The organism is Croceicoccus sp. (genome assembly GCF_983967925.1).
This window is the reverse complement of the sequence record NZ_CFETID010000022.1, coordinates 1-50,630: the sequence shown is the minus strand read 5'-3', so window position 1 is coordinate 50,630 and position 50,630 is coordinate 1. Positions and strand designations below refer to the sequence as shown.

General features: G+C 60.6%; 52 protein-coding genes. 42 read left to right on the top strand and 10 right to left on the bottom strand.

What is annotated here, in order from left to right:
- The coding region (locus AC4FIJ_RS12645) for a winged helix-turn-helix domain-containing protein (RefSeq protein WP_490337072.1) at positions 1-2,186 on the bottom strand (2,186 nt) is incomplete at its 3' end.
- Positions 2,187-2,573: 387 nt separating this feature from the next.
- On the opposite strand from AC4FIJ_RS12645, the gene AC4FIJ_RS12640 reads away from it, so the two are divergent.
- From AC4FIJ_RS12640 to AC4FIJ_RS12575, 14 genes are all read left to right on the top strand, one after another.
- The gene (locus tag AC4FIJ_RS12640) at positions 2,574-3,575 is read left to right on the top strand and encodes a quinone oxidoreductase family protein (RefSeq protein WP_066849545.1); all 1,002 of its coding nucleotides are present in this window, start codon (positions 2,574-2,576) and stop codon (positions 3,573-3,575) included.
- Entirely contained in the window at positions 3,572-4,351 is a 780-nt protein-coding gene (locus AC4FIJ_RS12635; RefSeq protein WP_490337071.1) for an SDR family oxidoreductase, read from the top strand. Before AC4FIJ_RS12640 ends, AC4FIJ_RS12635 begins: the two co-directional genes overlap by 4 nt.
- Before the next feature lie 64 nt (positions 4,352-4,415).
- On the top strand, positions 4,416-6,122 hold the full coding sequence (locus AC4FIJ_RS12630) for a class I adenylate-forming enzyme family protein (RefSeq protein WP_490337070.1): 1,707 nt from the start codon (positions 4,416-4,418) through the stop codon (positions 6,120-6,122).
- A 10-nt stretch (positions 6,123-6,132) separates the two neighbouring features.
- On the top strand, positions 6,133-6,906 hold the full coding sequence (locus AC4FIJ_RS12625) for an SDR family NAD(P)-dependent oxidoreductase (protein ID WP_066849530.1): 774 nt from the start codon (positions 6,133-6,135) through the stop codon (positions 6,904-6,906).
- Between the two features lie 20 nt (positions 6,907-6,926).
- The gene (locus AC4FIJ_RS12620) at positions 6,927-7,766 is read left to right on the top strand and encodes a fumarylacetoacetate hydrolase family protein (RefSeq protein ID WP_490337069.1); all 840 of its coding nucleotides are present in this window, start codon (positions 6,927-6,929) and stop codon (positions 7,764-7,766) included.
- A gap of 30 nt (positions 7,767-7,796) precedes the next feature.
- Positions 7,797-8,738: a VOC family protein gene (locus AC4FIJ_RS12615; protein ID WP_066849524.1), complete on the top strand. Its 942-nt coding sequence runs from the start codon at positions 7,797-7,799 to the stop codon at positions 8,736-8,738.
- Positions 8,738-9,463, top strand: a complete 726-nt coding sequence (locus AC4FIJ_RS12610) for an alpha/beta fold hydrolase (RefSeq protein ID WP_490337068.1) — start codon at positions 8,738-8,740, stop codon at positions 9,461-9,463. Before AC4FIJ_RS12615 ends, AC4FIJ_RS12610 begins: the two co-directional genes overlap by 1 nt.
- On the top strand, positions 9,460-10,227 hold the full coding sequence (locus AC4FIJ_RS12605; protein ID WP_490337067.1) for an SDR family oxidoreductase: 768 nt from the start codon (positions 9,460-9,462) through the stop codon (positions 10,225-10,227). Before AC4FIJ_RS12610 ends, AC4FIJ_RS12605 begins: the two co-directional genes overlap by 4 nt.
- A gap of 50 nt (positions 10,228-10,277) precedes the next feature.
- A complete protein-coding gene (locus AC4FIJ_RS12600) occupies positions 10,278-11,441 on the top strand; it encodes an acyl-CoA dehydrogenase family protein (protein WP_490337066.1) in 1,164 nt (387 codons plus the stop codon).
- Between the two features lie 11 nt (positions 11,442-11,452).
- Positions 11,453-11,905: a hypothetical protein gene (locus AC4FIJ_RS12595; protein WP_232469061.1), complete on the top strand. Its 453-nt coding sequence runs from the start codon at positions 11,453-11,455 to the stop codon at positions 11,903-11,905.
- Positions 11,902-12,303, top strand: a complete 402-nt coding sequence (locus AC4FIJ_RS12590) for a MaoC family dehydratase (RefSeq protein ID WP_066849511.1) — start codon at positions 11,902-11,904, stop codon at positions 12,301-12,303. Before AC4FIJ_RS12595 ends, AC4FIJ_RS12590 begins: the two co-directional genes overlap by 4 nt.
- 16 nt (positions 12,304-12,319) lie before the next feature.
- Positions 12,320-12,868 (top strand): VOC family protein, encoded by a 549-nt coding sequence (locus tag AC4FIJ_RS12585; RefSeq protein ID WP_232469059.1) that lies wholly within the window; start codon positions 12,320-12,322, stop codon positions 12,866-12,868.
- Positions 12,762-13,718, top strand: a complete 957-nt coding sequence (locus AC4FIJ_RS12580; RefSeq protein ID WP_490337065.1) for an alpha/beta fold hydrolase — start codon at positions 12,762-12,764, stop codon at positions 13,716-13,718. Before AC4FIJ_RS12585 ends, AC4FIJ_RS12580 begins: the two co-directional genes overlap by 107 nt.
- Positions 13,715-14,467 carry an SDR family NAD(P)-dependent oxidoreductase gene (locus AC4FIJ_RS12575; protein ID WP_490337064.1) on the top strand — a complete coding sequence of 251 codons (753 nt, stop codon included), beginning with the start codon at positions 13,715-13,717 and terminating at the stop codon, positions 14,465-14,467. The genes AC4FIJ_RS12580 and AC4FIJ_RS12575 overlap by 4 nt, the downstream gene beginning before the upstream one ends.
- An 81-nt stretch (positions 14,468-14,548) precedes the next feature.
- Here AC4FIJ_RS12575 and AC4FIJ_RS12570 read toward each other — a convergent pair whose 3' ends face one another.
- The gene (locus AC4FIJ_RS12570) at positions 14,549-15,079 is read right to left on the bottom strand and encodes an ester cyclase (protein ID WP_066849505.1); all 531 of its coding nucleotides are present in this window, start codon (positions 15,077-15,079) and stop codon (positions 14,549-14,551) included.
- A 193-nt stretch (positions 15,080-15,272) separates the two neighbouring features.
- Between AC4FIJ_RS12570 and AC4FIJ_RS12565 the strand changes: the two genes are divergently transcribed.
- From AC4FIJ_RS12565 to AC4FIJ_RS12545, 5 genes are read left to right on the top strand one after another with little or no spacing between them, the layout of a single operon-like run.
- Positions 15,273-15,725 (top strand): nuclear transport factor 2 family protein, encoded by a 453-nt coding sequence (locus tag AC4FIJ_RS12565; RefSeq protein WP_239806411.1) that lies wholly within the window; start codon positions 15,273-15,275, stop codon positions 15,723-15,725.
- Positions 15,722-16,498, top strand: coding sequence for a hypothetical protein (locus AC4FIJ_RS12560; RefSeq protein ID WP_490337063.1), 777 nt, complete (start codon positions 15,722-15,724; stop codon positions 16,496-16,498). The genes AC4FIJ_RS12565 and AC4FIJ_RS12560 overlap by 4 nt, the downstream gene beginning before the upstream one ends.
- Before the next feature lie 27 nt (positions 16,499-16,525).
- Positions 16,526-18,889 (top strand): membrane-bound PQQ-dependent dehydrogenase, glucose/quinate/shikimate family, encoded by a 2,364-nt coding sequence (locus AC4FIJ_RS12555; RefSeq protein ID WP_490337062.1) that lies wholly within the window; start codon positions 16,526-16,528, stop codon positions 18,887-18,889.
- Positions 18,886-19,719, top strand: a complete 834-nt coding sequence (locus AC4FIJ_RS12550; protein ID WP_490337061.1) for an SDR family NAD(P)-dependent oxidoreductase — start codon at positions 18,886-18,888, stop codon at positions 19,717-19,719. The genes AC4FIJ_RS12555 and AC4FIJ_RS12550 overlap by 4 nt, the downstream gene beginning before the upstream one ends.
- Positions 19,720-19,724: 5 nt before the next feature.
- A complete protein-coding gene (locus AC4FIJ_RS12545) occupies positions 19,725-20,375 on the top strand; it encodes a hypothetical protein (RefSeq protein ID WP_490337060.1) in 651 nt (216 codons plus the stop codon).
- Positions 20,376-20,513: 138 nt separating this feature from the next.
- Here the strand turns inward: AC4FIJ_RS12545 and AC4FIJ_RS12540 are convergent, their stop codons facing one another.
- Both AC4FIJ_RS12540 and AC4FIJ_RS12535 read right to left on the bottom strand, forming a co-directional pair.
- The gene (locus AC4FIJ_RS12540; RefSeq protein WP_490337059.1) at positions 20,514-21,677 is read right to left on the bottom strand and encodes a hypothetical protein; all 1,164 of its coding nucleotides are present in this window, start codon (positions 21,675-21,677) and stop codon (positions 20,514-20,516) included.
- A complete protein-coding gene (locus AC4FIJ_RS12535; RefSeq protein WP_490337058.1) occupies positions 21,674-22,813 on the bottom strand; it encodes a sulfotransferase family protein in 1,140 nt (379 codons plus the stop codon). Before AC4FIJ_RS12535 ends, AC4FIJ_RS12540 begins: the two co-directional genes overlap by 4 nt.
- Positions 22,814-22,944: 131 nt before the next feature.
- Between AC4FIJ_RS12535 and AC4FIJ_RS12530 the strand changes: the two genes are divergently transcribed.
- The 5 genes from AC4FIJ_RS12530 to AC4FIJ_RS12510 are packed head-to-tail and all read left to right on the top strand — an operon-like array spanning position 22,945 to position 27,585.
- Complete coding sequence (locus AC4FIJ_RS12530) at positions 22,945-24,570, top strand: GMC family oxidoreductase (protein WP_490337057.1); 1,626 nt, start codon at positions 22,945-22,947, stop codon at positions 24,568-24,570.
- Positions 24,567-26,057 (top strand): aldehyde dehydrogenase family protein, encoded by a 1,491-nt coding sequence (locus AC4FIJ_RS12525; RefSeq protein ID WP_490337056.1) that lies wholly within the window; start codon positions 24,567-24,569, stop codon positions 26,055-26,057. The genes AC4FIJ_RS12530 and AC4FIJ_RS12525 overlap by 4 nt, the downstream gene beginning before the upstream one ends.
- A gap of 23 nt (positions 26,058-26,080) precedes the next feature.
- On the top strand, positions 26,081-26,380 hold the full coding sequence (locus AC4FIJ_RS12520; protein WP_490337055.1) for a putative quinol monooxygenase: 300 nt from the start codon (positions 26,081-26,083) through the stop codon (positions 26,378-26,380).
- A gap of 39 nt (positions 26,381-26,419) precedes the next feature.
- Positions 26,420-26,860, top strand: a complete 441-nt coding sequence (locus AC4FIJ_RS12515) for a nuclear transport factor 2 family protein (RefSeq protein ID WP_490337054.1) — start codon at positions 26,420-26,422, stop codon at positions 26,858-26,860.
- A 5-nt stretch (positions 26,861-26,865) separates the two neighbouring features.
- Positions 26,866-27,585 (top strand): SDR family oxidoreductase, encoded by a 720-nt coding sequence (locus tag AC4FIJ_RS12510; protein WP_490337053.1) that lies wholly within the window; start codon positions 26,866-26,868, stop codon positions 27,583-27,585.
- 9 nt (positions 27,586-27,594) lie between these two features.
- Here AC4FIJ_RS12510 and AC4FIJ_RS12505 read toward each other — a convergent pair whose 3' ends face one another.
- Positions 27,595-28,674 (bottom strand): oxidoreductase, encoded by a 1,080-nt coding sequence (locus AC4FIJ_RS12505; RefSeq protein WP_490337052.1) that lies wholly within the window; start codon positions 28,672-28,674, stop codon positions 27,595-27,597.
- Positions 28,675-28,796: 122 nt separating this feature from the next.
- Positions 28,797-29,009 carry a ferredoxin gene (locus AC4FIJ_RS12500; RefSeq protein ID WP_066849472.1) on the bottom strand — a complete coding sequence of 71 codons (213 nt, stop codon included), beginning with the start codon at positions 29,007-29,009 and terminating at the stop codon, positions 28,797-28,799.
- 117 nt (positions 29,010-29,126) lie between these two features.
- Here AC4FIJ_RS12500 and AC4FIJ_RS12495 point away from each other — a divergent pair, with 117 nt between their 5' ends.
- From AC4FIJ_RS12495 to AC4FIJ_RS12470, 6 genes are read left to right on the top strand one after another with little or no spacing between them, the layout of a single operon-like run.
- Entirely contained in the window at positions 29,127-30,515 is a 1,389-nt protein-coding gene (locus AC4FIJ_RS12495; RefSeq protein WP_490337051.1) for an aromatic ring-hydroxylating dioxygenase subunit alpha, read from the top strand.
- A gap of 17 nt (positions 30,516-30,532) precedes the next feature.
- Positions 30,533-31,114 (top strand): aromatic-ring-hydroxylating dioxygenase subunit beta, encoded by a 582-nt coding sequence (locus AC4FIJ_RS12490; RefSeq protein ID WP_490337050.1) that lies wholly within the window; start codon positions 30,533-30,535, stop codon positions 31,112-31,114.
- Between the two features lie 31 nt (positions 31,115-31,145).
- Positions 31,146-32,285: an NAD(P)/FAD-dependent oxidoreductase gene (locus tag AC4FIJ_RS12485; protein ID WP_490337049.1), complete on the top strand. Its 1,140-nt coding sequence runs from the start codon at positions 31,146-31,148 to the stop codon at positions 32,283-32,285.
- Positions 32,282-33,097, top strand: a complete 816-nt coding sequence (locus AC4FIJ_RS12480) for an SDR family NAD(P)-dependent oxidoreductase (RefSeq protein ID WP_490337048.1) — start codon at positions 32,282-32,284, stop codon at positions 33,095-33,097. Before AC4FIJ_RS12485 ends, AC4FIJ_RS12480 begins: the two co-directional genes overlap by 4 nt.
- Entirely contained in the window at positions 33,094-33,717 is a 624-nt protein-coding gene (locus AC4FIJ_RS12475; RefSeq protein ID WP_066849459.1) for a TetR/AcrR family transcriptional regulator, read from the top strand. The genes AC4FIJ_RS12480 and AC4FIJ_RS12475 overlap by 4 nt, the downstream gene beginning before the upstream one ends.
- A gap of 21 nt (positions 33,718-33,738) precedes the next feature.
- Positions 33,739-34,962 (top strand): acyl-CoA dehydrogenase family protein, encoded by a 1,224-nt coding sequence (locus tag AC4FIJ_RS12470; RefSeq protein WP_066850645.1) that lies wholly within the window; start codon positions 33,739-33,741, stop codon positions 34,960-34,962.
- Between the two features lie 68 nt (positions 34,963-35,030).
- On the opposite strand, the gene AC4FIJ_RS12465 is transcribed toward AC4FIJ_RS12470, so the two are convergent.
- Positions 35,031-35,606, bottom strand: a complete 576-nt coding sequence (locus AC4FIJ_RS12465) for a malonic semialdehyde reductase (RefSeq protein WP_490337047.1) — start codon at positions 35,604-35,606, stop codon at positions 35,031-35,033.
- The gene (locus tag AC4FIJ_RS12460; RefSeq protein ID WP_066849455.1) at positions 35,606-35,965 is read right to left on the bottom strand and encodes a winged helix-turn-helix transcriptional regulator; all 360 of its coding nucleotides are present in this window, start codon (positions 35,963-35,965) and stop codon (positions 35,606-35,608) included. Before AC4FIJ_RS12460 ends, AC4FIJ_RS12465 begins: the two co-directional genes overlap by 1 nt.
- Before the next feature lie 149 nt (positions 35,966-36,114).
- On the opposite strand from AC4FIJ_RS12460, the gene AC4FIJ_RS12455 reads away from it, so the two are divergent.
- From AC4FIJ_RS12455 to AC4FIJ_RS12410, 10 genes are all read left to right on the top strand, one after another.
- Positions 36,115-37,329, top strand: a complete 1,215-nt coding sequence (locus AC4FIJ_RS12455) for a cytochrome P450 (RefSeq protein ID WP_490337046.1) — start codon at positions 36,115-36,117, stop codon at positions 37,327-37,329.
- Entirely contained in the window at positions 37,326-38,084 is a 759-nt protein-coding gene (locus AC4FIJ_RS12450) for an SDR family NAD(P)-dependent oxidoreductase (protein ID WP_490337045.1), read from the top strand. The genes AC4FIJ_RS12455 and AC4FIJ_RS12450 overlap by 4 nt, the downstream gene beginning before the upstream one ends.
- A gap of 145 nt (positions 38,085-38,229) precedes the next feature.
- A complete protein-coding gene (locus AC4FIJ_RS12445) occupies positions 38,230-39,528 on the top strand; it encodes a cytochrome P450 (protein WP_490337044.1) in 1,299 nt (432 codons plus the stop codon).
- Between the two features lie 503 nt (positions 39,529-40,031).
- Entirely contained in the window at positions 40,032-40,868 is an 837-nt protein-coding gene (locus AC4FIJ_RS12440; RefSeq protein ID WP_490337043.1) for an SDR family NAD(P)-dependent oxidoreductase, read from the top strand.
- 48 nt (positions 40,869-40,916) lie between these two features.
- Complete coding sequence (locus AC4FIJ_RS12435; RefSeq protein ID WP_490337042.1) at positions 40,917-42,470, top strand: phytoene desaturase family protein; 1,554 nt, start codon at positions 40,917-40,919, stop codon at positions 42,468-42,470.
- A gap of 121 nt (positions 42,471-42,591) precedes the next feature.
- Positions 42,592-43,686, top strand: coding sequence for a phosphotransferase (locus AC4FIJ_RS12430; protein WP_490337041.1), 1,095 nt, complete (start codon positions 42,592-42,594; stop codon positions 43,684-43,686).
- A 20-nt stretch (positions 43,687-43,706) separates the two neighbouring features.
- Positions 43,707-43,985 (top strand): nuclear transport factor 2 family protein, encoded by a 279-nt coding sequence (locus AC4FIJ_RS12425; RefSeq protein WP_490337040.1) that lies wholly within the window; start codon positions 43,707-43,709, stop codon positions 43,983-43,985.
- Positions 43,986-44,169: 184 nt separating this feature from the next.
- The gene (locus tag AC4FIJ_RS12420; RefSeq protein WP_490337039.1) at positions 44,170-44,865 is read left to right on the top strand and encodes a GntR family transcriptional regulator; all 696 of its coding nucleotides are present in this window, start codon (positions 44,170-44,172) and stop codon (positions 44,863-44,865) included.
- A 40-nt stretch (positions 44,866-44,905) separates the two neighbouring features.
- Positions 44,906-46,069 (top strand): acyl-CoA dehydrogenase family protein, encoded by a 1,164-nt coding sequence (locus AC4FIJ_RS12415; RefSeq protein ID WP_490337038.1) that lies wholly within the window; start codon positions 44,906-44,908, stop codon positions 46,067-46,069.
- Between the two features lie 118 nt (positions 46,070-46,187).
- The gene (locus AC4FIJ_RS12410) at positions 46,188-46,418 is read left to right on the top strand and encodes a hypothetical protein (RefSeq protein ID WP_490337037.1); all 231 of its coding nucleotides are present in this window, start codon (positions 46,188-46,190) and stop codon (positions 46,416-46,418) included.
- Between the two features lie 413 nt (positions 46,419-46,831).
- Here AC4FIJ_RS12410 and AC4FIJ_RS12405 read toward each other — a convergent pair whose 3' ends face one another.
- Complete coding sequence (locus tag AC4FIJ_RS12405) at positions 46,832-46,993, bottom strand: hypothetical protein (protein WP_490337036.1); 162 nt, start codon at positions 46,991-46,993, stop codon at positions 46,832-46,834.
- A gap of 1,082 nt (positions 46,994-48,075) precedes the next feature.
- Here AC4FIJ_RS12405 and AC4FIJ_RS12400 point away from each other — a divergent pair.
- Together AC4FIJ_RS12400 and AC4FIJ_RS12395 are read left to right on the top strand one after the other, a co-directional pair.
- Entirely contained in the window at positions 48,076-49,407 is a 1,332-nt protein-coding gene (locus tag AC4FIJ_RS12400) for a TylF/MycF/NovP-related O-methyltransferase (protein WP_490337035.1), read from the top strand.
- Positions 49,408-49,497: 90 nt separating this feature from the next.
- Positions 49,498-50,406: a phytanoyl-CoA dioxygenase family protein gene (locus tag AC4FIJ_RS12395; protein ID WP_490337073.1), complete on the top strand. Its 909-nt coding sequence runs from the start codon at positions 49,498-49,500 to the stop codon at positions 50,404-50,406.
- A gap of 5 nt (positions 50,407-50,411) precedes the next feature.
- On the opposite strand, the gene AC4FIJ_RS12390 is transcribed toward AC4FIJ_RS12395, so the two are convergent.
- Positions 50,412-50,630 (bottom strand): hypothetical protein (locus AC4FIJ_RS12390; RefSeq protein WP_490337034.1); only part of this gene is annotated, 219 nt, incomplete at its 5' end.

Here is a 50,630-nt window from a genome sequence, read left to right as displayed (position 1 = left end):
ATGGCGCCCCGGCGGCGCACCAGTTCCAGCCAGCGCTTCGCGACCTTGCGCGAGCGCACCAGCCTGAACCGGTGCATTTCAATCCGCAGCCAGGCAATAGCCAGCCATTCGTTGAGCCGCGACGGATTCAGCGTGGGGACAGGTTCTCCTTCGCCCACCAGGTCGCAGGAATAGAACAGCGTTTCGGCCTGTTCCAGCTGCCCGTTCTTGATCAAAATGCGTACCTGTTCCGATACGACCATGGCCCGCAAACGGTCGAGCCCGCATTCGATCGCGACAAGATGCGCTTCCTCCAGCACCGAAAGCGCCGAAGCGAGGTCGCCATCGGCGGCCGCCAGCCGGGCGCGCACGAGATATCCCGACGCGACTTGATCGACGAAGCCCCATTGTCGAATAGAAGGCATGTACTGGTCGACCAGCCTGGCTGCCTCGTCCAGTTCGCCGCATTCGTATAATATCTCGGCCAACGGAAGTGCCGGCAGCGCGCCTAGCCCCGAAACCTCGCTTTCACGCTTGCGCGCGATTTCCTGCGCTTCATGCAGGAACTGCTTTGCGGTTTCCGTCTTGCCCTGTGCGACGAGCGTAGGCGCGACCGACGACTTGAGCGCAATCGATGCGAAGGCTGAACCCGGTCGCGCCAATGCCTTGCGCAATTCACCTTCCAGTCGAAGCATGTCGTGGAAGTGAAACAGCTCACGACGGGCGGAAAGCAGCTGTGCCAGCAGGGTACAGCTGAGATATGGATGATCGTCACCCAGATCGGCCAACAGCGGGCCGCATTCCTCCTCTACCGCGACCATGTCGTCGCGTGCGGCGTGCAACATGACCTTGCGGTGGCGCACATGAAAATCCAGCTGTCGCGCTGCGTAGTCATCCAGTTCGCCGGCATCCATCTTATCTTCGATGGCTTTTTCCGCCGCTTCGATCAGGCGTTCGGCGGACGTGAATGCCAGTCGCCTGCTGCGCCGCCACGACATGGCCAGCAGGATCGACGGCTTGTCCTCGACCACCTGCCACGGCAACCGGCTAGCCAGTTCGTCAAGCCGCTGCATCAGCCCGGCATAGATCATCTGTTCGGCTAGGGTTTCGATCTGCGACGCGAGAAATTCCTGATCGGTACTTTGCTCGGCATGCTCCAGTGCAAGGTGATAATTGCTGGTTTCTGCGTAGAAGCGGCTGGCGCGCCGGTGCAATTCGGCTGCGCGTTCAGGTGCCAGCTTCATGAGCCGCCCCAGAACCATTTCGCGGAACAGCTTGTAGTGGCGATATTCGCCCTGCTCGCGGTCCAGTTCGATCAGGAAGAGCCCGCGCTCGAAAGCCTCGTCGAGATATTTGCGCGCTTCGCTCTGGCCGATCACCGCAGCGCAAGCCGACGGCGAAAGTTCTTTCAGGATCGAGGTGTCGATGATGAAGTTCCGCAATTCCTGCGGAAGTCCCTCGATCACTTCCTCGTGGAAATAGCTCGCATATTCGTAACGCAGCCGACTGGCCGCCCGTTCAGGCATTTCCGCGTGCAAACTATACTTGTGCCACGTCTGGGAGGCAAGAATCAGGCCGGCGGCCCAGCCCTGTGTATCCATTATCATGCGCTGGATCTGCGCCGCAGTCGGCTCTGCCCCAATTTCCTGCCTCAGCAGGCTGCTTGCTTCCTCTGTATCGAAACACAGGTCCGCCATCCTGACTTCCATCAGGTATCCCAGCGATCTCAGGCGAGCGAGATTGATGTCATTTTCGCCCCGGGACGCCATGACGGTCGTCAACCCGTCGCGTGAGCTGAAAATCAGCTGCTCGACGAAATCATGCACTTCGCGGGGCAGCAACTGGGCATCGTCTATGAACAGGATCGGCGCCGCGCCCGATCGCTTGGCAAGCTCGACGAACCATGCACGCGGATCGCTGGAAGCGATGCCAAGACCCGACACGACACAGGCCTGGGACAGTGCCTCGAGAAAGGTGTCGAGACTGTCCACACCGGCGCGCGCCGCGATCCAAAGAACGGATCGCCCTCGTTCGGCCAGCAGGTCGGCCCATCGCAGCATGGCGGTTGTCTTCCCGAAACCGGCCGGAGCGATAACCGTGACTGCGCGATAGCCGGCGATCTTTTCCGCCAGGCTTTCGATCCTTGCCCGTTTCACATACGCGTGCGCCGAACGCGGCGGCACGATCGTGGTCTGCACTAAGCCCATGTGGCCAGCCTCTTCGCCTCTCCCTGCCGGTCGTATGCCGGCAATGCCGCTGTTATCGTGCAGCGCATCCATCATGGCAAGCCCGATTTCCTATCCGCAGATAGGTTGTGATGCGCTTGGGCGGCGATAACCCCACAATCCGATAAAGCTATCGGCGTGCAGGACGATGATCTTGCGGCAGCGGGAGTTGGGATATGAATTTCAAATTGGCGGGAGTGCGCCATTCCCTGCGGGAATTCGTCCGGCAGCGGACGAACGCGAGAATCCGCGCATGACACCCGCATTCGCCCCGGCCGCATCCATCACCAACCTCACGGTCAGAAATGGCGCCGCCGCTCTTTGGCCATCCGTGCCAATAACCGATTATAGAAAAAGGATTCCCGACTTATGAAAGCTCTATTGCTCGAATCCACGGATGGTCCAGAAGCCGTTCGCGTGGTGGATGTCGAGACGCCGGAACCTGTTGCCGGACAAGTGCGGGTCGCGATCAAGGCGGCGTCGATGAACCACCGGGAAATGTGGATCTCGCGCGGGCTGTACCCCGGGATGGTCACACCTTGCACCATGGGCTGCGACGGCGCCGGCGTCGTCGACATGATCGGCGAAGGCGTCACTGGCGTCGAAATCGGCGACGAAGTCGTGTTGTATCCCGGCCGCGATTGGGGACCAAACCGCCACGCCCCGCAGGCCGAATTCGGCCTGCTGGGCATGCCGCACCCTGGCACGATCGCCGAATATGTCTGTGTCCCTGCCGAAAATCTGGCCCCGAAGCCCGCGGGCATGAGCTGGGAAGAGGCCGCCGCTTCGATCCTGACCGGCCTGACGGCATGGCGCGCGCTGATGTTCAAGGGCCAGCTGCAGCCTACCGATACCGTTCTGATCAGCGGCGTCGGCGGCGGCGTAGCGACCTTTGGCCTCGCCTATGCGGTGGCGCTTGGCTGCAAGGTCTATGTCACGGGTGAAAGCGAAGAAGTCATCGAACGTGCCAAGAGCATGGGCGCGACCGACGGCCTGCTCTACACCGATCCCGAATGGCGCAAGAAGGTCGGCCCGATGACGGGCGGCATCGACGTCGTACTCGATGGCGCGCCCGGACCGAGCTATGCCAATTACATTCGTGCCATAAAACCGGGCGCCCGCATCGTGATCTATGGATCGACCGCAGGCGATAAGTTCGAGATTACCGCGACCGGCGTTTTCCTGAAGAGTGCCAGCATCGTCGGCAGTCAGGTCGGAGATCCTGAAGATTTCCGCAACATGCTGGATTTCATCGACAAGCATGGCATCAAGCCGGTGATCGAAAAGACGTTTCCTCTGGCCGAAGCCGACAAGGCTCTGACCTATCTCGAAAACGATCACAAGTTCGGCAAAGTGGCGATCACCGTATGACCGGGCTTTTCGATCTGAGCGGAAAAGTCGCGCTGATCACGGGCGGCGCGCAAGGCCTTGGCCGCATGATTTCCGAGGGTCTGCTGAAGGCGGGGGCCACGGTCGCGATCACGTCGAGGAAGGAAGACGTGTGCAATACGGCGGCGGCGGAAATGTCGTCGCTGGGTGTCTGCATCCCCTTGCCCTGTGATCTTTCCAGCCCCGAAGCTGCGGTGGACCTTGCCAACCGGTTGCGCGCCGCTTGCGGCGACAAGCTCCATATTCTTGTCAATAATGCCGGCAAGACATGGGGCGGGCCGGTCGACAATTATCCCGACAAGGCATGGCCGGGCGTGATGATGGTCAATGTGCAGGCGCCCTTCACGCTGGTCCGCGAATTGCTAGGCGCGCTGGAAGCCGCCGGGACCCCCGACGATCCGGCAAGGGTCATCAATATCGGTTCCGTCGCGGGGCTGAAGACGGCCCGCCTCAGCGCCTATTCCTATTCGGCCAGCAAGGCGGCCATCCACATGCTGAGCCGCGATCTGGCCGGCGATCTGGCGGCTCGCAACATCAACGTCAACGCGCTCGTTCCCGGCTTCTTCCCCACCAAGATGACGGCGCATCTTCGCGAGGACGACGAAGTGGACCCGGCGGTGCTGTCGCAAATTCCGATGGCCCGACTGGGTAGGCCGGACGAAATCGCCGGATCGGTCGTGTTCCTGTCGTCGCGTGCCGGCGCCTACATCACCGGTGTCGCCCTGCCTGTCGACGGCGGCGTCGCCGGTTGCGGTTAGGTCGCGCAATGCGTGGGAGCCTATCCTTGGGAAGGGCACGAGAGTGCCATGAGGCGGAACAGAGATGCGCGAAGTAAGCCAGAAAATGGAGGAGGCCTGCGTGTCCGCTAATGGCGAAGATGCGTCCAGTATTCGGGTCAGTGTAAGTCCGCTTGCCGACATGTTGCTAAAGTCATGGGACTCACATCCCGACAAGGAAGCGCTCGTCTTCCCGTCGGGACGGCGCAGCTATGACGATGTCGTGCAATCAGTGCTGCACCGGGCCCGCGGGCTGCTCGGCCTTGGCATCACGCAGGGCGACCATGTCGGCATCCTGCTGCCATCCGGCATCGATTTCGTCGAAACCCTGTTCGCCGTCTCCATGGTGGGCGGCGTATCGGTCCTGATGAATGCCCGCTATCGCGCCCCCGAAATCGCCTATGTCGTCGAGAATGCCGAACTATGCGCTGTCATAACGAACAGCGAGGCCGATGATTTCGTCGATTTCACGACCCGCCTGACAGAGGCTTTTCCAGAAATTGGACGATGTGCCGATCCCATGGCGCTCGACATTGCGCAGGCCCCGCGTTTGCGCCGCCTTATCCTGAACGGAGGGAAGCAGGCGGCAGGCTTTATTGACCAGTCCGCCTTCGATGCCGCAGCAGCCACCGTCGACGAGGAAGCCGTTCACGAAGCACGGCTTTCGGTCCGGCTGCGCGATACATGCATGGTCCTCTATACTTCGGGGACCTCCGCAAACCCGAAAGGCTGCCTGCTATCGAACGAGGCGATCTGCCGCGAAGCCAGCAATCTTGCGCGTAACCGATGGGCTTTTCAGGATGACGAGCGCGTCTGGTCGCCCATGCCTTTGTTCCATATCGCGGCCATGCTGGCGATGCTCGGCGCGATAGAGGTGGGCGGCACCTTCATCGGCCAGCCCCATTTCGATCCGGGCGAAAGCCTGCGCCAGATCGAGACTGAAAAGGCAACGATGATCTTTCTGCCCTTCGTCACCTTTCACCAGTCGATGATCGCACATCCCGATTGGGACAAGACCGACATGGGCAGCGTGCGGCTGATGAACAGCTGTTTCAGCCAGATGCCCAAGGCGATCGGCGATGCCTATCGCGAAAAAATGCCGAATGCACTTCAGGTCGGCACGTTCGGCATGTCGGAGGCCAGCGGGATCGTTAGCACCGGCGGCTATGATATGGATCCTGAACTGGGCTTTCAGACCTTGGGCTATCCGCTCAAGGGGATTTCCGTCCGCATCGTCGACACTGAAACCGGCAAGGACCTGCCGACGGGACAGCGCGGCGAAGTCCTTATCAAGGGCTACAACATGCTCGACGGCTATCACCGCGATCCAGTCAAGACGGCCGAGGCGATCGACGCCGATGGCTGGTATCACAGCGGGGATATCGGCTCGCTCGACAGCGATGGCCACATGCGATTCCATGGCCGTTTCAAGGACATGCTGAAGGTAGGCGGGGAAAACGTCGCCGCCGCCGAAGTCGAGACCGTTCTTGAAGCGCACGAGGCGGTGGAGCTTTCACAGGTCATCGGCATCCCCGACCAGAGACTGGCAGAGGTTCCCGCCGCCTTCGTCAAGCTGGCGAACGGTTTCCGGCCCAGCGAAGCCGAGCTGATCGCCTTTGCCAAGGAAAGGATCGCATCCTTCAAGGTTCCGCGCCACATTCGCTATGTCGACGAATGGCCGATGTCGGCCTCCAAGATCCAGAAGTTCAAGCTGCGGCAGCGGCTCATGGAAGAACTCGGAATCAGCGAATGAGGAATTTGTGATGCAAGTCGTGATTACGGGGGCCGCCAGCGGCATTGGCAGGGCCGTCGCGGAATTGCTGGCCGGGCAGGATGAACCCCACCAGATGCTGCTGACCGATAGGGATGCTGACGGCGTCAAGGCCGTGGCAGAGGCCATCGGGCCCGCGGCACGCGCTTTTGTCGCCGATCTTTCGTCACCCGATTGCGGAAAGGACATCATCGCCGCTGCCGCCAATTTCATGGGCGGGATCGACGGGGTCGTCAGCAATGCGGGGATTATCTCGGGCGCACCGCTGGTCGATCAGACGCCAGAACAATTCGATCGTGTGTACGCGATCAACACGCGCGCCACTTGGCTGCTGGGCCAGGCGGCTCATCCCTATCTCGCCCATTCGCGCGGGGCCTTTATCGCCACCGCCTCCATGTCGGCAACGCAGCCGACCCCGGGGCTCGGCTTTTATTCGTCGAGCAAGGCCGCGCTGCTGATGCTGATGCGGCAATGCGCGCTGGAATGGGGGCCGGACGGCATTCGCTGCAACACGGTGTCGCCGGGGCCGACCTACACGCCAATGACGCAGGCTGGCTATGACGACCCCCAGCGCCGGGCACAGCGCGAATCGATGATTCCGCTTGGTAAGCTGGGAATGGCCGAGGACGTGGCCAATGCGATTATCTTTCTGCTTGAACCGCAAGCGGGTCACATTTCCGGCATCGATATTCTGGTGGATGGCGGAATGAGCATCAACCTTATGCCCGCCACGGGTGGCGGAACCGGCCAAAAGGCCAGCGAGTAAATTCAGGATTGGAGATTGAAATGCGCATTGCAAGAGTAAGCAAGGACGGCCGGATCGGCCTCGCCGCCAAGGCCGATGGCGAGATCAGGGTTGTCTGGGACAGCGAACTGGCCGACCTCGACGCAAAGATCGCGGAAGGATCGTTGGCGGCGGCCGGCAAGGCCGCGGCAGACGGCGAAGTCGTCGATGAAGCATTGCTGAACTTTCTTCCCCCGGTCACACGGCCTTCTAAGATCGTCTGCATGGGCCTCAACTATCGCGACCACGCGGAAGAATCTGGCTTCGACATTCCTGATTTTCCCGTGCTGTTCGGCCGCTTCCCGTCCAGCCTGATGGGCCACGGCGCGCCCATTATCCTGCCGAAAATCTCAAGCCAGCTTGACTGGGAGGCCGAACTGGCGGTCGTCCTTTCCAAGGGCGGCAAGAACATTTCCGAAGCCGATGCGCTAGATCACGTGGCCGGATATTCGGTCTTCAACGATGCCTCCCTGCGCGACTACCAGATGCGCACGCCGCAGTGGACCGCGGGCAAAAACTTCGACGACACCGGCGCTTTCGGCCCGTGGCTGGTCACGCCCGATGAAGTCCCTGCAGGCGCTTCTGGACTGAAGATCGAATGCCGGGTGAATGGCAATGTCATGCAATCATCCAACACCGGCAATCTGATCTTCACCGTCGCCAATACCATCCATCTGCTGTCCACGTTCATGACACTTGAACCAGGGGATGTGCTGGTGATGGGCACCCCCGGCGGTGTCGGCGTGGCGCGCGATCCGCAGGTCTGGATGAAGGCGGGCGACATTTGCGAAGTGGAGATCGAAGGCATCGGATTGCTTAGCAATCGTGTCGTCGCAGAATGAGCTGAAGCTCGACTGTAACGGGAGAGATAAATGGCGCAAAAACGCGCAGGTGCGCTTGGCGTGCATTCGATCGACCATTTCGGCCTCCAGGTGCCCGATCTGGCTGTGGCAAAGGACTTCTACACCGCATTCGGGCTTGACGTGCGCGAGACCGATGCCGGGTTGGAACTCTATACCTTTGGCCACGACCAGTGCTGGGCGCGGATCGTCGAAGGTCCAGTGAAGCAGCTGCGCTACATCAGCTTCGGGGTGTACGAAGAAGACGAAGCGCCGCTGCTCGCCCGGTTGGATGAGAACGGCGTGAAGCGCATCGAAGCGTCCGCAAAGGCGCCTAACTGCGGCACTTGGATCCTTGGCTTCGACGACATGCCGATTCACCTTGCGGTCGCCGAAAAATGTTCGCCCGATGCAAAGACGCAGTTTCAGACGACTTCGTCTGCTGCTGGCGAGTCGGGCGCCATTTTCAATTCGAAAGCGCCCAAAACCAAGCCGCGCAATCTCTCCCATTTCGCTATCTTTACATCGGATGTGATGGCGGCGACCCAATGGTACGAGGAAAATCTCGGCCTGCGCCTGTCCGACGGCAGCGGCCCGGTTGTCGCGTTCCTGCACGGCCCGCATGGCAGCGACCATCACCTGCTTGCCCTGGTCGGATCGACGCATCGCGGCATGCACCACAGCAGCTGGGATGTCGGTTCGTTCCAGGAAGTGGGCCTTGGATCGGCGCAGATGATGCGCGCCGGTTACAAGGAAGGCTGGGGTGTGGGTCGCCACGTTCTTGGCGGCAACTACTTCTATTATGCCCGCGACCCGTGGGGCAGCTATGCCGAGTTTTCGGCCGATATCGATTTCATCCCGGCAGACTGCGAATGGCCCGCGGCCCAGCACTCGCCGGATGACAGCTTTTACCTGTGGGGCCCTGACGTGCCCCCCGAACTCGTCCTCAACCTTGAACCCGGAGCGCCCGAATAATGGCTGTTTTTCTTCTGATGCATGGCGGCGGCATGGGCGGCTGGACGTGGAAATTCATGCGGGATGCGCTTGAGTCCAAGGGGCACACGGTATTCACCCCCACCTTCACCGGATTTGGCGAACGGGAACATCTGATCGGCCGCGACGTCGGCAATGCGGTCCATGTGACCGACATCGTGAACGTCCTTAAGTATGAAGATCTGTCGGACGTCATCCTGGTTGCGCATTCCTATGCCGGCACCGTCGCGCCAGGCGTGCTGGCGCAGGCGGGCGACCGCGTTCGACGCGTCATCTATCTCGACGCGATCGTGCCCCACGCGGGTGAACGCATCGCATCGATGATGGGTTTCGCGAGCGAAGAGGAAGCCGCCGGACTGGATGCCATGCTGGATGGCGGAGAGGGTCCGATGGGCTCGGGCGTACATGAACAACAGCGCGCGATGGCCAAGGACCATCCGCACATGATGGATCGCAATCGCGAGAAATGGCTGCTGGACCACCTGTCTGACCAGCCAATGCGCGCCACCAGCTGCGTCATTCCCGTCGGCGCGGAATCGATCACCCATGCGGTGGATTATATCGCTGCCGAACACACAATCATGGGCATGATGCACGAACGGGCCGAAAAGCTTGGCTGGACGATGCACAAGCATCCGGGCGACCATGCATTCAACGTAGGCGATCCCGAAGGGCTTGCCGACATGATGTTGGAGATCGTGGGATGATCGATGCCGCCAAGCTGTTTTCGGTAAAAGGCCGTGTCGCACTGGTCACCGGCGGCAGCGCCGGAATCGGCCGGATGATCGCCGTAGGCCTCGCCGCAGCGGGTGCGCGGGTCTATATCTGTGCTCGAAACGCGGAAAAGGTCGCTGCCGTGGCCGACGATATCCCCGGCGACGTCATCGGCATCGCTGCCGATATCTCGACCATCGACGGCATCAAGGCGCTGGTAGCCGAGCTTTCGGGCCGCGAGAAAGCTTTGCATGTACTCGTCAACAACGCAGGCACTCTGTCCGACGCCGCGATCGACGAATTTACGGAATCCGATTGGGACGGCGTCCTCGACCTCAACCTGAAGAGCCCTTTCTTTCTGTTGCAGAAGCTGTTGCCGCTGCTGCGTGCGGGGGGCAGCGCACAACGACCGGCCAGCGTGATCAATATCGGGTCGGTCGGCGCGCTCAAAGTCGGCCCGCGCGAAGTCTATGCCTATCAGGCATCGAAGGGCGCGATCCACTGGCTGACCAAGTCGCTCGCCAAAAACCTCGCCTCGGACAATATCACCGTGAATGCCATCGCGCCGGGATTCTTCGAAAGCGACATGACCGTGATCACCGATGATGCGATGCGCAAGATGGTCGAATCCATGGTGCCGCGCGGTCGAACCGGCTTGGCGGAAGACATGGCGGGTGCAGCGATTTATCTGGCCTCCCCCGCAGGCTCCTACGTTACCGGTTCCGTTCTGCCTGTCGAGGGCGGACTGTCGATCTAACCCGCCGTTCGATAGGTTTCAGTCGTGGCGATGCGAAGCACGAGGTAAGCATGGATTTCAATCTCACCGAAGAGCAAATCGCGTTTCGCGATGTCGTAAGACGTTGGGTCGATGCGGAGTTGCCCAAAGATCTCATGCGCAAGCTTGAGGCAGATGAGCAGAACTATCCCTTCGAGATCTGGGAAAAGTTGAAAGCAGAAGGATTCTTTGGCGTCGGCATTCCCGAGGAATACGGCGGCCTTGGTGGCGATGTTGTGATGCAGATGATCTTCGCCCGCGAAATGTCTCGTACTGCCGGAGGCCTGTTATGGGTCTGGGGTCTCACTTCGTTTGGGGGTGCCCATTCGATCGCGATTGCCGGAAATGAAGAGCAGAAGCAGCGTTGGTTGCCAGAAATGGCGGCCGGCAATCTCCGCGTATCGATCTCGATGACCGAACCCGATGGCGGAACCGACGTGCTGGGCGCGATGAAGACTTTTGCCGATAAGGTCGATGGCGGTTGGAAACTCAACGGTGCGAAAATGTGGACTACGGCTGCGAAGGTCGCCGATCGCTTGCTTGTACTTGCCCGGAGTGACCGCAACGCAGAAAAAAAACATCACGGCCTGATCGCTCTGTTCGTCGACGCAAAGTCGCCGGGGATCACGGCAAGCCTCCTGCCCAAGCTAGGTATGCGCGCAATGGGCAGTTGCGAGGTTCATTACGAGGACGTTTTCGTTCCGGATGAGGACGTTCTGGGCGAACCCGGGAACGCATGGAGCGCGATGCTGCCCAGCCTTAACAATGAGCGCATCATGGTAGGCGCACAATGTCTCGGCGCGATCGACGGCGTGCTGGAAGATGCGCTGGATTACATGATGCAACGTAAGGCATTTGGCGGCGTGATCGGTCGCTTCCAGATCCTGCAGCATTATGTCGCGGATATAGCTACATCGCAAAAGTTGACCGAATTGTTGCTGTATAATGTCGCATGGATGCAATCCAACGGCATACCGTGCGGCAATGAAGCGAACATGCTGAAGATGGTCGCCACGGAAAACGCGGTAAAGGCCGCCGACATGGGTATCCAGATCATGGGCGGCATGGGCTATTCGGCCGAAACCGACATGCAGCGTTACTGGCGCGACCACCGCATCCTGCGCATGACGCCCATTTCGAACGAGATGGTGCGCAATTCGATCGCCGAGAATCTCGGCCTTCCCCGGTCGTTCTGAGGATGGAGCAAATGGAAGAATTTCCCCCTGCCCCCGATGTCGCTGGCACTTCGCTGGATGGAACTGCGATATTCTCGATCGCCGCGGACGAGAATGCGGCGCTATGCCGGTCGACGGGCGTGCAGCCCGCGACTGACGGCAGTGCGCATCCGATCTATTACTACATCGCCACGCAGGTCGCCATGGGCAAGACCGTGGGCGGCGTGTGCGAGACTTGCGAATTCGACGTGGAAGACGGCCCGATGATGGGTTCGTCCGGTGTTCGCTTTGCAGGACAGCTTATGGTCGGGCAGGATTATCGGGTTACCGGCGAAATCCTCAGCCTCGTGCGCAAGAAGAGCCGCAAGCTGGGCGTGATGGACGTCCTCACCTATCGCCTTCGCCTGCATCCGGCTGCAGGCGGCGATGCCGTCCTGGAAACGGACAATGTCTGGGTCCTGCCGCGCAAGGAGCTTGCCGCATGAGCGTTTCAGCAGACATCAAGGCGGGATACACGCTTCCTCCCTTCGTGATCGAAACGGTCAGCCCTGACGCCATGCGCGATTGGTCGGTATTTCTTGCCGACCCCAACCCGATCCACCTCGATGTAGAGGTCGTGAAGGCCAAAGGGCTTGGTAACAAGCGGATCAATCAGGGTCCGATCAACGTTGCCTATATGATGAACATGCTGATGACGGCCTTTCCCGGTTGCCGGATCGAGACGATGGATTCGCGTTTTCTCGACAATGTCTACGAAGGCGACCGCGTCATTGCTTCGGGCGAGGTAACCTCTGTCGAAGGCAATCGCGTCACCTGCGATCTCAAGCTCGATGTGGACGGGCGCGGCACTGTCAACGCCGGCACCGCCACGATTTTGATCTAATTCAAGGAGAACAACAATGCCCAGCGGTCCCTTTGCCCATGTATGCATGGTCGTCCGCGACCTCGATCAGGCGATCGAGGACTGGACGAAAATCCTTCGCGTGCTCGATCCGCAATCGCTTGAAAAGCCGATCGTGAAATATGACGAATTTTCGAGCGGCGACGATGCCGGCATGAAATGGGCCACCTTCGTCAATGAATATTCGACCGAGATCCAGTTCATCCAGCCCGCACCCGGAACTCCGCTCGGCAAGCGGCTCGACAAGGTTGGTGAGCATGTCCACCATCTGTGCTTCAGCACCGATGATGTCCCCGCCGCCATGGAAAAAATGAAGGCCGAAGGCCTGCATCTTCCCGGAGACGGCGAAACGTTCAACGATCCCGACATGACCTGGCAGAAGTGGAGCTGGGTGGGCCCCAAGAGCACCCATGGCTGCCTGATCGAAGTGGCATCCCCGTATGAAAGCCGCGATGACGGCAAATGGCACCATGCGCCCGGCAAGTTCACCTACAAGGGACCCGGTGAACACCCGAGCCACGCCGAAACCGTGCCTGTATCCGCCTAAGTTGTACGGCACGAAAGTCAGATATCAGGGGGACGGCCTGGAGCTTGCGGGTGAAGCCTTTGGCGACCCGCAGGCTCCGCCCGTCCTCTTTTTCCATGGCGGAGGCCAAAGCCGCAGCTCATGGCGGGGCTCTGCCCGCAAGGTTGGCGAGGCGGGCTATTACGGTATTGCGTTCGACCTGCGCGGCCATGGCGAAAGCGACTGGGCGGCGGATGGCGATTATCATGTCGACGCATTTGCCCGAGATGTCGGAAGCCTGCTCGATCAGTTCGACCATCACGTAGTGCTCGTCGGCGCGTCTCGTGGAGGGCAGGCCTCGCTGATCGCCGGATCGCGCCATCCCGAAAAAGTGCGGCTGATCATGCTGGCCGATGTCGCGCCGGACATGCCCAATCACGCGATTGACGGAATCCGCCGATTCTTTGCCGAGGGAGCGGATGGCTATCCAAGTCTCGATGCGGCTGCAGACGCACTGGCCCTCCATCTGGAGCAACCCCGCATCGACGATGCATCGCGCCTTGGCCGTTCCATGAGGCAGGATCCTGCCGGGCGATGGCACTGGCACTGGGACCCTGCGACCGGCAAGGACGAATTCCTCCACCCCGCCAGTGAGAACGAGGCGGTACTCGCAGCGGCGGCACGCGTTTCTTCGCCTGTCGTCATGGTCCGTGCGGAACTAAGCCACTTGGTTCATGACGATAATACAGCGCGTTTCCAGAAGCTTGCTCCCCAGCTTGAAGTGCTGATCACGAAAGGCGTGGGCCACATGTTCACCGCCGACCGCAATGACGAATTCGCAGCAAAACTGCTCGATCAGCTGGCTCGCGTTTCTGCGGATGCCGCCGGATGAGCGGGAGGACAGCATTCGTCATCGGCGCGACCGGTGGCCTCGGCCGGGCCTGCGCGCACGCACTTGCGCAGGATTTTGATGGGATTGCGCTTTCCTATCGCTCGAACAAATCGGCCGCTGAAGAGCTTGCCACTCAATTGCCGGAATTCTGCGAGGGCTGGCCGGTGCCGTGCGACCTGACCGAGCCTGTGTCCGTGAGTTCGGCCGTCGCGGCGGCGAGTGATCATTTTGGGCGGATCGATGCGGTGGTATTCGCATCGGGTGTCGCCATCGAACAGCCTTTCGTCAGCCGGATTGAGGAACCCCAGTGGCGCGAGGTGATCGAGACCGAATTGCTCGGCCTGATGCGCGTCGTTGCAGCAGCACTGCCCGTGTTCCGCCAGCAAGGAAGCGGTAATTTCGTGATCGTTGTGTCGGTCGCAAACTACACCTTCCCGCCCGGCGATGCGCTATCTTCGGTTCCCAAGGCAGGCATGGAAGCGCTGGGCCGCGCAATCGCCAAGGAAGAAGGCAAGTTTGGTATCCGCGCCAATATGGTGGCGCCCGGAATCATCGACGCCGGCCTTGGCGCAGAATTGGTCAAGAGGCTCTACACGCCTGAAATCTGGGAACAGCAGAAGAAGACGATCGCCCTGCGCCGCTTTGGCAACGGTGAGGACGTGGCTGAAGCGGTTCGCTTCCTCGCCTCGGACCGGGCGTCGTATATTACTGGCCAGACGATCATCGTGGATGGCGGTTTCAGCCTCTAACCCAGCGACGCGGCCGGTCGCGCTATGACGCGAAAAAGGAGGGCAGAATTGCCCCCCTTTCGCGTCATGACTGGCGCTGCCTTACTTGTAGGGATCGACCGGCTGCGGAGCCTCGATCACTTCAAGGTCGATCAGCATCGAAAGCACGTCCGAGATGGAATAGATGTGCACGATCTTGTCGCCGTCGAACTTGATCCAGCTGAACCAGAGCACGTCGAGCTGATTGCCTGTCGGCTGAACACCCATGTAGGGGCCGCCCGTGTGCTTGCCGTGGTGGTGGCACAGGACGCAGATCTCGTCGTCGCCACGGCCCCATGCTTTGAGCGTGCGGTAGACCGACGGCGGGAACGTAGTGAAAAGCGCGCGGGGCGAGCTGTTCCACTCTTCGAACGTCCCCAGATCGGGCCGGTTCGGATTGTCGTAGGTCATCTTGTCCTTGTCCATGAACTCGTCGAATCCGGACCAGTCGCCTACGTTCAGCTTGTCGTGCAGGTTCATCCACTGGTTGACCATGAACGTTTGACGTTCGGTCAGGCCTTCGCAAATCTCGGCACGCTTTTCGGGCGAAAGCTTGAAATCATCCAGTGTGAAGGGCGGGATCCGTCCAGCCATAAAAACTCTCCATTATGTCGAGCTGCGATCTTGCAGCGTAGGGATACGTCTGACCAGGCCCGAAGAGGGATACGGCCATCGATCGCGGCCCTTTTCAATTCCATGCTGCGGTCTGCAACCTACCAATCGGCAGGAACAGACCGGCGATTACCCGCACATTCATGTGGCATAAGCGGACAGAAGGGAGACTGCCGTGCTTTCGATCGAAGAAATGTCGGACAGGTTCGAGATTCAGGACCTGATGGTGGGATATTGCTATGCCGTGGACAACAAGGACTTCGATGCCCTTGACGGCTATTTCACCGATGATGCCGTAATCGACTATAGCGAAATGGTCGGCGTGAAAGGTTCGCTGGCCGATATCAAGTCGTTCCTCGCAGCCAGTCTTGGGCCCGTGCCGATGTCGCAGCATGCGGTTTCGACCACGCAATACAGCTTTGACGGTGATCGCTGCGAAACGCGGTCGGTCTGCACAAACCCGATGGTCGTTCCCGGCGATGATGGGCAGCCCCAGACAATCTTCTTCGGCCTGTGGTACATCCACCAGTTCCGCCGCACCCAGAACGGCTGGCGCATTTCCGGCCTCTACGAAAAGAAATGCTACAACCACAACCTTCCCGAACACATCAAGGCAATGGCGCGATGAGTCCTGAGGCGCTCGCCGCCCAGACGATGGGCGACCCCGTCAATCCATGGGTGATGGAAACCGGCAGCATCTATCTGTGGAGTGCGCTGCTTCTGGCGGCCGCGGCGCTTGCGGTGAAGAACCGCCGCATCCCGCTTTTCGGTCTGATGCTGATCGCAGCCTCAAGCGGTTTCTGGCAGGAATTTTTCGGTGACTGGGGCGCCTATGTCGCATGGAACCCCCAATTCGCGCGCCTGCCATTCTGGGGCGAGATGGCCTATACGACGCCGGTGAAGCCGCTGTTCATGCCGTTCAGCTGGGGATGGTGGTTTGCCGTCTCGATTCCCTTGCTGACCTCGCTGGTGCTGTTCCTCAAGCGCAAATTCCCTGCTCGATCGGCCTATGCGCTATCGTTCATGACCGCGTTTCCGCTCTTCCTTGCCTATCAGATCTATGTCGAGGGCAGTTCAGTCGCCAACGGCTGGTGGACCTATGATTCGGTGGTGGGACCAGCGCTGGAAAGCGAACAGGGACGGTTGCCGCTCGTTTTCCCCCTGCTCATCGGTCTGTGGGCTGGCTGGTTCGTCGGGATGCTTGCCGATCGCGATCAACAAGGATTCATGGCGCATGAGGTTCGCCTTGGCGCAGCGACCAAGCCCGCCGGCCTCGGCCGGGAATGGGCTCGGCTGTGGGGCATGGTATTGCTTTTTCAGGTGACTTTCCTAGCGATCAATATCGCCCCCGCCGTGATCGCACGCATGGCGTTCGGTGGCCCCAGTGCACTTGTGCCCTGATCCGCATAAAAGTGAGATTGCAACGAGGTGACCTGGTTAAATCGTTTGCTGGCAATACTGGTGCTGCTTCTGGGCATCAGTCTGATCTGGATCGGCGCACAACTTCTGCTGGCGGGCGGTTCGCCATATTATGTGGCTGGCAGTCTGGCATTCATTGCCGTCGCCGGATTGCTTTGGCGTCAATCGGCAAGAGCGCTTTATGTCTATGCCGCCATATGGACCCTTTCGCTGGCATGGTCGGTTTGGGAAGCGGGCTTCGCCTTCTGGCCACTGCTGGGCCGGATGGGCTTGCTTACGGTCATCGGCATCTGGCTGCTTACCCCATGGGTGCGGCGATCGCTGGGCGTCGTCCCCGTCACGCGGATCAGCGGCGGACTGTTGGGCGTAGCGCTTCTGGGTCTGCTTGCGGGGCTTTCGTGGACTTTCTGGAACGACCGTATCACCGGCGGCACCGATCTTGCCGGTCTGGCCGGAGCGCCCGCATCTGCGCGCGACGGCGAATGGCATCATTACGGGAATCTGCAGGCAGGACGCCGCTTTTCGCCCCTTGACCAGATCACCCCTGCCAATGTCGGTGCGCTGCAAGAGGTGTGGCGCTATTCGACCGGGCGAGAACCGAACGGTCAGCCCGCGCCTTTTCAGGCAACCCCGCTGATGGTTGACGACCGGCTGTATGTCTGCACCGGCTATAATGACGTCATCGCCCTCGATCCCGAAAGCGGTAAGCAGATCTGGCGCTTTGAAGCCCATGCCGACGCGACCGGGGTTTTCGGCCAGACATGCAGGGGCGTCACTTACTTCGCGGCGCCCGATGCGGCAGCCGGCGAAAGCTGTGCCGCGCGGATCTACACCGCGACTATCGACAGCCGCCTGATCGCCCTCGACGCGCAGACAGGGCAGCCCTGCACCGATTTTGGCAAAGAAGGTGAAGTCGATCTGCTACGCGGCATGAGCAAGGCCCCGCCGGGCTACTACCACGTTTCCTCACCGCCCACGCTCGTTTCGGGGAAGCTGGTGATCGGCGGTTGGGTCACCGACGGCCAGATGGTCGGCGAGCCTTCAGGCGTGATCCGCGCCTATGATGCCATCACCGGAAAGCTGGCATGGGCATGGGACATGGGCGCCCCCGACCGGATGGGCGAGCCTGCGCCGGGCGAGACCTATACCCCAGGTACGCCCAACAGCTGGAGCGTGATGAGCGCCGATGAAGAGCTGGGCATGGTCTATGTACCGATGGGCAATGCCACCCCGGATTATACGGGGCTGCACCGCACGCCGGAAATGGAGAGATACTCGACCAGCGTAGTTGCGCTGGATGCTGAAACCGGCCGGCCGCGCTGGCATTTCCAGACGGCCCATCACGATATCTGGGACTACGATGTCGGATCACAGCCTGTCCTGTTCGATCTGCCCGACGGCCGCCCCGCCCTGCTGCAGCCGACGAAGCGGGGCGAGCTGTTCATGCTAGACCGCCGCACGGGAGAGCCCATCGCCGAGGTTGCCGAATTGCCGGTGACGCCTTCGAAGGCAGATGGCGACCGCGCGTCGCCCACGCAGCCGTTCTCGGTCGGCCTGCCCAGTTTCGAAGGGCCGCGGCCAAGCGAGCGCAGCATGTGGGGCATGGCGCTGGTAGATCAGGCATGGTGTCGCCTGAAGTTCCGGCAGGCGCGTTTCGACGGGCACATGACTCCGATCGAGACCGACCGCGCGTCGATCATCTGGCCGGGCTCTCTGGGCGGCAACAACTGGGGCAGCATCGCTGTCGATCCGGTGCGGGGCATCGCATTCGTGAATTCGTCGCATGTCCTGAACTACAACCGCCTGATACCGCGCGAAGAAGCCGACAGGATCGGCCTGAAGCCCGTTGCGGTCCCAAGTTACGAAAACGTTGCAGGGCCCGTGGCACAAACGGGGACACCCTATGCAGCCTCGGTTGCGCCGTTCCTGTCCCTGCTCGTCGCGCCCTGTACAGAGCCGCCCTACGGGCTCGTCAGCGCTGTCGACCTCGTTTCGGGCAAGCTGCTTTGGCAAAAGCCGTTCGGCACGGCGCGCGATAGCGGCCCGCTGATGATGCCGCTTGGCATACCGATCCCGATGGGCGTGCCCAATATCGGCGGCGGCGTGGTCACGGGCAGCGGACTGGCCTTCATCGGTGCCACGCAGGAACACATGATCCGCGCCTATGAACTTCGGTCGGGCAAGGAGCTTTGGCATGGACGACTACCGGCGGGCGGCAATGCCACGCCCATGACCTACTGGTCCGACCGGTCCGGTCGGCAATTCGTTGTGATCGCCGCCGGCGGACATGGCGGCATATTGTCGGGATATAGCAACGAGCTGATTGCCTATGCGTTGCCGCAGGGCACTCGGGTACAGGGGGAGAAAAAATGAGCATTGTCGCAGTCGTTACCGGAGCAACAAGGGGCCTTGGCCGGGGTATCGCCCGCGAGTTCGGAGCCGATGGCGCTACCGTGGTGGTGACGGGCCGGAACGAGGCGGATCTGGCGGCGGTGTCCGGCGAAATCGCGGACCGCGGCGGCAAGCCGATTGCCATCGCATGCGACCATGCCGACGACGCATCGGTCGCCAGTGCCTTCGCCCGGATCGAGCACGAAGCAGGCCGGATCGAAATATTGGTCAACAATGCCGCGGCGGTGCATGCGATGGACCTGATCGCGCCCGGTCCGTTCTGGGAAAAGCCTTTGCACCTTGTCGATATGATCGATGTCGGCCTGCGCTCCAACTATGTCGCTTCGTGGCATGCGGCACCGATGATGGCCAAGGCGGGCAAGGGCCTGATCGCGAGCATTTCATTTTATGGCGCGGTGTCCTATTTCCACGGGGCCGCCTATGGCGCGGCCAAGGCCGGAACCGACAAGATGATGGCCGACATGGCAGTGGACCTTGCCCCGCACGGCGTGGCCGCAATTTCCTATTGGCCGGGCTTCATCCTGACCGATGCGGTGAAAGCCATGCCTGCCGACATGCTGCCCCCCGACATGCGCGAAAGCCTTCCCCAATGGGAGACGCCCGAATTCGCCGCGCGCGTACTGCAAGCCCTGTACGCCGACCCCAGGATAATGTCCTTCACCGGGCAGGCGCTGATCGGGGCCGAAATGGGCGCGCGTTACGGAGTCAGCGATCTCGACGGGAAGCAGCCGATTTCCTATCGCGAAACGATGGGCGCGCCGCACATGCCCTTTACCCGCGTTGGCGGATAGCAGGCATGATCGAAGCGGTCCTCGTCGTACTGACCAAGGCGCGTCCGGGGCGCGAGGCTGACCTCGACGACTGGTACACCAACATCCACATCCGCGATGCACTGCGATTCCGCGGCTCTGTCACCGCGCAGCGTTTTAGCCGCAGTCCGCATCAGCCGATGGACATCCCGCCGGAATATGACTGGCAGTATTTCGCCCTTTACGATGTATTCGATCCCGAACGTTTCTCGCGCGAGCATTGGGAGAATGCGCTGACCAGCCGCATGATGGTCACCACCGCCATCGATGACAGCGTGCTTGAGGATTATCACTATTATCCGCTGGCATTCCGGAACAACGACCCCGAAATCGAACATTCGGGCGGCGTCGTGTTCGAACAGTTCAATGCCGCACCGGGCAAGGACGCCGAATTGCACGAATGGTATGCCGACAGCTATCTGCCTGCCGCCGTGCGCCGTCCGGGCGTTCACAGCGCAGCCCTGCTGGCGTTTCGCAGCCATGGACAGATGATCCCCACCACGCCGCGATATCGTTATGTCGGCATCTACAAGGTCAATTCCTCCGACAGCTGGCAGGTTGGAAAGACGCGCCGGAACTTGCGCTGTCAGACCTCGTCGAACGCGACGACCTGCTGGTCACGCATTGGGACAGGCTGACCGGCAGGTTGACGAAGGACGATGTCCAGCACCCCACCGCCCAAGGCCTTGCGGACGAGGAACAGGCCCGTGCGCGCATGGGCGACGATGTGCTGACGGGCGGCGCGGAGAAGCTCGGCTCGGCCTGACGGCGCTCTGCTACCAACGGCGGCGCATCTGCACGGAACGGCGGCGCGCGCGCAGGGCCTCTTGCCTTTCCGCTGGCGAAATCCGTATCGTCTCCGGAGGCAGCCGCGCATCAAGCTTGTCGAGGGGAACGACGGTCAGGCTCGGCTCCGGCCCACTGCTCGCCCCGCTCCAGCGCAGCATGATCGAGCCTTCCGAATAACCGCCCGGGTCCAGCCAGTTGGCGATGCCCGGATCATCCAAGGCGATCACTGCGCGAAACCTGCCATCGGCATCGATGCTCGCCTGCCCGCCATTCAGGCTCGACTGACGGTTCATCCAATCGATCGTGTTCCAGCGCATGTCGTTCAATTGCACGTTCCAGTAGCGCACCGCATCGGGCAATGCGCTTTCCAGCAACAGGGCGCTACCAGGTTCTAGCCGGAACAGGCCCTGGTAATAATGCTGCCCCTCAACGCCGCCGCGTCCCGCCCAGTCGTCATGTTCGACCGCGTTCCACAAACCCTTTTGTTGTTGCGCAGCAATAAAGCCCAGGGACATGGTCCCGATCCGCTTGGGATACCCGCATAGCGCCATCAGCCGCTCGCCGATTTCCCTTTGCGTCCACCGACGGGGAGAATGGGCGATGTCGGTCCGTTCAATGGCAATTCGCGCTTCCCTTTCCGCACCCCAGTCATAGCTGGCCTGACGGAGGGAGAGCGATCGAGCCGAGCGATCGAGATGACGCCAGTCGCCGCTCCAGCCCGCAGGCCGTTCATGGCTCAACATCAGGGAAAAGCGCCCTTCCCCATCCACCGCAAGATCGTCGAAATCGACCGTCCCCAGCGATGGCCCCAACGCATCCATCACGCCTAGGCCGCCTGCCGTGATATCCATCTGCACGAAAAGGCTTTCACCGCGCTCGCCCGTTAGCAGGTAGCTGCCATCGCCATCGATGGAGGCCGCCGCGTAAATGAAATCGGGATTGGTGCCGACAAGGTTGAAATGGGTGCCGACCGCCGGAACGAAATCGGGATTGTCGCGATTCGCAAAGGCGGTCAACCAACCCGAAGCGAGCGCCATGAAAAGCATGCGCTCCGCTTCGGCGACATCAGCCGGATTAGCCTTGGCCGGAAGCATGGCAAGCACGTCCTCTACCGAGGAAAGCTGCGCCAGATAATCGGCCCAGCGGCTCACAGATATGGCCTGTAGGCAGAAATGTAATCGGCATAAACGCCCTCGACCTGCTCGCGCGTCAGGCCATAGTCCGCCAGCTCATAGCGGTGCTGCCCGTGCTTGTCCGCAGGATGCTCACGCCACCAGCGCGATACCGCTTCCTCGGTCCTGCCCGTGAAATCGATATCGGCATGGTCATAGACCTTGCGTACCGCCTCAACCGGGTCGGCGATGAGGTCGCGAAAGGCAAGGTCTAGAACCTCCACCTGCGGATTGACCTCACGCCATGCAAGCGCTGCAGCCTGCCCGTCGTGCCACAGGTGCAGCAATTCCTGCCCCAGTTCGTCACGGTCGATCTGGTCGAAAGATACGCATCGGATCACTTCAATCAGGCGCGAGATCGACGCCATGACCGTAACCGGATCACGATGCGGCTGCACCAGCACCGCGTCCGGATAGACAGAAAGCAGTTCGGCAAGGTGGTGCGCATGTTCCTGCACCTTCAACACCCAGCGCTTGCGCGGGTTCTTCCATGCCAGATGCTGCAGCCACATCTTGTGCACGCCATAGCCGAAACGCGTATCCGCCTTGCGATACCAGTCGTAATAGGACGGCAAGCGGAACAGCATTGTCGGGTTGATCCCCTGAAACGCAGTCTCAAGGATCATGCCGCATTCCTGCGGTATGCGCGATCCGATCGGATGCGCCTTCAGCACATCAGCCCAGGCGCCGGTGAAATTCTCCCGCACATAGGCGTCGAACCCGTCCGCGCGCGCATCGGTATCGAAGGTCGCGGCATCGGGCGGCGGCGATGGCGCGGCAACCTCCCATTGCAACGGAGTGCGGATCTGCGGGTCCGCCCCGATCAGCGCGTGAAGGATCGACGTTCCGCAGCGCGGAAGGCCCAGAATGAAAACCGGGCACACAATCTCGACATCGGCGATCTCCGGATGCGCCCTGCGGTCAGCCGCAATGGCGGCAAGGCGCGCCAGATTGTCGCGAAACTGCGCAAGGGCTCGCTGATGACCGGCCTCGGAAAGTCCGCTTTCCTCGCTAAGGGCCGTCAGTGCTGCGGAAAGGCCGGGCATGACACCGGCGGCCATGTCCGCGTCCAGTCCCGCCTCGTCGATCAATTGCTGCGGCGTCGGATCACCCATTCGCACGTTCCTCTCTTTGTCTTTTCTCGTTTCACGCCAAGTTAGGCGCGCAAAAAAAGCGCCAACCTGTCAACGGGTAGGACAGAGGCTGGCACCCAGGCGCGACACATCCCTGATCGACGGGAGAGAAAATGAATCGCGCGCTTGCCATGATGGACGAGATGTCATTCGATTACATCGTGGTCGGTGCCGGCTCGTCGGGCTGCGTCCTTGCCAACAGGCTGAGCGCGAACCCTGCCAACAGGGTGCTGCTCATCGAATGCGGCCCAGATGACAAGAGCCCGCTGATCCGCATGCCGCGCGGTGTGGGCAAATTGCTCGATCCGGCCAATCCACACGTCTTCGCCTATGGCGTCACTCCGGCTGGCAACCAGCCCGAGGAAACATGGCTGAAGGGGCGCGGCATAGGCGGTTCCAGTTCGGTAAACGGCATGGTCTACATGCGCGGCGCACCGCAGGATTATGACGACTGGAAAAGGGCCGGTTGCGACGGGTGGGGCTGGGACCGCATGGGCCCGCATTTCGTCGCGCTGGAGGACCACGCGCTGGGCGCGGCCGCGTGGCGCGGCACGGGCGGACCATTGCGCATTTCGATGGCAAGGCACGGCAATCCGGTTACCGATGCGATGTTGCGCGCGGGCGCCGAAATGGGCGTTCCGACCGTCAGCGATGTGAACGCGGTTGACGTCGTCGCGGACCAGGGCATGGGATATCAGGCCACCACCACGTGGAAGGGAGAGCGCTTCTCTGCCGGGAGGGCTTTCCTCGACCCGGCTTGCAAACGGCCCAACCTTTATATCCTGACCGGCAAATCCGCCGAAAGGATTGCCTTCGAAGGCACCCGCGCCGTGGGTATCGTGGTCGAAGGCAGGACCATCGGCTGCGAGGGCGAAATCATCCTGTCTGCCGGAGCGGTCGAATCGCCCCGCTTGCTGGAGCTTTCCGGCATCGGCGATGCGCAGCGGCTGAAGTCTCTGGGCATCACGGTCACGGCGCATAGCCCGCTGGTGGGGGAGAACCTGCGCGAGCATCGCTATGTCGCGATCGACTGGCGCATCCGTGGCCACAGTTCCAACCAGAAGCTGAGCGGAGTCGGGCTGATATCCTCTGTCCTGCAATATCTGTTGCTGCGCCGGGGAGCGATGACCGACGCCGCGCATGAGGTCGGCGGGTTCATCAAGACTGCGCCGGACCTCGACCGTCCCGATGCGCAGATCGGTTCGATGATGGTCACCATGAAGCAGGATGCGCGCGGCAGGGTCGTGCTGGACAATTTTCCCGGCATGCGCCTGCTGGGCTATTTCACCCGGCCCGAGAGCCGCGGATCGACGCATATCCGGTCCGCCGATCCCGCTACCCCGCCGCAAATGGATGCCAATCATTTCAGCAAACAGCTGGACCGCGACAGGGCGCTGGCCCTGTTCAAATGGATTCGCCGTTTCGGCGGCCAGCACGCGCTGTCGCCATGGATCGTCGAGGAGGTCGGCCCTGCGGCGAAGATCCATTCGGACGACGATATCCTCGCCAACCTGCTCCAGCTTGGCGGGACGTCTTTCCATATCGCCGGCACGGCGGCGATGGGCGTCGAAGCAGAGAGCGTGCTCGATCCGCAATTGCGCGTGCGAGGCGTGACCGGCCTGCGCGTGTGCGACACCTCGATCATGCCCACGCTGGTCTCGGGCAATACCAATGCACCGGCGATGGCCATCGCCATGAACGCCGCAGACATGATTCTCGGCAGGGACACAAACCCATGAACACAGCTTTTACCGATATTTCAAAGCTCTATGTCGATGGAAGCTGGCACGCGCCAGAGGCCGGCACCGAGCCTGTCATCAATCCCGCCACCGAAGAAATCCTCGCCCATGCGCCCGTCGCGTCGGCACAACAGGTCGAACTGGCCATTGCCGCCGCCCGCGAAGCCTTTGACCACGGCCCGTGGCCCAACATGTCGATGGACGAGCGCGCCGACTTGATCGAGAAGATGGCGCGCGCGCTCCGGTCAAGACAGGGCCGCATTGCCGAGCTGATCATAGCCGAAGTCGGCTGTGCCGCAGGCGTGACCCAGCTGATGCAGGTCGACAATCCGCTGCGATTGCTCGAAGCCGCGATCGGCCATGCCCGGCGCGACCGCCCCGAACGGCTGCCCATCGATATCACACCCAATCCTTTCGCCCCCGATGGTCCACGCTCGATCGGCGGAACAACGGTGGTGCGCGAGCCGATCGGCGTCGTTTCCGCTATAACCGGCTATAATTTTCCGTTCCTGCTCAATCTTGCGAAGATCGGCCCTGCCCTGCTCGCCGGTTGCACACTGGTGCTGAAGCCATCGCCGTTCACACCTTTTTCGGCGTTGCTCTTCGGCGAGGTGGCGGACGAGATCGGCCTGCCGCCGGGCGTGCTCAACATCGTGACCGGCGGGATCGAGGAAGGCCGGTTGCTTTGCACTGACGAGCGGATCGACATGGTGACCTTTACCGGATCGGAAGGCGTCGGCGCCCAGATCATGGGGCAGGCCGCGCCCACTCTCAAGAAGGTCCATCTGGAACTGGGCGGCAAATCGGCGCTGATCGTGCGCGAGGATGCCGATGTCGAGCGCGCCGCCGCCATGGCCGCGACGCTTATTTCGATCAACGCCGGTCAGGGCTGCGCCATTCCCACACGTTTCCTTGTGCACGAAAGCTTGCGTCCGGCTTTCGCCGCCACCGCGGCTGCCGTCGCCGCGCAGATCAGCATCGGTAATCCGGCCGACCCTTCGATCCGCATGGGCCCGCTGATCCGCGAAAGCCAGCGCAGCAAGGTGGAGCATTTCATCGGGCTGGGACAGTCCGCCGGTGCGACCCTTGTGTGTGGCGGAGGGCGTCCTGCCGGTCTCGACAAGGGGTTCTTCACCGAAGTGACCCTGTTCGACGACGTGACCAACGACATGGCCATCGCGCAGGACGAGATTTTCGGACCGGTCGGCTGCATCATCGGCTTCTCCTCGGACGAGGAGGCCATCCGCATAGCCAACGAGTCCCGCTATGGCCTGAATGGCGCGGTCGAAACAGCCGATGCCGCAAAGGGATACGAGATGGCCTTGCAAATCAGGGCCGGCAGCGTGTCACTGAACGGCGGGACGGGCACGATGAGCGACGCCCCCATCGGCGGATACAAGCGATCCGGCATCGGGCGCGAATATGGTCCCGGCTGGCTGCGCGAATATCAGCACGAAAAATCGATTTTCTATCCGATCGGCCGATAACGCGATCGAACGGAGAAAGCGCCATGCAAGATACAGTCATCGTGACACTGGAATTGGCCTTGAAGCCCGAACTTGTCGAGGATTTCTGCGAGCAGATCCCCGAAGCTCTGAAGGAAACGAGGGCGTTTCCGGGCTTTGTCGATATCAGCATTCGCCACAATGCCGACGATCCCAATCGCGTCATCTTTATCGAGGAATGGGCGTCGCGGGCCGACCATGAAGCCTATGTCGCATTTCGGACCCAAAGCGGCGTGATGGACCAGATGGCAGCCATGCTGACCAGCCCGCCACGGACGGAATATTGGGACCGGAACATCTTGTGATCCGGTCGTGGCCGTGAAATTGGGGGAAAGGCAGAAAACATGAACATCAATTGCGGGATCGATACCGGGCTCAGCGCCCAGGACGAACGCTCGATCAGTGCTGTCCTGATCGCCTATGCAAGCGCCATAGACTTGCGGGACTGGGACTTGTTCCGCAGCTGCTTCATCGCCGATTGCCAAGCCGATTACGGCGACTTTGGCAACTGGCAGAATATCGCCGACTTTACCGATTACATGCGGGAAGCCCATGCGCGGCTGGGCCCGACGCTGCACCGGATCAGCAATATCAAGCTTACCCATGCCCAAGGCGGTGCCAATGCAACCAGCTATGTCGATGCGCTGCTGAGCCCGGAAAACAAGCAGGGTCCGATGCAACGCGGGATCGGCTCATACGATGACTTCATTGTCCGGACGAGCGATGGCTGGAAGATTGCGCGGCGCACTTTCACGGCGTTAATCATCGGATCGGAGAGGGATTAGGCATAATGCTGGATGGAAAAGTCGCTGTAGTGACAGGTGCCTCTGCGGGAATTGGGGCCGCGACGGCTCATATTCTCGCATCGGCTGGAGCGCGGGTTCTGCTGGTGGCGCGGCGGCAGGACCGGCTGAAAGCGTTGCAGCAGGAAATCGGGGAGGCTGCGCAATTCATGGCGCTCGACCTGTCCGATCCGTCGTCCGCGAGCGCGTTGCTGGACCATGCGCTGGCAGCGTTCGGCAAGGTCGACATCCTCGTAAACAATGCGGGGATCTTGCGCACCAGTCACCACGATGATTTCGATCTGGACGAATTCGACCAAATGATCGCGGTGAACTATTCGGCCGTCGTCCGTGCCAGCATACTGTTCGCCCGCCATATGAAGGCGCAGGGAACAGGCCAGATCGTGAACGTGTCGAGCATCGGCGCCGGCATCGCCGCAGCCGGTACCGGCATATACGGCGGGCTGAAACTGGCGCTGGAGCGCTTTACCGAGGTGCTGCGGGTCGAGCTTGCCGGGTCCGGTGTCCGGGTCGGGCTGGTCTCGCCCGGTACGACTTCGACCGAGATCTTCGAAGACATAAAGTCCAGGGGCCAGCCCGGCTGGGACGAATTTCTACCGGCAATGCAGGCCGAGGATATTGCCCGCGCGATCCGGTTTATGTGCGAGCAGACGGGCAACGCCAATGCAGCGCGCATGCACATCTATGCCACGTCGGAAGCCTTCTGACGCGCAGCTTCACTCAAGTCGCGCATAGGCAGACATGTCGAAGGGCTTGAAAGCCTCGCCTGCCTTGGCCTTTACCACCCATTGCGGGTCCATCAGCAAGGCCCGACCAATCGCCACCAGGTCGAATTCGCCTGCTTCGAACCGGCGGACAACCTCGTCCAGATTGTCGAGAACGCTGGTCTGCTGCGTGAAACTGGCTGCCAGTTCCTTGTCGAAGCCGATGCCGCCGACCGTCATGGTCGGGCGGCCGGACAAGCGGCGTATCCAACCCGCGAGGCCCATGTCGGAACCGGCGAACGCCGGGCGGGAGAAAACCCGGGTGCTGACATCGAAAATATCGACCCCGGCTTCGGCCAGGGCGTTAACGATGACACCAAGGCCTTCGGGCCTATCGGCAAGATGCGCATCGTAATCCTGCAGTTTCCACTGCGATATGCGGAAGAAGATCGGCATGTCGGGACCAACGGCTTCCCGCACCGCCTCGACGACCTTGACAGGGAAACGCGTTCGACGAGCGACGTCGCCGCCCCATTCGTCATTGCGGCTGTTCATCTGCTCCCACATGAAGCTGTCGAGCAGATAGCCATGCGCGCCATGCAGCGCGATCCCGTCAAAACCCACTTCCTTGGAATTGGCCGCACTACGTGCGAAGGCAGCCGCGACATCGGCGATATCGCCCTCATCCATGTTCCCCGGATGGAGCGAGCGCACTTCGGGATGGGGCGGACTCGCGTCCTTGCGCACCGCGCCCATGTGCCACAATTGCGGCACGATCCGGCCACCGGCCTCGTGCACACGGTCAACGACATTGCGCCAGCCCTGCAGGGCGGCGTCGCCATGCAGGACAGGAATGTCCTTTTCGCCCATGCTGCCCTCACCGATGGCCGAAGGATGATCGATTCCGACCCCTTCGGTTACGATCAACCCGACGTCGCTGGCCGCGCGGCGCGCGTAATATTCGGCGACTTTTTCACCGGGAATGCCATCGGGACTGAATTGCCGCGTCATGGGCGACATTACGAAGCGATTGCGCAGTTCCAGCGACCTGCAGGAGAATGGTGAAAATAGCGGATTCAATTCGGCACGCATCGCTCGCCCCCTTTACTGAAGGCCACCGTCGCCGAGACCAAGGTATATCTGCCCTGTCAACCGATAGGGAGGTTCGATAAGGAGGCAGAGGAATGCGCTCCGGCCCTCCTCAGGCTCTCCCCTCAGGCGTCGACCACTGCCAATGCGGATTGCGGGCAGGCATCGGCCCCTTCGCGCGCCTTGTCCTCCAGACCCTCTGGCACGATCTCGTCATCGACATAGACGATGCCATGCTCGTCGAGTTTGTACACTTCCGGGCAGATTTCCGCGCAGACGCCATAGCCGCAGCATGCAGGCTTGTTGATCACGACCTTGAGCTTACCGTTTCCAGACATCGACCTCTCCAAACTCCTCGATTTGTCTTTCAGGCCCTTTTACATATTGAACAGATATTATTCAATGTGTATAAAACGAATCAATCAGAAAATGTTCACTACGGAGAGAATGCTGCGATGCTCCAGAAATCAAAGCTCGTGTTGCGCGACGGAACCTCGCTCGACGATCTGATCATTCGTGAGAGCAACGAGGTTTCGCTCCGCGTTATGACCGACGAAGAGCTCTACAAGCTTGAGATGGAAAAAATCTTCGCCAAGACCTGGCTTTTGCTGGGTCACGAAAGCGAAATTCCCGAAGTCGGCGATTTCATCGTTCGCGACATGGCCGAAGACAACGTCATCGTGGCCCGCGGACAAGACGGGGACGTTCATGTTTCCCTGAATGTCTGTCCGCACCGCGGGATGCGCGTTTGCCTTGGCGAAGCGGGCAACAAGCGCGTCCACCAGTGCATCTATCACGGCTGGGCCTTCCGCCCGAACGGCGATTTCATCGGTGCGCCGGTGGAACGCGAGAAGATGCATGGCAATGACGTCGACAAGAAGACGCTGGGTCTGAAGAAGGCCAGGGTGCATCTTTACGGCGGACTGATTTTCGCCACCTGGAATGTCGACGGACCTTCGTTCGACGAGTATCTGGGCGACATCAAATATTACATGGACCAGCTGTTTTGCCGCACCAATCGCGGCCTCGAACTGCTCGGCCCGCCGCAGCGTTTCACCCTGCCCTGCAACTGGAAAGTTCCCGGCGAACAATCGGGTTCGGACGGTTTCCACACACTGACCCTGCACCGCTCGCTGATGGAAGGCGGGGTCATGGGCGGCACGGCCGAGTCGATCTATGATCAGGCGCCCGGCATGTATGGCGTCGATGTCTCCTGCGAGCAGGGCCATTCGCTGCGCTGTCTGGAGGCGGAAAAGACCTTCAAGATGTTCGCGGACGTGCCGTTCGAAGGCAAGTCCACGCGCGAGCGTCTGGAATTGCTCGCCCCGCCGGGCATCACCAAGGAAATGATCCCCGAACTGTTCGAGAACCTGACCGAGGATCAGGTTGCCCAGCTGGCCACCATTCCGCCGCAGGTCGGCGGCATGTTCCCGAACATCCTGATCGCCTTCATTTTCGCGCCTCGCACGGACGGCGGATCGTCGGGCGCGCTTTCGCTGCATGCCTATGTGCCCAAGGGTCCGGACAAGGTGGAATTCGTGAATTATCTGTTCGCGGAGAAGGATGCGCCCGAACAGATGAAGCGCGACATGCTGCAGAACTCGATCTGGAATACCGGCACCTCCGGCGTGATCGAACAGGATGATGCCGACGTCTGGCCTGTGATCATGAAGAATGCGCGCGGCGCGGTCAGCAAGGACATGACGCTCAAGTATCAGGCCCTTCACGGCCACGAACGGCCCGAAGGCTGGGTTGGCGAAGGCCTGCTTTATCCCGGCTTCACCAAGGATGACACGCAGTGGAACTGGTGGCTGGCCTATTACGACCTGATGGACGCGGTTTGAGCGGGGGAGATCAAGACATGACTTGGATTACCAAATCGACCGCCGCCCCCGATTCCACCACGATCCTGCGCGGCCTCGTCTCCAAGAAGCGCGTGCCGCTGGGTTCGGACATCTATAATCGGCTCCTAGGGACGCTTTTTGACGAAGCAGCCGCTCTCGACGAGCGCCGGATCGATGACTGGATCGCGATGCTTGCGCAGGACATCATCTATCAGGCACCAATCCGCCTTACGCGTACCGGCCCGAACCGCGACCGTGACGTGATGCGCACGATGTTCCATTTCGACGAGAATTACGATTCGCTGGTGATGCGTTCAGGTCGCTTGCAGAAAAGCGCATGGGCCGAAGATCCGCCTTCGCGTTGTCGCCGTTTCGTGACCAATGTCCGGGTGGGCGAGCGCGATACGCCGGGCGAATATGAAGTCGTCAGCTATCTCTTTCTCGAACGCAGCCGGGGCGATAGTCCTGAAAACGAAAATACCACCGCCGAACGCCGCGATGTCTGGCGCGAAGTGGACGGTGAATACAGGCTGGCCCGGCGCGAGATCATCGTCGATCAGTCGGTGCTCGGCATGTCCAATTTCGCGGTGTTCCTGTAATTGCATGAGCACGTCTGCAACATCTACTGTAGTGGTCGTCGGTAGCGGCCTTGCGGGCTTCGGGGTGCTGCGCGAATTGCGCAGGCTCTCGCCCGAGGCCCGGCTCGTCATGGTGACGCTGGAGGACGGGCATTTCTATTCCAAGCCCGCCCTTTCCACGGCGCTCGCCAAGGGCAAGACAAGCGAAACGCTGGTCACTACCCCGGCCGAAAAGATGATCGCCAATCTCAAGCTCGATGCTCGCATCGGACGCGAGGCAGAAGCCATCGACCGGGCCGGCAAGGCGCTTTTGACCACCGGCGGACCGATCCAGTACGATTCCCTGATACTGGCAACCGGCGCCGAGCCGGTTCGACCGCAGATAGGCGGTGATGCCGCGCATCGTGCAATTTCGGTGAACCAGCTCGAACATTACGATCGCTTTCGCAAGGAATTGCCAGATGGCGCGCGCGTCCTGATCATGGGCGCAGGTCTTGTCGGAACCGAATTCGCCAACGACCTGATCACCAACGGCTACCGGCCGATCGTCGTCGATATGCTGGATAATCCCCTCGCGCAGCTCGTCCCGCCCGCGGTGGGCGAGAAGGTGCGCGATACGCTGCAGGAAAAGGGTGTGGAGTGGCATCTAGGCCGCAAGGTCGACGCCATCGACTATCTCCAGCCCTCGCCCGGATATGTCGCCACACTTGATGACGGTACGCGGGTAGAGGCGGATGTCGTTCTGTCCGCCGTCGGGCTGCGCCCGAACGTCGAACTGGCCCGCGAAGCCGGGCTGGAAATCGGCCGCGGCATAAAGGTCAATGAATTCGGGCAAACGAGCGACCCCGACATATACGCGATCGGCGATTGCGCCGAATATCCCAACGGCCTTGCCGCCTATGTCACGCCGATCATGGCAGCGGCCCGCGGGATTGCGCCCAGCGCGTTGGGCACGCCGACCCAGATCAGATTCCCTCCCCTTTCGGTGCAAGTGAAGACGACCGTGTTCCCGATCAACCTGCTGCCGCCTGCGATGGCTTTGCGGGGCGAGTGGCGGCAGGTGGAAAGTGACGCAGAGGGCGACAAGCATCTGTTCGTCGATAGCGACAACAGGGTTCAGGGTTACGTCCTGACACAGGGAAAATGCGAACAACGCATGGAAATGGATAAATTGGTGGGGGAAATGGCATGAGCGGAATGCTCGAAGGTAAAGTGGCAATCGTAACGGGCGGGGCGAAGGGCCTTGGCCATGGCATTTCGCGTCGTCTGGCGCGCGAAGGCGCTTCGCTACTCATTACTGGGCGCGACGGTGCTGCGACCGAACGGGTGGCCGAAGAGATCCGCAAGGAATTCGGAACCGGTGCAGTCGGCATGTCCGCCGATATGGGCATCAAGGATGACGTGCTGGCCATGGTGCAGCGCGCGGTGGATGAATTCGGCGGCCTCGATATTCTGGTCAATAATGCCTCGTTATTGTCTGACGGTGTCCTGCTGGAGCACAAGACGGACGAGATGCTCAAGCGCACGCTGGAAATTGGCATCTGGGGTAACTGGTGGGCCATGCAGGCCGCCTTTCCGCACATGAAGGCACGCGGCGGCGGTTCGGTTATCAATTTCAGCTCCATCGACGCGCAGACCGGGGCGTGGCTCCACAGCGACTACAACATCAACAAGCTTGGCATCGTCGGGTTGACACGTAGTGCCGCGGTTGAATGGGGCCGCTTCAATATCCGCGTTAATGCCATCGCTCCGACCGGCCTTGGTCAGGTCTTCGCAAAGCTGGTCGACGAGGTTCCAGGCTTTCTTGAAAATGTCGTTGCGACCAATCCGCTCAAGCGCGCGGGCGACCCTGAAAATGACATTGGTCCGGTCGTCGCATTTCTTGCTTCGGACATGTCGCGCTTCGTCACAGGTGAAATGATCAATGTCGATGGCGGACAGAACCTGCCCGGCTATGTCAGCATCCCCCACAATCTCAAAGAACTTGAAAAGGGGGAAACGTGAAGTTCCAGCCTGAATTTGCCGCCTCTGCCGAGGTAGGAGACGATTTTGTTATGTCTCCCAGCGTCATAAAGATCCTGTCGGGAGCGCTGGATGCCATAGCCGAGCGCGGCGTCAGGCGCCTTTCGATGAGCGACATCATCGAAGCGAGCGGCGTCTCGCGCGGCACGCTTTATCGCTATTTCTCCAGCAAGGACGACGTACTTGCCGCAGTCGCAGAGTTTGTCTGCATCGGGTTCGAAAATGGCATTCGCGAAGCGGCGGAAGGCATCGATGACCCGATCGAACGGTTCCGGCAGGTGATGCAGTTCTATGCGCGCTACACCAATGAGAATTCCCCCGATCGCGTTTTCGAAGTCGAACCGCGGTTTCACCTGTCGTTCTTCCGCAGTAGGTTCGCCCGATACAAGCTGGCCGTCCATTCGGCGTTGGAACCTACCTTCAAATATATCGAGGCAAAGCTTGGCAAGACTATAAATGCCATAGCTTTCGTTGAAATACTTGTTCGCCTCCAGTTGAGCACCCTTCTGGTGCCAGCCGACGAGAACTGGTTGATGCTCTGGAATGAAAGCGCGGACAGCCTTGAAAAATGGCTACTCGACACCGCCGACCAGACTGTCTGAATAATCGAAAGGATGCATGAAATGGCTACTTTGGCAAAAGCACCTCTTGAGCAAGTTTGCGGATGGGCTGATAAATCCGTCGCAGACAAGCTTGTCGCCCGCGCGAAAGAACTTCGCCCGTTCCTGGCCGAGCAGGCGCCCGAAGGGGAAAAACGCCGCAGCCCGACGGAGGCGGTTGACCGAATGCTCAAGGAAGAAGGTTTCCTGCAACTGATCGTGCCGCAACGCCTCGGCGGCTTTGGCCTTTCGCCCACCGATTTCTCCCGCGTCCAGATGGAGATCGCCAAAGGCGACCCGGCAGTAAGCTGGGTCATGCAGATCATCAATGGCACTACCTGGGTCACCAGCCTTGCGCCGGACAGCGTGCAGGACGCTGTTTTTGCCGACGGACCGCAGCCGGTGTGCGGCGCGTATAACCCGCCCGGCAAGGCGCGCAAGGTTGACGGCGGCTGGATTATCAATGGCGCGTGGCCCTATATGTCGGGTTCGCGACAGGCGACTTGGACGCAACAGGGCGTCGTTCTCGAGGATTACGACGGCCCCGTCGTACCCGGCATCAACATGTGCTACATTCCGATGAGCGAATTCGAGATCAAGGATACTTGGTTCGTCAGCGGCATGCAGGGCACCGGTTCCGACACCGCGATTGCAAAAGACGTTTTCATTCCTGACAGCCAGATGGCTTTGATGAATGAACGCACCGGACAAATCGATCCCACCAAGAAACATTTCGGCGCGCCGTCGGACCTTGTTCCCGCAGTTCCGATGGTGCGGACCACCGGTCTTGCCCAGCTTATCGGCGCGGTCGAAGCCATGCTTGAGATCGTGACAGCGGAATCGGGCAAACCCGTCCTTACCACGACGATCGGACCGCGCACTGGATCGGGTGCATATATGCGCGATCTGGGTGAAGCTGCCGCATTGGTCGAAACTGCCAAGACCATCCTGTTCAGCCTTGCCGCAAAGCTCGATCGGGTCGGAATGGGTGAAGAGTTCACGGCTGAGGAAAAGGTTCGCCATCGTGCGATGGGCGGCCAGATCGTCGAATCGATCCACGCGGCCAGTGAATCGCTCATGTTCCAGGCCGGTTCGTCGGGCTTTTCGCTCGATAAGCCGATCAACCGTTACTGGCGCGACATTTCGATGGCGCTTCGGCACATCCAGAACATTCCCACGATCGGCTATGAAATTCAGGGCCGCGCCCTTGCCGGTGGCGATCCAATAGCACCTCCGGGCTCTTACTAAGGCGGGACAGGAAAGACCATCGCCCGGTCATAGGTCGGGCGATCGGTCGTCTGTTTGTTTAATCCGCGTCAGAGGATCCGGCAGGCATGCTCAAACCGCAATCGCGGATTACGAGGAAACAAGCTCGTCCTGTCACCATATCCTAGGGCGCAGATGAAATTCGCTTCCCAGCGGCCATCGGGAAAAAAAGCGCGGTTCAGCGCCTCTGCATCAAAGCCCGACATGGGCCCGCAATCCAATCCCAATCCTCGCGCCGCGACAATCATATACGCTCCCTGCAGCGGCACGTTGCGCGCCAGCAGATCGTCGACAACCGCGGTCTTTCCCGCAAAGGCCGACGCGAAATCGCGCGACGGAAACAGCTTGGGCATCTCCTCGTAAAATCGGGTATCCGCTGCGACAATGGCGGTGACCGGCGCGGAGCGAACCTTGGCGATGTTCCCCTCGTTCACGCAGGCCAGCAACCGCTCCTTCGCCTCTTCCGATGTAACGAAGACAAACCGCGCCGGGCAGGAATTGGCCGAGGTGGGGCCCCATTTCAGATGATCGTATAATTCATGCAGCAATGCAGAGGGCACGGGCCTGTCGGTATAGCTGTTGAAAGTGCGCGCCTCCGCAAAAATCGTGTCAAGTTCTGCTGCCATCATTTACCCCTCGTATTGATGCCATGGTTTTCCCACCAGTGCATCAGCGACTGGATCGTCGCCTCAAGCTCACGCGTGGCATCGGTCATCGAATATTCAACGCGGGGCGGCACCTCGGCATAGACTTTTCGCGTGATCAGCCCGTCCGCCTCAAGCTCGCGCAGCTGCTTGGTCAGCACATGCTGCGAAACACCGCGAATGGTTTTCTGCAATTCCCCGAAACGATGGGTGCGATGATACAGCAGCCACAATATCTCAAGCTTCCACTTGCCTGAAATCATCGTCAACGCGCGGCGAAGCGCCTCGTATTCTTCGGGACTGACATCCCGCCCGACAGCATTGGCATCAGACGTAGTCATGTAAAGGTGACTAACCCCATAAAAGTGATCCTACTTGTTGGGTTGAGGTGTAGGTTATAGTCCCGGCTTTGAAAACAACGGTCTGACCGGTCCCTGCTGCGCAAGCGGATCGCGTCGCCAGAAATTGGGAGCCAGTAATGCAGCCAGTGATGCCCGAACCCGTCATTCCGGAGCATGTGCCTGCCGCGCTTGTGAAGAATTTCCCCTATATTTTCGGCATGACCACGCGCGAGGAACCGCATCGCACGTGGGCGCCCCGGATCCACGCCGAAGAGCCCGACATCTTCTTCGCACCCCACGCCTATCCCGGTGGAACGCCGGCGTGGGTGGTGCGGCGCATGGACCATCTTCGCGAGGTCTATTTCGATACCGACACCTTCTCCAGCAAGGATTTCTCTCCCTTCGCCAAGCTGATTGGCGAAAGCTGGATCAACACGCCGGTGGAAATCGATCCGCCGAACCACGCCAAGTATCGCAAGATGGCCAACCCGCTGTTCACCCCCAAGGCGGTATCCGCGCTCGATGACAAGATCCGGCAATACGCGGTGGATTACGTCGAAGCCTTTCGCCAGCGGGGCGAATGCGAATTCATGGCGGAGTTCGCGTTTGAATTCCCGATCAAGGTTTTCCTCCAACTGATGGATTTCCCGCTCGATCACACGCGGCGTTTCCTTGAATGGGAGTACGACCTGCTCCACGCTTCCGATCTGGGAAAGATCGCCGCGGCGACCCGCAAAGTCGTCGATTTCCTGCGCGAGCAGATAGAGGACCGACGCAAATCGCCTCGCGACGACATCATCAGCTATGCCCTTGCGGTCGACGTGGATGGCGCAAAGCTCAACAATGACGAGCTGGTCGGATTTTCCTTCAACCTGTTTGTCGGCGGGCTGGATACCGTCTCCACCAACATGGGCCTGCAATTCGCGCATCTCGCGCGCGAGCACGACGATCAGGAATTCCTCCGCCGCAATCCAGAGGAAATCCCGCATGCCATCGACGAACTGATGCGCGCCTATGCCGCGGTGACCACGTTCCGCACCTGCACCCGCGAAACCGAATTCCACGGAGTAAGGATGATGCCCGGCGATAAAGTGATGATGAGCACCACGCTGGCCGGGCGCGATCCGGCAGAGTTCGACAACCCCGACAAAGTCGATTTCGGGCGCAGGCCGCGTCATGTTTCCTTCGGCTATGGCCCGCACACCTGCATCGGCATGCATCTGGCGAAGCGCGAGATGCGGATCGCGCTCGAGGAGTTTCTCGGCCGCATCCCGCAGTTCAGTATCAAGCCTGGCCACCAGCTTGAATATCATCTGGGCATGATCCAGCCCGTCACCCTGCCGCTCGTCTGGAACGTGCGATGAGCGACGGGGAGTTCGCAGGCAAGGTCGTGCTCGTCACCGGCGCGGCATCGGGCCTTGGCCGCGCCGCCAGCATTCGGTTCGCCAGCGAAGGCGGAAGGGTATGCCTTGTCGACATCAATGCCGACGGGCTGGCGGAAACCGCGCGGCGGATAGAGGAAGCCGGAGGCGAATGCGCCAGCATGGCGGGCGATCTGGGCAATCCGGCGGTTTGCGCGCAGGCCGTCGCGACAGCGGTCGATGCCTTCGGCCGCCTCGACGTCTTGTGCAATGTCGCAGGTATCCTGCGCTTTCACGCGCTGGAGGATGTCACGACTCAAGACTGGAACAAGCTGCTTGCGGCCAATGTATCGGGCCCATTCTTCATGATGCAGGCGGCCATGCCGCATCTGGTGGAAAGCCATGGCAATATCGTGAACGTGGTCTCGACCGCAGCGTTTCTGGGGCAGGCTTATACAGCGCCCTATGGCGCGACCAAGTCGGCGCTCCTTAGCTTGACGAAATCGCTGGCAATGGAATTCATGCACAAGCCCGTTCGCATCAACGCGCTGGCGCCCGGCGGCATGCTGACCGGCATGGCCGTTGGCCTTGAAATTCCCGAGCATGCGGACCAGTCGCTCTACAGCCGCTATTTCGGCCTGCGCCCACCGTCGCAACCCGAGGATATCGTGGAGCCCCTGCTGTTTCTGGCATCGGATCGCGCGCGATCCGTGCACGGAGCGTGCCATGTTGCCGATGGCGGCATCACCGCCGGTTAAGCCCGTCTTCCCTTTCCTGCGATAGGTGGAGCCGCGGTGCCAGGCGGCTCTACTGTCGTCAAAGCCTGCTGCTGGGCGCCCATCTGCGTAAACGGTTCGGACCCTCCGCGAAAGCTGGCCTGCACCGCATGGATTGGAAAGTGAAATGACCGGCAAATATAATGCAATGCTCGACCAGATGGTCAGGGATTACTCGCTCGTCACCCACGGCTATTCGGGTGTCGCACCCGCCAACCCCTATCCGATGTTCGAGGAGAAGCGCGCCAAGTGCCCCGTAATGCACGGCGACCTGCTGCAGGAAAACAGCATTCCCAGCATGGCCGACTACATGATGACAGGCCGGCCTGTGGTGACCCTGTATCGTTATAATGACATCCATTCGGTGTTGATGAACCCCGACGACTGGCTCAGCTATATCGTCGGTGACGGGTTCGGGGCCGCCGTCGACAATCTCTTGCTCACCGCGATGGATGGCGAGGAACACACGAAATATCGCAAGACGCTGCAAAAGCCGTTCATGCGCGGCCAGATCCGCAAGCTGATGGAAACGCTGATCCGTCCGGTGGTTGTGAACGAATTCGTCGAGAAACTGCGCCCCAACGGCAAGGCGGACCTGCTGCGCGAGTTTGCCCTGCCCTTCCCCATTCGCGCGATGTATGCCTATTTCGGCTTTCCGCATGACGAAGACCTGCTGGGCAATCTGGCAAGCTGGGCCATTCAGGTCGTCGCCGCCCCGCAGACCGATCCCGAAGTCGCCAAGGTCACCATCCCCCAATCGATGGTCGCCGGGCAATCTATGTTCGAAACGCTGATGCCGATCGTGCAGCAATATCGCGCGCGCGGTGAAATGCGTAACGACATCCTCGGCTATATGATGACGACCGAGCATGAGGGCGAGAAGTTCAGCGACGAGGATATCGCGAACTTCATCCGCATGCTGCTGCTGGCCGCAGGCGAAACGACGACCCGCAGCTTTGCCAATATGATGGTACAGTTGCTGGAAGAGCCGGACGTGCTGGAGGAACTGCGCCAGGATCGCAGCCTTGTGCCCAAGGCGGTCATGGAGACCATGCGCCGCGATCCCACGGCCGGCGCGGTTGCCCGTATTGCCGCCCGCGACATGGAAATCGGCGGAATGACCATACCCAAGGGAACGGCGGTGCTATGCTCGATCGCTTCCGCCAACCGCGATCCCGAAGTGTACGATGATCCCGACCGGCTGTGGCTCAAGCGCCCGATGCGGCCGCTGCTGAGTTTTGGCTTTGGGCCGCACATGTGTCTTGGCATGCACATGGCGCTGACCGAGATGGAGGTCGCGCTGGAAGAGATACTCGACCTTCCGGGCCTGCGCTTTGACCCGGCCTATCCCAAGCCCGAAATCCGCGGCCTGAATATGCGCGGGCCTGATGCCCTGCATGTGCTGTGGGATGTCGACGGAGCGTAGGGGATTTGACGGTGGGAATCGACTTGTAAGAAGAATTCCGCGATCTTTAGGGCAATCCAGTTATCATCCGCACGCACTCGCACCTAGATCTGCGAAAGGCTGTGCTGATCGAACCTCGCTTCGCATGGCCTAGACCTATATCGATGCCCTGTCCCAAACGATCGCACTATCGCGCTGCATTATATCGGCTATCGCCAGCCCAACATCGCGGCCTGAACCGCCACGCACGATCGGGCGCAAGCGGCAGGACTTGCGATTCCAATGGAGGGCGCGACGGACCGCGCCCGCTTCGCCTATCTCTAAGACGCGCGGCGGTCGGCAATTATACCGGAGTCGTCGACCGGCAAGACCGCGAACATTGAGCGGGCCGGCAGGCTCCGAGCCTTCCCGCCCGCCCTCCCCTCGATAGGCGGGCGCCACTTCACGTATCTATAGGCTGCGCCGCAAACAGCATCGCCGGGGCCAGCACGCGCCTGCGGCAATTGAGAGGAACAGAAAAGCTTATGCGCAAGATCGACCTGCCCGATTTCGACCGGGCCGCCTTTTCGAGGAAATATGGTCCCTGGGCCGTCATCGCTGGTGCCTCCGACGGCACGGGTGCGTGCTATGCCAGGCAGCTTGCCGCCATGGGCATCAACCTCGTCCTCATCTCGCGCCGGCAAGAGGCGCTCGACGCGCTGGGAAAGCAGCTCGCTTCCGAATACGGTATCGAATTCCGCGCGCTTGTTGCCGATCTGACCGAGCAGGGCGCCGGTGGCCGCATTGTCGAGGAAACCGCCGATCTCGACGTGGGTCTGTACATCTCCAATGCCGGTGCGGACGGGGCGGGCAACAGCTTCCTCGCCTCGCCGGTCGAACGGTCGCTGCGATTGCTGACGATGAACGCCGCCAATGTGCTGGAAGCCACCCACGGCTTTGGCAACCGCTTCCTAAAGCGCGGCAAGGGCGGCATCATCGTCATGTCCTCTGGTGCCGGACTTGGCGGCCAGCCTTGGCTCGTCATGTATTCCGCCACCAAGGCGTTCGAACTGAACTTCGTGGAATCGCTCTGGGCCGAACTTGACGGGCAGAATGTCGATATCCTCGGCATGGGCGCCCCGATCATGGATACGCCTACGCTGCGCAAGTCAACCGAGGGGCTGGGGATGGACTACTCCATCGCCTATGACCCTGACGACGTGTGCGCGCTGGCGCTGGCCAGCCTGGGCAAGGAACCGCTGGTGCTGGTCCCCGACGGACCGGACGAGGCAAAGATCCCGCAGATCCAGTGCGATCGCAAGACCCGCCTGCTGGCCCTGGCCGAATGGGGCAAGGCCTACACCACAACGGCAGACGCCTGAACCATGGCAACGCACCCCAACATTGAAGCCCACCAGTTTGACGCCGTCGTGATTGGCGCCGGCCACAATGGCATGGCCGCTGCCGGATATCTGGCGCGCGAGGGCAAGAAAGTGCTCGTGGTAGAGCGGCTCGACAAGGTCGGCGGCATGACCAGTTCGGGCTATATGATCCCCGAAGCGCCCGAACACCTCGTCACGCCATGCGCCGTGGAACTGCTGTTCGCCCGCAAATCCGGGATCATCGAGGATTTCGACCTGCCCAAATACGGGCTGCGCACGGTCGATCCCGATCCGACCTACGCCTATCTCCATCCCGATGGCAGTTCGATCGCGCTGTTCTACGATTATCGCCGCACCGCCGAAGACATCGCGCGCATCAATCGCAATGACGGCAAGGCCTATCTGGAGTTCATGAAGACGCTGAACGTCATGATGGACATCGGCTTTCCGATCATGATGTCGGAACCCGGGCGTCCCGACGTGAAGAACATGTCCAAGATGATCGGCAGCGCAGTACGCAACGTGCGGCTGAAGGACGAGCTGGTGGCGCTGTCCAAGGCCACCGCCGACCAGGTCGCATGCGAGCGTTTCGAACATCCGGCGACCATCGCACTGCTGCTGGGCATTGCCGCGGGCGCCGGCCCCGTCGACGACGATGGCAATGCGGCCGCCTATATGATTTTCGCCGTCACCCACAAATATGGCACGGGCAAGCCCATCGGCAGCCTCCAGTCGTTCTCCGACGCGCTGGCGCGCAGTATCGAGGCGTCGGGCGCGCAGATCGAACTCAATGCTCCTGTTGCCGAGATCATCGTCGACGATGGCGCGGCGAAAGGTGTGCGGCTGCAGGATGGCCGGGTCATTCGTTCCAAGATGGTGATCGCCACCTGCGATCCGCGCACGGCCATGCGCCTGACCACGCCTGGCTGCGTGCCCCGCACGTTGATGAAGCGCATCGAGCACGCGCCCGCGAACCGTTCCAATGCCGCCCCCTTCCTCGCCAATCTGGCGATGTCGGGTCCGCTGACGCTGAAGAAGCATCAGGACCTGCGTCACGACGATGCCGATCTCAACAAGGCCGTGGGCCTGATTGGCACGCCCGATGAAGTGCGCGAGTCCTTTGCCGCCGCCCGCCGCGGCGATATTCCCAGGCGACATGCGGTGTCGGTGACGCCGCTGTCCAACTCGGACCCGACGCAGGCTCCTCCGGGCGGTTCGCTGGCCTATGTCTACCTCCCCAGCATCGCAGTCGATGCGCGCGAGGGCTGGTCGCAGCAGCTCAAGGATCGCACGATGACGTCGATCAAGGCGCAGCTAGGTGAGTTCTATGACGGTCTCGATACCGAAGTGGGCCGGTTCGTCGAAACCGCGCGCGAGCGTGAGAAGCGGCTCAACGTCACCAACGGCTGTGTCACCCACGTCGATTTCGGTGCCCTGCGCGCCGGGGTCCATCGTCCCGCCACAGGCTTTGGCGGACCCAAGCCGCCATTCCCCGGCTTCCTTATCGGCGGCGCGGGCGCCCATCCGGGCGGCGGCGTATCGGGTATTGCGGGGCGCATCGCGGCCAATCGCGCACTGCGCGAACTCAAAAAGATGAAATAGGAAGGGCCACGATGACGGCGTTCGCCACTTAGATCGGCGAACAGGTGACGGACGCGCCCTACGGCGCACGAAGCCTTGATTGCCGATTAGGCCAATAGCCGCGAAATAAGGGATAAGGATCATGGCTCTAGCCCATCCAACATCAACCGACGGGATTACGCCGGACTACATCAATCTTTTGCTGGCGACCGCGAATCCATCCGCATCAGTCACGGCTGTTCGTATACTCGATGCCAAGACTTACGGCGAACAGATGGTATCGACCGCCGGACGCGTTGCGATCGAAGTCGACTATGCCGCCGGATCGCCCGCCGATATTCCGACCCGGCTGGTCATCAAGCTGACCCGCGCGATCGATGAGGTGATGGCACCCTTTTACGCCAACGAAGTCGCATTCTACCTGAACATTCGTCCCGAACTGACGATTGAGGCGCCCCGCTGCTTCGGAGGGGATTTCAATGCGGAATCCACCCATTTCGGTTTGTTGCTGGAAGACCTGACCGAACGCGGTGCAACCTTTCCCAATACGACGCAGCGCACCGGACCGGACGATATCCGCCTGCTGCTCGACCAATTGGCAAGTCTTCACGCCCGCTTCTGGGATTCACCGCGTTTCTCGGGCGATCTCGTCTGGGTCGAGACCCATATCGAGGGCAAGGTCGCGGATCTGATGAACCGTGTGGCTCCATCCTATATTGCGCATGAGGTTGAGAACGAAAACTTCAAGCGCGAGATGGTGCAGCGGCTCCGCTCCACGCCTGACCGACTTCTGGCGGGCGTCCAGGCACTTCAGCGGCATCAATCGACCCTGCCTCAGACACTGCTCCACGGCGACACGCACTTTGGGAACACCTACCGGCTGCCCAACGGTGTCGCCGGACTGCTCGACTGGCAACTGATGGTGCGCGGCTATGCGATGCACGACGTCAGCTATATTATCGCAACCGGGCTTTCGATCGAAGATCGGCGCGGCAGCGAACGTGACTTGCTTGCCTATTATCTCGACCGGCTGTCGCAGGAAGGCGTCGCGAACGCGCCATCGATGGATACGGTCTGGAACGAGTATCGGCACATGATGGTATGGGCGGTCTATATCGGGTGGCTTACCACTCCGGTCGTAAATTACGGGTGGGAAATCAATGTGATGAACCACCTTCGCCTGACGACAGCCTATGAAGATCTCGAGACCGCCAAGCTGGTCGACGCGTCAATCTAGCGCTGGGCGCGGTAATTTCCTTGCAAAGCACCATCGAGATCGACGGCGACGAGGCCCGCGCCAGTTCCCGCGTCATGGCGTGGCACTGGTTCCATCGCGAAGATGGCGACGAACATTCGCAGACGGACCTGCTGGCCATCGGCGGCTATCAGGATCGCCTGCGGCGCACCCCTGACGGCTGGCGGATCTACGAACGGCGAGGCGTGAAATTCGGAACCGGCGTTGGCATCGGAAACGTACCGGAACAGATGAAGCCGGTGTTCGACGGGATGGGGGGCAGGCTTTCGCAATGGCCGTGATTCGGGCCCGGCAAGTTCGGGCTGGCCGATACTGACACGATCATTTCCGGGGGATTGGCGGTCGATCCGTCGATCGGTGGAAGAGCTGCTCGCGTAACAAAACATTCTATAGAATATATTGCATATAGCTCGGATCGTCCCTAGCAGGTAAAAAATGGGAGCGCTGGACCGAACAGATTCGCATATGCCGTCGCCCGGCATCGAGCCGCAGGTGGCGCTTGCCACCGGCTCGCTAACCCCGCTCCAGCCGAACGCGACACGCGCCGAAGCGGTGGCGGAAAGGCTGCGGCTGGAAATAGTCAGCGCCCGCATCGCCCCCGGAACCCTTTTGCGGGAAACCGCGGTTGCCGAACAATTGGGCGTAAGCCCGACGCCCGTTCGGGAGGCTTTTGCTGCGTTGGCGGCAGAAGGCTTGCTGCAGGTTGAGGCGCATCGCCTGAAACGGGTGACGCCCATCGATCTCGCCGCGACGCACGACTTGCTGCGCGTTCAGACCAAGCTTTGGCGGTTCGGCTACGAATGGGGCATGCCCAACATCGGGCCAGAGGAAATAGCGCGGCTGGGGCATGCTATCGAGATTTACCGCGACGCGCTGGACCGGGGCCACGCACTGGCGGCGATCCGCGCCGGCCATGAATTCCATTCGGTCTTCATCATCGCCTCGGCAAATGCGGAACTACTGCGCTCAACGCTTGACCGCCGCTCGCTGATTGCGCGGTTCATCCTGCTGCATGGATCGACCACGATTTCAAAGGCCGGTTTGCGCAAGCACAAGGCCATTTTGGCCTGTCTCAAACGGGGCGATGCCGACGGCGTGTTGATCCAGCTCGACGAATTGGCGGCCAGATTGCTGGCCATGGCTGGCGACCGGGCCAGATAACCAATTCGATTATAAAGACTAAACGATTGAGGAGAACAGCATGGATTTCGAACTTCCCGAAGAATATCAGGCCTTCAGGGACATGGTTCGTCGCTGGGTGGACAACGAGGCACCCAAGGACTGGGCCCGCAGCCTTGAAATGGACGAACATAACTACCCCTTCGCCCTTTGGGATAAGTTCGCCGAGGCCGGTTTCCATGGAGTCGGAATTTCGGAGGATTACGAAGGACAGGGCGGCGATGTCGTGATGCAGATGCTGCTCGCGCGCGAGCTTGCGCGGACGCTGGGCGGGCTCGCATGGATCTGGGGCATCACCTCGTTCGCCGGATCGAAATCCATCGGCCTCTACGGCAGCCTGGAGCAGAAGGCGAAGTTCCTGCCGGAAATCGCCAACGGCCGGCTCAAGGCCGCGATCGCCTTTACCGAACCCGCTGGCGGCACCGACCTGCTGGGCGCGATGGCTACCACAGCGGAAAAGGTCGATGGGGGCTGGGTCCTGAACGGCGAAAAGATCTGGAGTTCATCCGCACATGTCGCGGATTACCTGCTGGTCATCGCGCGCAGCGACAAAACGGCGGAAAAGAAGCATCAGGGCCTGACCCTGTTCTGGGTTCCGACCAGAACCGAGGGCGTGAAGATCACGCCTCTGGCCAAGCTTGGCATGCGGTCGATGGGCAGCTGCTCCATCCATTTCGACAATGCATTGGTCGCCGATGACGCCGTGCTGGGTGAGCCGGACAAGGCCTGGTACATGCTGCTCCCGACGCTCAACAACGAACGCATCATGGTCGGCGCGTTCTGCCTTGGCGTGATCGACGGCGTGCTGGAAGATGCCCTCGACTACATGCAGCAGCGCAAGGCGTTCGGCGGGGTCATCGGACGCTTCCAGAGCCTGCAGCATTGCGTGGCCGATATTGCGACGATGCAAAAGACGACAGAACTGATGCTGCATTATTGCGCTGACAAGCAGAGCCGGGGCGAACAGGTTGGGGTTGAGGCCAACATGCTCAAGCTGATGGCGTCGGAAAATGCCAACAAGGCCGCCGATCTCGGCATCCAAATCCTTGGCGGCATGGGCTATTCGGCCGAAACCGACATGCAACGCTATTGGCGCGACAGCCGCTTGTGGCGGATCGGTCCGATCACCAATGAAATGGTGCGTAACGGAATTGCGGAAAGCCTTGGGTTGCCCCGTTCGTTCTAAGGAGGTCCGCCACATATCTAGGATAGGCTGAAAGTGCCTTTTCTTAGCATGTGGTAGGCATTCGACGGAACGGGCAAGCGTGCAGAATTAAGGCGGATGACGGGATCGAGCCGATGGAATGGCGACCGAGGAATTTCGTATTGGTGGGCGGCGCGCAGGGCAGTGGCCGCGCCGAAGCACTTGCGGCGGCCAATGCCAGATGCGCCATTTTGCTGATCGCGCGCGATCCAGCGGCAGGAAAGTTGCCGCCGCACTGGCTCTGAACATCGCAATTCCCAAAAATGACAAAGGCTTGCTGAAGAAATCATTCGAGTTAGCGATGTCGCTATTCGAAACCCCCGCGACATGAAACGGCTCGATTGTTGGACATCATCGTGGACCTTAATTTCTTCAGGCAATTTACTAACTTCGCGAGTCAGCGAAGGCGATGGTATGGACAGGCGGGTTTCTTTGTTCTCTCAAATGGGGGCGAGGCGCGTGGCGGGTGATCCGCCTGACCGCCTTGCTTAGTCATCAATTTTCTAGCTTCTCGCGGCCCATTGGTCGCCGCGCTGCAGCAGAGCGTTCGTTGCAGGAGCGGCAGAGCGCATGTCGATCTGCTGCTGACTATTCGCTGTTAAATTAGGACCACCGAGTTCCCTATCAATCAACGGCTGTCGTGCCAGACCCACCTGAAGCTAGACATCTACGGCGTCGGTGCCCGATGCGATAACGGGGTGGCTTCTCTACGTGAGGCTATTGTAGGCCAAGTCGGCAATCACTCTAATCTTCAGACATCCAAAGAGCCATCGCTTTCCAGATCGCAATCTGGTCGTTGATTTTGAGTTTGATTTCGCTTGTGATGTCAGTTGCCTGAAGCGCATTTACTGTCCCTACTCTAGATAGAGGGTCAGTTTCATCTTCTTCTTGTCTTTTTTTAGGCACCAATCTTCTCCTATCCGTCAATCTCACCTGCATAAGATCTAACGTATGACACGAATTTTGCATTGGATTTTCTACTATCGCTTTGAACACTGCCCTGAGCGATCGGACGAAGCCCCTTCAATGGCACGGTGATGGAAGAGGGCAGTCGCCGCAATTATGTTTGCCACGGATGGTTCACCATCGATTTGCCAAGGTTGGCATCCGTCCCCTTTCCAATCAATTTCCGTATCGAACGAGTGGATGGTCGCATATAAACCCAAAGGGTCCTGAGTTTGTTCGACACCCTATCAGCATCGCTGCAAGTTCGTCAGCGCACGCCAGTTCGAAATAGGCGAGATTGGGCCGGCCCATCACGATGAGAGAAGCACTGCTTGATTGGTGCGCCCCGCCGCACCCTCGGGCAGCTTGCACGCGATCGAATTTGCATAGGCATTCAGTCCGAGACTGGCGTCACTGCAGAGCTTGTCCGATAATCCTTCTTAACGGACAAGGTACCCACCGATGCAGACGAAAAGCGCGCTAGGATCACCAAAGTGCGGTAGGTCAACCTGCACAGGACGATCAATATTCATGTTAAAGATGTCGGGTCGGCGTACTGCTTGGGGCGCTTAGCAGCCGCTTTTTCTAAATTTGGTAAGCCGGTTTTCCCTCTTCCATGCGGTCGAGGCTGGTACCATTGCCGCCGCTATCGAAGATTTAATTGAGAAAAGACGTCACCGCTGACGGTCTTGCGCCGAAGGTCATATGGCATAGCGGGGAATTTGCGCTCGGCATCGCTCCACGTTTCGTAGCGGATCACCAAGATTACAAGCAGACGAGCTAGTCCGTCGAACAAGGGACGGATGGAGGCGATGGCAATTAAACCCAAGATTATAAGAAAAACTGATAATATGGATTATGTAAAAATAGACGTGAATCTTGGCCATGCAGACCGGCCCCGATTTGTCCGCATCTTTGGCGCCGAGGCGCTTGCCCCCGATGCCGGCCGCATCCTATCGAAAAGTCCGCGCTGCGCTATCAGGTGCTGCGACGTTCCCGTTTCCCAAGCGCCGGCCAGCACGCGCATTCGCCAAGGACTATCCATGAAACGCCCGAAGAAACTGGTTCGGCAGATCAACCGCGTGGCGGGGACCATGGGTCATCTCGATACCAATGCGCTGGGCCGGTTCGCGGGCTGGGCCGTGTCGCGCAGCGGCAAGGACCTGCAGATCGAGGCATGGATCGACGGCCAGCTGGCGGCGACCACGACGACGGGCGGCGACCGCCCCGATGTCGAACGCAAGCTGCCCGGCTATCCAAGGGCGCGGTTCAGCGGCTTCACGCTGCAACTGCCCGAAAGTGCGTTGTCGCAGGACCGCGTGGTCGATGTGAAGATCATGGCGCGCGGCGACGGGACGCTGGCACCCAAGGCATGGCTGGGCACGGCCAGCCTTGCGGGCGACGCCCTACTGGAAAAGCTCGCCTCCGCTCCGAAATCGGGAATCGTCGGTCCGTTTCCGCCGGATGTCATCGACATCGTCGCGGTCTTCGCGCCTGATGTGGTCGGCGATCTGGGCTCGCTCTCGGGGCAGAAACGGTTCGTCCATGCGCTGCGCAAGATCCTTCTGGTTTCCGAGCTGCGCGAGCTTGCGCCGATTGCCGCCTATGTGCGGTATCTTTCGGCGATCTCGGCGCATTTCGCGTTCGTCGACCGCTTCTTCCCCTCCGTCAATCGGCAGGCGCGCGAAGGTTCGGCCGACTTCCACGGCAAGCCCAATTCGGTCGGCGAGATCATCTCGATCGCGCATCAGCTCTATGTGCTGAAGGCTCACGGGATCGCGGGCGATTTCGCGGAATTCGGCTGCTTCAAGGGGTTCAGCTCCTCGATGCTCAGCTTTGCGTGCAAGCAGCTGGACCTCAAGATGCATATCTTCGATTCCTTCGAAGGCCTGCCAGAGGCGGAACACAGCGGCTATACCGAGGGCGATTATGCCGGCAGCCTCGAGGAAGTGACCGAAAACATTCGCCGCATGGGATCGCTCGAGCAGGTGACCTTCCACAAGGGGTTCTACGCCGACACCTTCCGCGAATACCGCCCGCCGCATCTGATGTGTCTGTGGATGGACGTCGATCTCGAAGTATCGGCCAAGGACCTCGTGGTCGTCGCCGACCGCCTCGATCCCAAGGCCAGCCTGTTCAGCCACGAATGCACCGCCGACATGTTCGTGGACGGCCAGATCGTCAACGCGCCGCGGCCCGACAACCCCATCCCGCCCGTGCTCGACCGGTTCGAGGAGCTGGGCCGCCCGCTGACGGGGAATCATCTTCATGGGCATACGGGGGCCTTCTGGCCCCGCTCGGGCGGCATCCCTGTCATGCATCACGATGCGTTGCAGGATCTGCTACGCGTGCTTCGCAAGGACGTGCTGAAGTAAAGGCAGGCCATTCACGTGTCAGAACCGACCGCAACTCCGCAAACCAAATCGGGCCGGCTGTTCCCCGGCGTCCCGCTGATCGAATCGCCCGTGTTCGAAAGCGAGACGCTTGAGGGCTTTACAGAGCAGGAGAAGGCGCTCGCCCGATCGCTGCACGCCGATGGCTTTGGCGTCATCGACTTTCCCGATCCCGAAATCGATGCACGGATCGATCGGATCCGGCGCAATCTGGGCCCGCGTTACGACATTCCGCTCGATGACCCGGCGGCGGAAAAGACCAAGGGCGATCCGCGCATACAGGATGCGTGGACGGAGGACGAGGACGTTCACGCCATCGCCTCCAACCCGGCCATTCTCGATCTGCTGTCAAAGCTGTATGGCCGCCGCGCCTTTCCGTTCCAGACCCTGAACTTCGCGGTCGGCACGCAGCAGGCCGCGCATACGGATTCGGTGCATTTCTCCAGCCTTCCCGAACGGTTCATGTGCGGCGTCTGGCTTGCGATGGAGGATATCCCGGCCGAGGCAGGGCCGTTGTTCTACGTTCGCGGTTCGCACCGCTGGCCGATCATCACCAATGCCATGATCGGACGGCGCGGATATGGCAGCGAACTGAATTCCGCGCAGGACCCCTATGCCGATGCCTGGCAGGCGCTTTGCGACGCCAATGGCAAGAGCAAGGAGCCTTTTCTGGCCCGCAAGGGACAGGCCCTGATCTGGACGGCCAACCTGCTCCACGGCGGCAGCCGGCAGACCGACCGCACGCTGACGCGCTGGTCGCAGGTCACGCATTATTTCTTCGACGACTGCATCTACTACACACCCGCCTTTTCCGACGAGGCGCTTGGCCGGCTGGCGCTGCGCAATCTGGTGTCGATTGCCGACCAGACGCCGAAGCCGAACAAATATCTGGGCGAGATCGTCGACGATCCTCGGCACGCGAACAGGTCGAGGCGCGGTCTTGTCGGAAATCTGGCGAAACGGGTGATGAAGCGCGGCTGAGGCCGTTACTGCACGGCCGAAAGCGCGCCGTGCGAAGCCGATGCCCGATCGCGCTGCAGATCGACGCGATTCACTCCGATCAGCCCCGCCATGCGCCGTGCGACGATATCGGCCACTGCGAAATCGGGACACGCCAGTTCCACGACCATTGATGATCCTTCGTGCCTGAGGCTCATACCAGCCTGCGCTGAGGCTGACTCATTTTGGGGATTCCCGAGGCGACG

Coding starts and splice junctions, on each gene's coding strand:
- AC4FIJ_RS12640 (WP_066849545.1), top strand. CDS start 2,574: ATGAAAGCTCTATTGCTCGAATCCACGGATGGTCCAGAAGCCGTTCGC.
- AC4FIJ_RS12635 (WP_490337071.1), top strand. CDS start 3,572: ATGACCGGGCTTTTCGATCTGAGCGGAAAAGTCGCGCTGATCACGGGC.
- AC4FIJ_RS12630 (WP_490337070.1), top strand. CDS start 4,416: ATGCGCGAAGTAAGCCAGAAAATGGAGGAGGCCTGCGTGTCCGCTAAT.
- AC4FIJ_RS12625 (WP_066849530.1), top strand. CDS start 6,133: ATGCAAGTCGTGATTACGGGGGCCGCCAGCGGCATTGGCAGGGCCGTC.
- AC4FIJ_RS12620 (WP_490337069.1), top strand. CDS start 6,927: ATGCGCATTGCAAGAGTAAGCAAGGACGGCCGGATCGGCCTCGCCGCC.
- AC4FIJ_RS12615 (WP_066849524.1), top strand. CDS start 7,797: ATGGCGCAAAAACGCGCAGGTGCGCTTGGCGTGCATTCGATCGACCAT.
- AC4FIJ_RS12610 (WP_490337068.1), top strand. CDS start 8,738: ATGGCTGTTTTTCTTCTGATGCATGGCGGCGGCATGGGCGGCTGGACG.
- AC4FIJ_RS12605 (WP_490337067.1), top strand. CDS start 9,460: ATGATCGATGCCGCCAAGCTGTTTTCGGTAAAAGGCCGTGTCGCACTG.
- AC4FIJ_RS12600 (WP_490337066.1), top strand. CDS start 10,278: ATGGATTTCAATCTCACCGAAGAGCAAATCGCGTTTCGCGATGTCGTA.
- AC4FIJ_RS12595 (WP_232469061.1), top strand. CDS start 11,453: ATGGAAGAATTTCCCCCTGCCCCCGATGTCGCTGGCACTTCGCTGGAT.
- AC4FIJ_RS12590 (WP_066849511.1), top strand. CDS start 11,902: ATGAGCGTTTCAGCAGACATCAAGGCGGGATACACGCTTCCTCCCTTC.
- AC4FIJ_RS12585 (WP_232469059.1), top strand. CDS start 12,320: ATGCCCAGCGGTCCCTTTGCCCATGTATGCATGGTCGTCCGCGACCTC.
- AC4FIJ_RS12580 (WP_490337065.1), top strand. CDS start 12,762: ATGAAAGCCGCGATGACGGCAAATGGCACCATGCGCCCGGCAAGTTCA.
- AC4FIJ_RS12575 (WP_490337064.1), top strand. CDS start 13,715: ATGAGCGGGAGGACAGCATTCGTCATCGGCGCGACCGGTGGCCTCGGC.
- AC4FIJ_RS12570 (WP_066849505.1), bottom strand. CDS start 15,079: ATGGCTGGACGGATCCCGCCCTTCACACTGGATGATTTCAAGCTTTCG.
- AC4FIJ_RS12560 (WP_490337063.1), top strand. CDS start 15,722: ATGAGTCCTGAGGCGCTCGCCGCCCAGACGATGGGCGACCCCGTCAAT.
- AC4FIJ_RS12550 (WP_490337061.1), top strand. CDS start 18,886: ATGAGCATTGTCGCAGTCGTTACCGGAGCAACAAGGGGCCTTGGCCGG.
- AC4FIJ_RS12545 (WP_490337060.1), top strand. CDS start 19,725: ATGATCGAAGCGGTCCTCGTCGTACTGACCAAGGCGCGTCCGGGGCGC.
- AC4FIJ_RS12535 (WP_490337058.1), bottom strand. CDS start 22,813: ATGGGTGATCCGACGCCGCAGCAATTGATCGACGAGGCGGGACTGGAC.
- AC4FIJ_RS12530 (WP_490337057.1), top strand. CDS start 22,945: ATGAATCGCGCGCTTGCCATGATGGACGAGATGTCATTCGATTACATC.
- AC4FIJ_RS12525 (WP_490337056.1), top strand. CDS start 24,567: ATGAACACAGCTTTTACCGATATTTCAAAGCTCTATGTCGATGGAAGC.
- AC4FIJ_RS12520 (WP_490337055.1), top strand. CDS start 26,081: ATGCAAGATACAGTCATCGTGACACTGGAATTGGCCTTGAAGCCCGAA.
- AC4FIJ_RS12515 (WP_490337054.1), top strand. CDS start 26,420: ATGAACATCAATTGCGGGATCGATACCGGGCTCAGCGCCCAGGACGAA.
- AC4FIJ_RS12510 (WP_490337053.1), top strand. CDS start 26,866: ATGCTGGATGGAAAAGTCGCTGTAGTGACAGGTGCCTCTGCGGGAATT.
- AC4FIJ_RS12505 (WP_490337052.1), bottom strand. CDS start 28,674: ATGCGTGCCGAATTGAATCCGCTATTTTCACCATTCTCCTGCAGGTCG.
- AC4FIJ_RS12500 (WP_066849472.1), bottom strand. CDS start 29,009: ATGTCTGGAAACGGTAAGCTCAAGGTCGTGATCAACAAGCCTGCATGC.
- AC4FIJ_RS12495 (WP_490337051.1), top strand. CDS start 29,127: ATGCTCCAGAAATCAAAGCTCGTGTTGCGCGACGGAACCTCGCTCGAC.
- AC4FIJ_RS12490 (WP_490337050.1), top strand. CDS start 30,533: ATGACTTGGATTACCAAATCGACCGCCGCCCCCGATTCCACCACGATC.
- AC4FIJ_RS12480 (WP_490337048.1), top strand. CDS start 32,282: ATGAGCGGAATGCTCGAAGGTAAAGTGGCAATCGTAACGGGCGGGGCG.
- AC4FIJ_RS12470 (WP_066850645.1), top strand. CDS start 33,739: ATGGCTACTTTGGCAAAAGCACCTCTTGAGCAAGTTTGCGGATGGGCT.
- AC4FIJ_RS12465 (WP_490337047.1), bottom strand. CDS start 35,606: ATGGCAGCAGAACTTGACACGATTTTTGCGGAGGCGCGCACTTTCAAC.
- AC4FIJ_RS12460 (WP_066849455.1), bottom strand. CDS start 35,965: ATGACTACGTCTGATGCCAATGCTGTCGGGCGGGATGTCAGTCCCGAA.
- AC4FIJ_RS12455 (WP_490337046.1), top strand. CDS start 36,115: ATGCCCGAACCCGTCATTCCGGAGCATGTGCCTGCCGCGCTTGTGAAG.
- AC4FIJ_RS12450 (WP_490337045.1), top strand. CDS start 37,326: ATGAGCGACGGGGAGTTCGCAGGCAAGGTCGTGCTCGTCACCGGCGCG.
- AC4FIJ_RS12445 (WP_490337044.1), top strand. CDS start 38,230: ATGACCGGCAAATATAATGCAATGCTCGACCAGATGGTCAGGGATTAC.
- AC4FIJ_RS12440 (WP_490337043.1), top strand. CDS start 40,032: ATGCGCAAGATCGACCTGCCCGATTTCGACCGGGCCGCCTTTTCGAGG.
- AC4FIJ_RS12430 (WP_490337041.1), top strand. CDS start 42,592: ATGGCTCTAGCCCATCCAACATCAACCGACGGGATTACGCCGGACTAC.
- AC4FIJ_RS12420 (WP_490337039.1), top strand. CDS start 44,170: ATGCCGTCGCCCGGCATCGAGCCGCAGGTGGCGCTTGCCACCGGCTCG.
- AC4FIJ_RS12415 (WP_490337038.1), top strand. CDS start 44,906: ATGGATTTCGAACTTCCCGAAGAATATCAGGCCTTCAGGGACATGGTT.
- AC4FIJ_RS12410 (WP_490337037.1), top strand. CDS start 46,188: ATGGCGACCGAGGAATTTCGTATTGGTGGGCGGCGCGCAGGGCAGTGG.
- AC4FIJ_RS12400 (WP_490337035.1), top strand. CDS start 48,076: ATGAAACGCCCGAAGAAACTGGTTCGGCAGATCAACCGCGTGGCGGGG.